Here is a 57,671-nt window from a genome sequence, read left to right as displayed (position 1 = left end):
AGACATGGGCCTAATATCATGAGCTCAGCTTCATTCAAAGTCAGCCTACACAGCCATAGGGCTTGTTTACAAAAGCCGTTTTCTCAGCAATTGATGAGTAAAACTTACATTAGGGAAATTCGTGACCGCCTCTCTTCCCGCCCTTCGCGCCTTCGATGCAGCCGCCCGCCAGGGCAGTTTTCGAATTGCGGCCGAGAAACTGTCAGTCACACCCACGGCGATCAGCCATCACATTCGAGGGCTGGAAGAGCAGCTGGGCGTCAAGCTGTTTGAACGGGCCGGGCGCGAGGTCGCGTTGACCGAAGATGGCAGGCGTCTGGCGGCAGCAACGGCTCAGGCATTTGAAATTCTGGATGACGCGGTGCGTTCGGTTCGCCGCGGCTCCCGCAAGGTGGTCCGACTTGCTGCGGGGCCGATTTTCACCGCCCGCTGGCTGATGCCCCGGATCGGTGATTTTTGGGACGACCACCCCGAGATCGAGCTGGAGGTGGTTCCGAGTTACCAACCCGGCATGCTGGACCGGGCAAACATCGACATCGTGATCCGCTGGGAACGAATGGCCGAGATGCCCGAAAATTCGATCAAGCTGATCGAGCTTGCCCCCGTTGCCATAGCGTCGGAGGCATTTGTCCTGAAGCACGGCCCGGTGAATGAGCCCCAAGACCTGTTGCACTGTCCGCTGTTGCATCAAAGGAACCACTGGGGTTGGCTCGACTGGTTCTGGGCGATGAATGTCTCGGTTGATGGCCCTTTGCGTGGTCCGATCTTTGAAGATGCCAATGTTCTGCTGCGGGGTGCCTCAGAAGGGCAGGGCGCGATTGTCGGCTGGCTGCCCTTGATCGATCAGGATCTGGCCGAAGGCCGCGTCGTGCGTCTGTTTGATGAAAAAATAACACCTACTCATGGTTATTTCGTCGAGAGCACAGGACTTGGCCGATCGCGACGCGAGACCCGGGCCGCGATTGAATGGCTGCAGGTTCAAAGCCTGGGCTCGCAGGCTGATCTGCCCTGATCCCGCCAGTTGAGAAGCATCCTTCATGCCAGTGAAGCGTGAAGGGCGAATTTGGTTGAAATTGTTTCGACATCACCCTAATCACGGCCTCACCTCGGGGTGCGCGGAATGCCGCGCTGAGACGCCCATTGCGAACCCGTTGAACCTGAACCGGCTAGAACCGGCGGAGGGAAAGGTGACGGTTTCATCCATCCTTGCCCTCTCGCCGCAATGGAGGATGACATGAAACATCTGCTGATTGCTGCGGGAATTCTGAGCGCGACTTCGGCTATCGCCGCCGACAAACCTCAGTTGACCGTTTATACTTATGACAGCTTCGTCTCGGATTGGGGTCCGGGTCCGCAGGTCAAAGAAGCATTCGAAGCGGTCTGCGACTGCGAACTGAACCTTGTTGGTGTGGAAGACGGTGCCGCCCTACTGTCGCGCATCCGTCTGGAAGGTGAAAACTCGGATGCAGACGTCGTCTTGGGTCTGGACACCAACCTGATTGCGGCAGCAAAGGAAACCGGCCTGTTTGCGCCCAGTTCGGTCAGCGCCGACTACACTTTGCCCGTAGAATGGAACGATGACGTATTTGCGCCTTACGACTGGGGGTATTTCGCGTTTGTCCATAATGCCGACGCAGCAGCACCGGCCAATTTCCGTGAGCTGGCCGACGGTGATACCAAAATCATCATTCAGGATCCGCGTTCATCCACGCCAGGGCTAGGCCTGTTGCTGTGGGTCAAAGCCGCCTATGGCGACGAAGCGCCCGAAATCTGGGCAGGACTGGCCGATAATATCGTGACCGTCACCAAGGGCTGGTCCGAGGCGTATGGACTGTTTCTTGAGGGTGAGGCTGACATGGTTCTCAGTTACACCACATCACCTGCCTATCACCTGATCGCTGAAGAAGATGCAAGCAAGGCGGCGGCCGCATTTGACGAAGGTCACTATATGCAGGTCGAAGTAGCCGGAAAACTGGCCGGAACCGATCAGCCTGAACTGGCGGACCAGTTTTTGCAGTTCATGGTTTCGGATGCCTTCCAGCAGATCATCCCGACAACAAACTGGATGTATCCGGCGGTAACGCCTGCGGCGGGCCTGCCCGAAGGGTTTGATACACTGACCGTACCGGAAAAATCTTTGCTGCTGGATTCTGATCAGGCGGCAGCCGTGCGGGACGAGGCGTTGGCGGAATGGCTGGGCGCGCTCAGCCAGTAAATCCGACGCCGGGTATTGGCGCGGCGACACTGGTTGCCGTGCTTATTCTTGGCACGCTGGCCGCAGTTGCCCTGCGCGCCGATTCCGCAAGTGGGTTCGGACCGGCCGATTGGTCAGCCCTTCGGTTCACGCTGGTTCAGGCGGTGTTGTCCGCCATTTTCAGTGCAGGGCTTGCCGTTCCTGTCGCCCGCGCGCTGGCCCGGCGGCGTTTTCGCGGGCGGGCGGTTCTGATCGCGCTGCTGGGGGCGCCGTTCATTCTGCCGGTCATCGTCGCCATCATCGGCTTGCTGCAGGTTTTCGGCCGAGCGGGCTGGATTTCAGACGTTCTAGCGGTTTTTGGGCTACCGCCGATCCGCATCTACGGGCTGCATGGCGTGGTTCTGGCGCATGTCTTTTTCAATCTCCCCTTGGCCACGCGTCTGATCTTGCAGGGGTGGCAGGAGATCCCGTCCGAAAGGTTTCGATTGGCCGCCCAGTTGGGTTGCAACGGATGGGCCATGTTCCGGCTGATCGAAATGCCTATGCTGGCGCGTATCCTGCCCGGTGTTCTGGCCGTTGTTTTCGCCATTTGCCTGACCAGTTTTGCCGTTGCCCTGACTTTGGGTGGTGGACCACGCGCGACCACGATAGAACTCGCGATTTACCAGGCCTTTACCTATGATTTCAACTTGGGTCGCGCCGCGCTTCTGTCCGGGGTGCAACTGGTTCTGACCGCGACTGCGGCCCTGGCAGCGCTCAGGTTCTCCAGGGGTGACGGGTTTGGTGCCGGGCTGGATCGTTCCATTCGACGCTGGGATGAAGGGACGCGGGCGTTTGATGCCTTCTGGATCAGCGCAGCGGCGGTCTTTCTCCTGCTGCCGTTGACCTCGGTCGTGATCTCCGGACTTTCGGGAGTGTTCGAGATGCCGGTGCTGGTGTACCGGGCGGCCTTGATATCCGTTTTGGTCGCGGCAGCCAGCACCGTCGTTCTGCTGCTTCTGGCCTTGCCGATGGCGATGACGGTTGCAACCGGGCGATACGGGATCGTCGAACTCTGCGGTGTTCTTGGATTGGCAGCGTCACCTCTGGTCGTCGGCACCGGGCTGTTCATCCTGATCCGCCCACTTGCCAACCCTACTGTTCTGGCTCTGCCTGTAACGGCTCTGGTGAATGCCGTCATGGCGTTGCCCTTTGCCCTGAGGATACTTGTTCCATCGACGCGCGAGGTTGTTGCGCAATACGGTCGCCTGGCACTGTCACTGGATATGAGCAGATGGAGTTTTGTGACACGCATTTTGCTGCCGCGTTTGCGACCGCAAATCGGATTTGCCGCGGGTCTGGCGGCGGCACTGTCCATGGGGGATCTGGGGGTCATCGCGCTATTTGCCGATGCACAAATCGCCACGCTTCCGCTTCAGATTTACCGGCTGATGGGAGCCTATCAGATGGAGGCTGCGGCCGGTGGCGCCCTGTTGCTGCTGGCGCTTTCGATGGGGGCATTCTGGCTTTTGGATCGAGGAGGGCGCTGGCATGCTGAAGCTTGATGGCTGTGCGATTTCAAATGGCGATTTCGTATTGCGCGCGAGCCTGCAAATCGAAACCGGATCACGCGTTGCGGTCATCGGTCCTTCTGGCGCGGGAAAGTCGACCCTTTTAGAGGCGGTTGCTGGGTTTCGCGATCTGGCCGCGGGGCAAATTTACTGGCGCGGCAGCGATATTACCGGATTACCGCCGGGGCAGCGCCCGCTGGCGATGCTGTTTCAGGATGGGAACTTGTTTCCTCATCTGACCGCTGGCCAGAACATCGCCCTGGGTTTGCATCCGAACGGCCGGTTGTCAGCCGATGAGCAGGCACAGGTGCATTCCGCGCTGGATCGTGTTGGCTTGCCCGATATGGCGGACCGGCGACCGGCACAATTGTCGGGCGGTCAACAAAGCCGTGTTGCCCTTGCCCGCGTGCTGGTACAACAGCGGCCTTTGCTTTTGCTGGACGAGCCGTTTGCCGCTCTGGGACCGGCGCTCAAGGCGGAAATGCTGGATCTTGTCTCTGCCCTGACGACCGAGGCCGGAACGACAATGATGATGGTCAGCCATGATCCACAGGATGCAAGACGAATCGCAAGTCATTCGGTTCTGGTGGCGGATGGGCTGGCGCACCCGGTCACAGAGACATCCACACTTTTTGATAACCCGCCGCCTGCGTTGCGAGACTATCTTGGGTGACACGTCCGCCGTCAGTTGGCTCCGGCGACCAGATTCCACAGGAACAGATCTAAGGAGCGTGAAATCTTGTTGCGGTCAAAATTATCCGAAAAACTTCGCACAAGGATTGAATCGTGACCCTTGTGAATCTCGATCGTGAGCTGCTGAAGAAACGCCAAGGCGAGTTGGTCCGAACTGTTCATCTGATCTGACAAGTGGACGAAAATGCCATAGCGCTCTTCGGAATAGACCTGAGCGTCCGCACGGGCCTGACAATCCGGGTTTCTTTCAATGTAGGACTTCAATGCCAGCGTCACGATCTCAAGATCGCCAACCGAGTAATAGATTTGCCCGTCGCACAGCGCTTGCGCCAGTTTTTCATGGTTTGGGTAACTGCGGACAACATAGGCAGCGTCAGGATCTGTATCGGCCGCATCGGCGCTGACATATTTAGCAAGCGAACCCACATCCCACGTCAACCCAGCTACGGCATCCGGGCAATCGGTCAGGCGTTTTTTCTCATCGTCGCTGAGAACAACCTTGTCTACATCCGGATGCATTCTGACGATTTCCGAGAATGTCTCGCCGAAACCGTATTGTTCTGCAATCAGCCTAATAGAACGCGGTGCCGTGGTGCCTTCCACGATCCCTGCGACCGGGCCGATACAGGGCCAGTGACCAGCCCACTGGTCACGCGTCGTCTCCGCCCTTCCGACACCAGACAGATAGACCGGCGGGGAAACAAGCACGCCGGGATAGGACAAACGCTCTTGGGTAATGGTGGCCGGATCGCAGAGAATGTTGATTTTGCCGCTTTGCAGGTCGGTGAACCGGTCCCGCGCCTCGATAGCCTTCCATTCGACGGTGAAATCGCGGGACTTCTGCAGTTCTTCAAGGACCGTGGCGCAGATATTGACCATGTAGCCGGTGAACACCTCACCCGACGCAAGAGGCGGCGTATCGCTGGTCAAACGTCCTTCGCGATCACGCACCGCGAGATACGAAAAAGGCGGGGCGTCCGTTCGCACGCCAACGATCAGGTCCGCTTCGGCCGTGACAGAAGAGGCAGTGCCTTGCCAGGCCAAAACCGCCAAGGCGAACGCCAAAACAGCAGGGCGTGTCATGAGCGACCATCCGATCTCTGGGGCTCGCGGATGCGGGTGCCGACAACTGACAGGATTTTCTTCATCGAACCGGTTTCAGCCAGTTCGGCGGCGATTGCGTAAAAGACCAGGAAAATGGAATAGGGAAGCGTTACCATGATTGCGATGTCCAGCAGGCCAAGGCCCGTCGCCGGGGGGACTATATTGAACAGGCTTGCGGCCAGATTTGCCACCATCAGAAGGAATGCCGATACCACCAGGGCGATACCAACCGTCACGAACCAGCGCATCCGGTCATGCTGATCCGCAACGAACAACAGGGCGCAGGCCGTCACGTAAGACAGCAAAAAGATACGCGGCAACTGTTCGATTTCATCCTTCAGGAAATTCAGGCCTGTTGTGATCATAGCGCTGCCGTCACCGTCCAGCGCGTGTCGAACGACACCATCCGCGCCGATGCAGGTTATCGCACCATAGAGAACCGTGGCCAGGAAGGCGGGCCAGAAAGCAAGCTTGGCATAGTCCCAGAACGGAATCTGTATATCGTCACTGCGGGGCCAGCTGCCCTGATCCATCCTGAGATGCCGCAGCAGTATGGTAAGAAACGCCAGCAGGATAAGTGACGGGATCAGGGGGATCAGCATGGCGGCGCAGATTTCGCGCAATTCGGTCGCATCGCTTACGTTGCTGCTGAACATGGCCACCTGTTCAACCAGGACATAGCTGAAAACCGCCCCGAAAATACTTGCAAGCGTGATGTCGTGCAGGGATTGCGCGGTGTCTTCACCAGTCACTTTTTCGATGATCTGTGCCGTTGGCGTGTTCATCAGCGCTTCGGGCACTTTGCGCGACCTGATCGAATAAAGCGCAAACAGACACTGCATCGAGTCCGCCAGTTTTGCGGTTTCATCCTGCAGGCTCTGCAAGGTGTCTTTTTCCAGCTTGAAGTTAGCAATGCGGCCCAGAATGCTGGCGTACCGTGATCGCAGGTCGTCGATCCGCGCCAGAGGGGTATCTTCGTTGAACAATTGCCGGAAGGCCGAGCTTTGCGGCCCGATGATTGGCGGTTGCAGCAAATCGATACAGCGCAACGAGCTTTCGATGCTTTGCACCATTCCATCCATGATCGGGTCAACTTTGCTTGCCGCGATCTTCTCACGAAAAGCTTTCCACAGCGGCAGGGTCTCGCCATCCCCATAGCTGCCGTAATTCAGATCTTCGAGAGATTGCAGCACCCGAAAAATGTTTCTGGGTACACCGGCAAAGAAATAGGCGATGGCGCGGATTTTGCGCTCGATAACCTGAAAGGTGGGCGAAGCGGCCCCAAAGGTGATGGCGATGGCCAGCCAAAACGGCAGAGTACGCGGATCAACGGCAGGCCCCGTACCAGCCTCGGGGTTAACGATGGATCGGGCCACAACGTTGGACCCGCCTGTCGCAGCCGTCGCTTCCTTGCTGCCCATCACAAAGGTCGCGATCAGTTCCGGCGACATCAGCATCACGAAGTAGATGCCGACAAAGAACACCATATATATCGCCAGACCTCGGCGGTTTTCGGCCTTGGTGGTCAGTGCCGACATTCGGACGTTTTCAAGCTCTTTACGAGATGCCTGGTTGTTGGATTTCAGATTGTCCACGGCGTCAGAGGTTGTGTATTCCTTGTACGCCTCGAACAGCAGTATCAGCCCACCCAGACCGATGGCCCAAACAGCATAGTTGCCCATGTTTTCGGTTCCCCGACTCTGTTGCGTCAATCAAAGAGTTTCGCGTAACCGCACTACCAGCCGCATTTTTCATATTTGGGATTGCAGGAAGTATTGGCGTAGGCCGCAGACTCTTTGATCACCGCGTTCGCGGCAACCAATATCAAAATGATAACAACAAGATACCGCATCAGTTACTCCACAAAAAACTAAAAAACGGCTGCGCCGATCAAATGTTTATACTAAATATCTAAAAACATAACATAAAACTTGCAATTACGCAACCTGAGGGGGAGCGTTCCGCCCGATTACACCGATGCCGTCTCAAGCCGCTATGGTTGTCCGCGTTCAATGGCACAGGTTGTGGAAGTGCCAAAAAAGCTATCCAGGTAGCCGGGTGGCGAATCCGGCGTGATCCCATATGGCCATAAAAATGGTCAGGAAGTACCCGGAAACCAAACAATATCAACTGCCTTGGCCGGGCGCAGGCTTCCACTGAAAACCCACGCGAATAATCCCATGATCCGTGGTTCCGCTTTCTTTATGATCGTCATGGTTCAGGTGGTCATTCTGCACAAGCATCTCGTCAAAGGCCCAAAGGCGTTTCTTCGAATTATCGTAGAACTCCTGACTGAACATGATGTGGTCCAAGCTTTCGCGCTGTCCTTTGAACACATGCGTGTAATATACGTCGCGCGTCGAACGGTATTCCTGCATGGTTTGCGCGGTATAAAGCGCGTTGTCGGCTCCTCCCGAAGACAGAGGCGACAGGTAGGTTGGCTGTTCTGACAGAATATTGAGCGTGTTGCTTTCCTTGCCGTCATTCATGTCGCCGATCAGAACCACAGGGGTATCCGTTTTCTTTGTCAGGTTGGTTATGATCACGCGCAAAGCGGCCGCTTCGGCGGTCCTGCGCACGGTCGAGATAGCATAGCCCAGTGACGTGATATGCGGGCCGTGAACGTCCTTGTCATACCAACCCCGCTCGCGCCAAATCTGGGCCGGGCGGCGGGATTTGAAATGACAGACGAACACATGAATAACCGGTGTCCGAGGATCGGGGCGGACCTGAAAATGCATGACAGGACGGGAAAAGCCATCCAGCGCCACAGAAATATCAGGTTGCTGCGGATCATCCCCTGTCGACTGCAAAACGCATTCCTCGGGAAAATCTTCGATCCATTCTGGTTGATCCACCAGTATGTCCGAACGCACAGCGGCCGCGCATACGATCTTCTTGTTATTGTGATCCTCGGGCACCAACAGTGTATGGGTTCCAGCCAAAGACGAGTTGTCCAGCGCCGCTTGCAGCGCGTCCTCGGCCCAAAGCTCCTGCACGCCGACCACGTCCGCATCAATTCTGCTCAGCGCCTTCGCGGTAAACGCTATCTTCTTTTCATAGGTGGCCTGATCCCATCCATCTGAGTCGCCATAGATGGCCTGACCAGACAGGTGAAGGTTCAACAAATTGAAACTGGCAAATGAAATATCTCGCGCGGTCATTACTCCCTCCAAGGTATTTAGATAGAAATTTCTTTGGAACAGATCCCTCTCGAATACTCATATTTCCGGGCAGTCGGGTCCTGGTGTTAACTCTGCGGCCAGCCGTCCGAAATTCGCGGGCTTCGGGTCAGTAGCGCGGTTACATTGTATCAGAAGTTCTCCAATATTTTGCTAGAAACGCTTTTCTGTGGCAGATTTTATGAATTGGTTAAAAGGAGTTCACAGGATGGCTTTGTTTTTCTCCCGGCGCAATTACAACGCTTCAAAAAAGAAGTTCACGATAAAACCTGCCGCGAAAACCCGGTACGTCTCGATCTCACATACAAGTTCCGACGGACGCATCCGGAAAGGAGGCATCATCAAGCAAAAGAAGTGGCTTGAGATGGTGCAGAAGGCAGGAGGTGACAAAGACGTCCTGATTTACGTTCACGGTTTCAACACGTCGCAGAAGGAAATGCTGGACCGGCTGGCCAAGATCGAAAAGGGTGTGAGATCAAAAGGATATAAGGGCGCGGTCGTTGCGTTCGACTGGCCAAGCGACGGTTCTGTTCTCAGCTATGACAAGGATCGTTCCGACGCCAAGGCAGTGGCCCCTCATCTTGTGGGCGACGGAATACTGCCGTTGCTGGCCATGTCGCCGCGCCCAAAAGTTCATCTTATCGCGCATTCCATGGGGGCATTTGTTGTTTTGCGCGCCTTCTCCGATTTTGGTGACTCGGCGGGTTCTGGAAGCGGCAACTGGGGCGTCGATCAAGTCATGTTTGCATCGGCCGATGTGGATTCCGCCTGGCTCGAGAAAGGCGCGTGGGGGGGGCTGGTTCTTGGCAATCGCAGTAAACGCTTCACGAATTACTACAGCGGTCGGGACAAGGTGTTGGCACTGGCCGGCGGGCTAGTCCACGGCGGACGCGACCGCGCAGGCCATGTTGGGATGCCAACGCTCACTACCAAAGGCCATTGGGACATTTACTGCAATGAACAATACAAGCGCGACGTTCCGAAGCCAAAACGAACCAAAGTCTATTCCCATCGCTGGTGGTTCGACAGTAAAGGGTTCTTCAAGGACCTCACGCTGACCATCGGCGGTAAGGACGCCGAGTCTATGGCCACGCGCAAAAAAACCACCGGCCATGACCTGGCGTTACTGGCTTGAGTGAGCAGGGCATGCCAAATAGGCACATTCGCGATACAGTTTCTACCGTCGCTGGTCGATAGAATGATGAATGGTTCCTTACCAGTCCCCCGCACATAACGTGAGTCAGTGCATCTGAATTTGTCAGTTATCAGTTTTGGGAAGGCGATCGAACCGGAATACTTGATTGAGGCAAGCCACACCCTTGGATTTGCAGGAAGGTTCGCCACGGATAGGAAAAACAGTCTGGGAACTCGGCGATTTCAGGATTTACCCTCAAAATTGTTGCGGGCATCAAGGCGGCATCGCCGAAGGACCGGGGGACCGCCTTCGACGATCCGGCTGATTTGCTCCGCCTCAACACGCATTTGGCTACCGAGGAAAATTCGCTCGCGCAAGTGCTTAGAACTTGGGTTGCAAAAACTGGAAGTTTTCAGGATCCGAGGCCGGCGGCCAAAAAAAGGCCATCGCATAAAACGTGATCAAACCCGCCAAGATGAACTCCGTCGGTTCACAAGCCCGGTTCACCTGGGTTCTGGCCCGAAAGGTCAAACACAAAATCACATGCCTCGGCAAACTCATGACGTGGAGTTGTGGTGTTCAACCCGTGCAGTCAGAGCTCAGGTTTTCTGGGCGACATAGGTATAGTAGTTGCACGCTCCGAAGAATGTCTCCTCGTTACTGGCCCGGTGCTGCGCGGACAACCAGTCGGCGGCCTCACCTTCGCTCATATCTCCATTTCGCACGACCAGCGGAATATAGCTATCGGCCAGGTTCAGAAAGAATGAACCATTCCGGGCTTCAGCGAAAACCTCGGGCAGGAAATGCGTCAGTTTCAAGCCATGCCGCGCAAGGACTGCGGGCATCCTGCGCAGGACCAGAGGATTGGCAACCACGGCATTAAGTATCATGTTGACGACTTCACTATTGCGCGCCGCATTTCCGGCTCCGAAGGTCAAGGAGGCGTAGTCGCCGTCGAAGACAGCGACCGCGCCGCCAGGGCGCACAACCCGGGCAGCTTCTGCGATCACCGCATCCGGATCGCTGACATGGCTGACAAGTGTGTGGGCGAGCACCACGTCATAGCTGTTATCAGGATCGGGCAGAGCGTGGGAATCGCCGGTCCGGAAATTGACCCGCCCTGCAAGGCCTTCTTCGGCGGCAAGGCGAGTCGCAGCCTCGACCAATTCCGGGCTGTAATCTATTCCAGTGATCTCAGTGACGAGCCCTTCACGTGCTGCCAACGCGCGGGCGACTACCCCGGTGCCGCAACCAAGATCAAGCAACGTCTTACAGAACCCGAGGTCGATGTGTTGTAGATATGCTTCGCGCATTCTGACAAAGACCGGGTCGCGGCCGCGAAATTCCAGCCGGTCGACAATTTTTTGGAACCCTTCAGGGCCGAGACTTCCGATCGACTGGAAGATATCGTTGCCGCTCATATTGCTTTTTTCATAGTCGATTTCTCCAAAAATGCACCCCAAGGCTGATTTTGGCAGGCTTGGAAAAGACCGATTTCCCAACGCCAGCCATGTCGGATCAAGGCGTTCGGTTGGCCCGGATTAAGACAGCGCCTTAACAGGTATGCGGCTTTGGGCTTCTGTACTGCTTGCCGCAGTGTTGACGGCCAATCACGTTACAGTCGAGTAGGGCCAAATTGTCCTGCCAAAAAGGTGCCTTTCGTGAAGCCCGGAAGCTGAACGGAAATTGTGGGGTTTGCCTGCGTACAGTTCGGCCGGTGCATAAGATGCGAGCCGGGATGATGGGTGCAAACTAACTTGTTCAGATACGCAATATCCATTACTTGGCCAAACCAACACTCGACGAGCGCCACTCACTAGGCTTTCACATACGCGCGATCAAAAAGGGAACACCCAGCATGACAGAGTCAATCAAACTACTTCTTGAAGGCAACAAAGACTGGGTAAATCGCATCAAAGATGAAGACCCTGGCTTTTTTGAGCGATTGGCCGAAGGTCAGTCACCGGAATATTTGTGGATCGGATGTTCCGACAGCAGAGTGCCCGCTACAGAGATTACTAATTCTCTTCCCGGATCAATTTTTGTTCAGCGCAACATTGCAAATCTTGTGGTTCACACCGACTCCAACCTGCTGAGCGTTGCCTATTTTGCGGTTCACTATCTGAAAGTGAAACACATTATTGTCTGCGGGCACTACGGATGCGGCGGAATCAAAGCAGCAATGAGCAATGAATCGTATGGTTACTTGGACAATTGGCTTTTGCATCTAAAGGATGTCTATTCGCGCAATCGATCTATTCTGGATGGGATTGAATCGGAAGAAGAACGCTTGGACCGTTTCACCGAACTCAACGTCAAAGAACAGGTTTCGAATCTGGCAAAGCTGTCATTCATTCAAAAGGCGCGGGAAGGTGGTGAGTACCCCCGGCTGCATGGATGGGTTTATTCGGTTGGTGATGGACTTATCAAAGACTTGAAGGTTAGCCCTGGAGCAATCGAAAGCCTCGAGCCAATTTACAAGTACAACAGAGACGCCTGAGTTTAGACACCCGCAACGTCAACGTTCACGCTGCAACAGCGGCGACTGATAGCCTGATCCTCGGCAATCAGGGTTTCACCGATCAGTATCATGACTTCGAAATCAAGGCGGGCACCGCAGGTCGCACCGCCATGCACGGATCTCGCGTCGGCAAGCGCGAAGACGGTTGGGGCGAAGCCTGTTTGACGCCCCTGCCGAGCTACCTGGGCGGCAATACAGGTGCGGTCTCAGCCCCCACGCTTCCAGTAGTATCGGTTGCCGCAGCCGTTACTGTGCCTTAAAGCGCCGAAAACCCAACAAACCCATAAGCCCGCCGATCAGCAACAACCCGCTGGCGGGCAGGGGTACGGCAGATACGCTGACATTCAGATTGTCTACCCAGAACTCAGAACACCATTCCTCACACCAGACCGTATCAGGCCCAACTTGGTCATAGTCGGTATATCGAAGGGCGCTCGGAATGTTCAGCGACAGCTTCAGGCTGTCAATGTTCGCAAATGAGCTTGTGAAATTCAACACGCTCCATAGGGTAGGTCCGACCGACTGAGTAGCCACTACCGCGCCGTTTCTGATCCCCTCAAATGTCAGGTATGGAAGTGGGGCAGTGCCAGCATAAGCCCAGGCTGTGTGGGCTCGGTAGTCATCTACAGGGGCAGGTCCAGAGCCGGACTTATTCAGCAGCGACCAGCCGCGAACGTCAATCTGATTGGGCGTAAAGGACGCGCCGTTAAGAGCGCTGATCGATGACGATAGGATCCCGCTGTCATCGTGCAAGGCGAGATGATTTCCGGTCAGGTAAACGGTGCTGTAATCATAGATGAACCCGTTTGAAGTTGCTTTGCTTCCGCCCGCACTTGGATAAGGCGGGTTATGGTCGAATGTGACGGTTAAAGCACTAGCCGCGTTTGCAAGGCACACGGCGACAGCCGCTAATACCAGTTTCATGAAATTTCCCCTAATAATGCAATTAGCCTAGCCGGGGTTGTCTCATTTCGCAACTTCTTGAGTATGCAGTCTGAATCCGGGGGTTTTCGTTAGGTGTAACAGAAACTCTGGATTTTCGAGAGGCGCAAAATCAACGCAAGTGTTTGATTGCATTGGTCGGAGTGAGAGGATTCGAACCTCCGACCCCTGCCTCCCGAAGATCGGTGCAGGTGGCCAAGCTATTGATTTTTGGTCAAAGGAGCGCTGTTTTACAGGCGGTTTCTCCAATCAAACCAAGCAAGTGCAGGTTCAACAGGTTCATTGAACCAAAGAGCACTGTCTACCATGCTGTCATCTTTGCATTGAGTGCGTGATGTGATCCCATTCAGGTTTTCGTCATCCCTGCAATGTCCCGTCTCTTTCAATTGTCAAAATGTGCCCTTCTGTTACTTTGTTTCACGTTCCGCGTTCGCCACATGGTAGCGGTAATGACTGAAGTGGGACAGCAGGCGGAACACGATGGCAGAGCATAAAATCAGGAACAACGCTAAAAGTCAGAACGCAGTGGTTGAATTGGTCTCCGACCGCGACCCTGAAGCACCTCCACCGACACTCTGGTTGCTCGGAAAGACTGGTGCTGGGAAGTCTAGTCTTATTGCTCGTGCCGCTGGTGAGGGTGTTGCCGAGATCGGGGACGGCATTGCCCCTTGCACTCGCGGCATCTCCGTTATTGAGTTGCCACCCAATGAGCCCGTTCTTCGATTTATGGACACCCGTGGTCTGGGAGAGGTCGGTTACGATGCAACCCAAGATGTCGCAGCTTGCTCAGAAACCTGCGATGCCGTCTTGATTGTCGCGCGACTAGATGATCCGGTGCAGGCTGTCGTGGCAGAAGCGTTGAGAGTGGCTCAACGACGACGCCCGTCGCCGCCTGTTATGGTGGCTTTTACGGCAAGTGACCTTGTGGATCAAAGTAGGCAGCCTGCGTCGTGCGCAGCCATATTATCCGCGCTTGGATTATCTGAATCTAAAACACCCATGGTGTCGCTTTCACTCAATCCTGATGCAGGATGGGAGGAGAGTGGCATGTCAAGCCTGCTGAGTAAGCTTGCAGAATTATTACCGGACTTATCTAGCAGTCTTGCTCAACGCAATGCACGTGAAGTTGAACGTGCGGCTTTTGATGTGCTTCATCCCATGGTCCTCAGGAGAGCTGGAATGGCTGCAGCAGCAGATGGAGTGCCGTTGCCTTTGGTAGGTCCAATAGTCGGAAGTATCGCTGTTATTCCGATCCAGGTGCTTCTTCTGCGTGACATTGCTCGGTCTTACGGCGTGCTTTGGACCAAAGCACGCATCATGCGCCTTGGAGCCGCTTTGGGGGCGGGCACAACTGCTCGCATAGGTCTGGGATTGCTGGCGAGACAAGCGGCAAAGTTGATTCCCATTGCCGGCCAGACCGTAGGCGCACTGGGTGCTGCAGCTATGTCTTTTGCGGTTACATATGCGCTTGGGAGAGTCGCTGCTCGGTTCTTACATGGGGAAGCGACCGGACAACCTCCATCATCGGAAGACTTGCGTGCTCTTTTCTTAAACGCGTTGGCTGAGATCGCTGATCGTATCAAACGTGGTGAGGTCAACATCCAAAGTAAAAAGGGACAGTGAGGGTGAGCTTCTTCGAACGTCTCCGTTTGCGTATGGGTTATTGGAGGAAGGTCGCCGCACTAACGACTGTTTTCCTGCCTCTGGTCGCGTTATGTGCACTAGGAGCTGTCTGGCTGACTCAGCATGAACATTGGGTGGCTTATTTGGCCGGTTGCGTCGCACTGGCAGCTGTCGCCGCACTGTTTGCTTGGGCATCGAAATGGCGGCGCTCGGGCGCAGTTTCGCCTGAAATATTCATTGCAAGTCGCGAACATGTTGCGCCAGACATTGAATGGAACGAAGCTGAAGCAATAGCATTCAAAAAATCCTGCGGCCGAATTCAAGATGCTACCACTGTGCCATTGGCTGTTGAGGATCTGCGTGTCCTCATTGAGCAAGAGATGGGTCAGATTTCTTGTGACCTAAATGGGCCAAAGGCAGATGCTTGGGATTTTTCTGTTCCGGAAGGCTTACTTCTGACTTCACGAATAACGGGAAAGTTTCGTGGTCACGTAATTGATCATGTGCCTTTTAGCAATACACTGACAGTGCGCCAGCTACGAATGGGTTGGGCATATTCAGGGTTGGCTGCCGATTATTGGCGGTGGGGAAAACGAGCCTACCGTGGAGGCCGAGTTTTCATAAATCCGGTTGGCGGTATCTTGGCGGAAGTGCGCGACTTTTTTGGAGGTGCTCTGGTTTCCGAGTTGGGGAGTGCTGGGGTCGCTAGCCTGCAAGCCCTTCTACTTGAGGAGGTCTCGCGAAATGCTGTTGACCTGTATTCGGGTCGCCTTAAGCAAACACACGCAGAGTTGGCCGACCGAGCCGCTCGATCTGTGACAAAGCGTGGCGATATTGACTCACCTGTTTTGGGTCCACTGGCCATTGTGGTGATGGGGCAAGTCAGTAGCGGAAAGACAGCACTGATTGATGCGCTTTTGGGCGAAAGTGTGGGATTGAGCGGAGCTGAGCCGATTACAGAAAAATTCCTGTGTCACAACTTGGATTTGCACGGAATGTCCTGTCAGTTGATCGACACTCCGGGCCTTGGTAAGTCAGAAAAAAACGATGCCGAGTTGGCCGATTGGGTTGCCAAAGCTGACATGCTTCTTTGGGTGGTAGCTGCGAACCGGCCAGCTAGAGCGCCTGACCATGCTTTTCTGCAGGGTATTTCTGAAAGTTTCTCAGAAAGTCCTGAACTCGTGCCTCCTCCAATCATTTTCGCGGCCACCCATGTCGACAGATTGGTTGAAAATGAGGTTTGGCCCTTTCCGGAACATGCTTTGACGCTCAAATTTATCGAAACGCTAGAAAGACTGAAGGCACAAATTGCTGCCGACCTTAAACCTACCGGACCGTTCGTTCCAGTTGTCGCATCCGATGCACCAGATGCTGTATGGAACATTGATGAGCTAACTGATCAAATCTATGCTAATATTGATGCCGCAGCGCAGACCCAGCGGAACCGAGCACGGTTTGCAAAAGACAGCATGGGTCGTGTCATCTCTCGAAATGTGGCGCGCTTGATGCGTTTAACTGCACAGGGGGGCAAAATGGCTACTGGGCCTACCCTTAAAAGAGTCTGGCAACGTTTGTGGCAAAGGGCAGGATAGCATATATTAATCAAAATATTTCAGGTTTTTCGGGCACCGAAAAAGTTGTGTGAGTTGGTTTTTAGCTCAGGAAGATCTTGGAAATAAGCATCTTGAGATAGTTGCCCATATGTTTCTCTTTCCCGCCACACATCCCCATGCACGTCGTCGCTATAACAAAGATGTGCAGCGCATGCTGCGTAATTCCAGAGAGGATAGCGATGACCAAAAAACCGTATGGAGACACACGTATGGCGAAGTATGTCGAGCGCCGGGTGCTCGAACTAAAACCGACCAGGAGCCAGGCTGAGATCGCGGCGCAAGCCGGTTATGTGAACCAGAATATGATCACGATGATCAAGCAGGGCAGCTCCAAGTTGGCTTTGGATCGCGTTCCGGCACTGGCTATTGCGTTAGAAGCCGACCCTGCTTTCGTTATGCAGCTAGCTCTGGAACAGGCGATTGGTAGGACAGCGGCCGAGGCGGTTGTGGAAGTATTTGGCGAACCCGTCACCACAAATGAAGTTGGTTGGCTGCAGGCGATCCGTGAGGCTTCAAACAATACCGACCCCAGGATGACCAGCAGGTCACACGCGTCGATCAAAGCGATTTTTGGGAGGTGAATTTCATGACTGACCATGAGGAAGCCCTAACACCTAATGAACGCGCTTGGCTGCGCTTCCTACGAGAGGTGAGTAATAAGCAAGATCCGCGACCGACTTTGCGACGGGTGCAACTCCTTCGGCGTCTATGTGAGCCTCGGAGAGCTATTAGGTAGTCAGTATCTGCCTCTTGGTAAGGAGTTGCTGGTTCATCTTACCGCACCGGTTCCCGCGACAATGTCTAGCGGTTGCATAAGGGTGACAAAGGTTTACATCCACAACTCGCGGGATCAACGGATGTAAACCTTTGAACCAAAAAAATCTTAAGAATAGCGGTTCTCGGAGAGCATACATCCGCAGAAGGGCTAGAAAAGCTCACAGAGTGACGAAGCACAGACCAGCCAACAGCTAACATCGAAGATCACGGACACAGCTTGGGTCAGAGCACAAAGCTCCAGAGACAAAACCTCATAGAAAGCAAACACACTGTTATAGGGCAGCAAAACTATTTGGCGTCAAATTAGACAAAATGCCGACGATTGCAGTGCGTGAAAAAACAGGCACTTCAAGAAAACGGCAAAACTATGCAGCTGCTCTTGGAGCGGTTTAAGAGACATCCTAAAGTGCGATTTTTATGGAGATCTCAGCGAAGGGGAGAGCGTAGGTGGGAGTGTCCGGAGCCGATAATCTGTCTGGAAGAGTTTTATCATTCCTGATTCAAAGCTCCTTGTGTTATCATTTTCGGACCTTGGGCGAACATTTGTTGGGCCGATTTTCTTCGGCTTATGCACAATGGTTTCACCAAATTTTTTTGGCTCGATGCCATAACGTTGTGACTTCGGTAGAATGATATATTTTTCTAGGGCTACTACTCTGACGTGCAAAAACACGCGTAGTCGAAGTGCGGTCAACGCACCAATCCTCCGACGCATTCCGCGAACGTAAACCACTGATGGCAAGCACCCAAATCCTTAATGGCATTAAGCTGATCGTCGCCCTTGGAGGTTTCGCATCCAAGCCAGATCTGCTTAATGCCCTCAAATCTAGCGTATCCATCCACAAAACGCTTGAGGAGATGCTGCGGAATGATTTGCCATCAGTTAATTCTCTGGCTGAGTTGCTGGCCGAGCAAGCTGAAAAAACTATGCGGGGCTTAGAATGCGATCTGCCTATAGACGCGCCAGTTCTTTATGAGCAAATGGTAATCGCATCGTTACCTGACGCCACCGATATTATCCGAAGTGACATGGACGCACACTTGATTACGACCAAGATGATGGATGCTCATGTTGATCCCGAACATCTAACGCCAAGCATGCAGAGCATATTTCGTGCAATAACAGAGCCGGTTCTCTCCAATCTGCTTGCCGATAAGAGTTTCATTGATGATTTGGTGCCGGCATATATGGTTCGGGTTCTTCGCCGACTCAAGGATCAAGCTGATTTAGTATCAAACGTTAGTGCCAAAGTAGATGCGCTTCCGGAGCGAATTTTTGAGGAGCTTAACAAGCAACCGCATTCGGACGACCAAGAAAGAACTTCGACCCAAGATAGGCCGAGCGTATCCGTTGGAAATTTCAATATGGCCGATAAAGTCGGGGCGCAGAATTCCGAACTTTCTACAGCCATTGAGCGTGAGTTTGTCAAGTTTTTGACTGGAAAAGGACTAAGAGTTTCATCAAGACACTCCGTGCATCGAACGCTCGCCGCTCAGTTCGAAATAAATGGCAAGCTCGTCCAACAAGAGGACAAAGCAGAATTTTTCCTCGAATTGGCTCGAGACGGAGTGCTTATCGGGGCTACGTCCGTAACCGGTAGCTTAGCTCACTTTCAAAATATGTCAGAGACATTGCCCGAGGCACTATTATGTTTTACTGGCCTGAGCACGGATACGTTTTCACCCATAAATCGAGTCCATCCTACAGGTTCTATTCTTGCATTTTGGATGTTTATAGAAGCGCAGAGGCTTGCAACTTTGCAAAGAACGGAAAGCGCTATCTCAATGTTAGAGGAAGCCTTGAAGGAAGACCCATCGTTCTTTAGCGCCTTGTGGGCCAAAGGTGATTTAATGCAAAAGTCTATGGCGGATGGTGGCAATGTAATAATGAGTGAAGCACTACGCCAAGACCCTGATCTACAACAAAAGTCAATTTTCCAAGTTCAACCTAATCCCTTACCTGCTCTGGTAAGGAACTACGCACCAAAAAAAAATTGGAAAAAGTTGGCCGCAGGATTGGAAATGGCCGCTACAACATCTGATGAATATGGAATTTCGGTTTATGCGTGGCGAGTTTGTTTGGACACTCTCGCAGTTCACGTGGTATCCGCTGACAGCGTTTTTGGCGAAAGTATTTCGGAAATAAGGGAGCGAGAGAAGGCGCTTTTTGCAATCAATGGCGCCCCTTGGAATCGTGATGCCTTTGATAGGCTTTCGCCCTCTGGATATCTAGTTTCTCGAGGGCAGACAATTCATACGAAGCGCAATAATGCGGGTTCCGGTATCTTTTTGATCGATCAGGATGGACCAAAAATCCAGTATCGTGAGGACGAAACTGGCTGTGAGATTATAGAGGGATTGCAGTCTGGGCCAATTGTTGTCGAACCAGATGGCACAGAAGGTATTAAGGTGGAAAACAACATTCGGGCTGCGAGGAGTGCTGTTGGCATAGTCGATGAGCACACTTTACTCTTCGTGCTTGCTAGGGGTGGGTTAAGTCTTCGCGAGCTTTCCACAATCCTGTCTCCAGAAGGGATTGATCTTGGCCTCAGTTGCACCGCCGCTTTGAACCTCGATGGTGGACCTTCTACGCAAGCGTCGTTTACGGAGGCCGGAGTCCCAAAAACGATAGAAGGTGTTTGGCCTGTTCAGTCTGCAATTATCGCGTGTGAGAAGTGAAAGAGGCCGACACAATGCGGTTTTGCCAAAACCTTGCGAAAGGCACCCGAGAATAGAAACGTCATAGAACAACACAGCAAAAACTGTCAGCCATCAAGAGAGCAGCTTCATTGAACCCTCGAGGCGTCGTTCCGCATTTTCTGCAATCGCCCTAAGTCTTTCGTGCCGAGTAGGCTCACTAGCAGCGGCGTTCACTGTTAACTGCATCGTCAAATTCCAACCCTTTTTTGCGGTGAACCTTTACAGGACTGAGCGGAGCGAAGGAACGACTGAGTGCGAAGCCCGAGTGTTTAGGTGCTTGTCCTGAGAATGAATATGAACAGGCCGATGGAGGGAAAGTCCCACCCACGCACAGGGGAACAAGCTGGAAAGGCACTCCAAAGAGGCGTGGGCAGGACTGTGTGCCCATGGAGGCAGGCACAAAGTAACAAGTAGAGCGGGGGACTGAGTAGACAAAGGGACGGAATGTCCTACCCAGATTGTCACCCGGACACGAAGAAACCCGCCAAGGAACTTAATCCAAGGCGGGCTAGGCTCACAATCAGAGCTTTCTCATTAATCTTCTTTAGGATCGAGCAGGCCAGATCATCAGCCTTGCCCTTGTCGGTGATGGTCTCGGAGGAATGGAGCTCCAGATGGACGCAGCTTTTACGTCACCCCTGCGTCGCTCGGGAAGCTTAGAATGAACCAGGAGTAACACAGCGGCGAGGAATGGCTGGTTCGTCCTACCTCGTCGGATCCCGCGACAACGTCAAAAGGTTGCATAAGGTTGACAAAGGTTTACTTCGCGCCGGCTGGGATCGACGGAATGTAAACCTTATACCTCTCAAAACAGCCGATTTCGGGCCAAAAGGTTTACACTAAATTTACATTAAGTTGACAGATCCGGGCCGAAATCAGGATTTTTCCGAAGATATGTAAACCTTTGAACCAGACAAACCCATAAAAGCAACGGTTCTCGGGAAACACATATCCGAAGACAGGCCAGAAAAGCGCGCACAGCGACGAAACACAGGCCATCTAACACCTGATACACAAACAAACACGGACGCTACTCAGGCCAGCGTAGAGAGCTCCTGAGAGAGAGCTTTATAGAGAGCAAACACACTAAAGCAGGCCAGGCAGTATTTCGAGCGTCACCGGAGAGAAGAAACCGACGATTGCTCATACTACGGAAATAGCTACACCTAGAGAGAACACACCCTAAGAGAACGGACAAACATAAGAGCACTCTAGAGAGAGAATGCCTCTATTGAGAGCGCATGTGCCTAGAGAGAACAGGCGAGAGTGTGTAGAGGGCTAATCGTAGGGAGGAGTGCTCAGGGGCGGCACCCAATTTGCGATTGTGTTTAGGAGACCTTCTGTATGCTCCGTTGCTTCTAAGTGCTCATTGGGAAGCTGGTAACTTGCGGTGAAGCGTATTGAAGGCTGCACCTTGATTGTATGTGCTGTTTTTCCTTTATAAGTTCGTATGACGACTTCAAGAGAGTAGCTTCATTGAACCCTTGAGGCGTCGTTCCGCATCTTCTGCAATCGCCTTAAGTCTTTCCTGCCGAGTTGGCTCATTAACAGCGTCGCTAACCGGTATGGGCCTGCTCTCGACAGGGCGATCGGACTCTTCATTGTTCGACCGGCTTGGAACGTTTTTCGGTGTAAGCGGATTCTTAGATTTTGCCATTGCCCCTAACTCCTAGCCTCATCGAAAATAGAGTGATGATTGTTTTCTGGCAACCGCCCGGAGATCAACACCAGCAACACAGGCGTGTCGCCCCTTCGCACCAGTCTCGCGGTCGTATAACTTGCAGTTCGTTACGCCCAACTGGGCGGGTCAAAAAACTACTCGGGGGCCAGGAGTTGGACAAACTGTCAGTCATGCAAGCTTTTCGCCGCATCGTTGAACGCGGCAGCTTTGCCCGCGCGGCGGAAGACCTTGGTGTTTCTCCCGCGCTTCTCAGCAGAGAAATCAAACTTCTGGAAGAAAGTCTGGGAACCGTCCTACTGACCAGAACGACCCGATCCATGTCACTGACCGACACCGGCAGCCTTTATTACCAGGACGCAATTGGAATCCTCGACGCAGTCGAAAAAACGGAGCAAACCATTAGGGAAGGTTCAAAAGCGATGCGTGGGCACCTTCGGGTGAATGCGTCAAGTTCCTTCGGCCAAACCGTTATCGCACCAATGCTTCCAGAGTTCTTGGAAACCTATCCAGATCTGCGATTTACTCTTTCGATGGACGACAAGGTGATCGATATGGTCGAGGGCGGGTTCGATTTATCGATACGTATCCGCGCTGCCATGCCGGATTCGGCACTTGTTGCTCGACGGATCGGCGTGATGCGGCAAAGAATATTTGCGTCTCCTGACTATTTGGAGCGATGCGGGACGCCGACCCAGCCGGCGGATCTGAAAAGCCACGCTATCATCGGCTTTTTGCTTGCTGATCATTTGACGAGCTGGAAGCTCTCGGCCGCCAACGGTGTCACAGCACTAGAGCTTGATCCGCGCGTGCGGGTCGGCAACAGCCTGGTTTTGCGGGATCTGCTGATAGCGGGGCAAGGTATCGGAACACTGCCCGAGTTCGTCTCTGATGCTCCCGAAGCCAGTGGGGCCTTAGTGCGAGTTCTTCCTGACCACGAACTGCCCGCGCCAGAAGTATTCGCCGTTACAGTATCTCGCTTGGGAGTGGATGCAAAGGTCAAAGCCTTTCTTGATCATCTGCGCTTGGCTCTCAGGTCGTGACATTGTTCAATCCAGGTAAAGAGTGATGTCAAAGAGCGCGACTTAATTGGCGGCGCAACAAATTCCATTCTCTCAGGGAACAAGTCACAGCCCTGAGAGGTTCCTTATGTCACGTATTCTCGTTCTCTACTATTCAAGCTATGGCCACGTCCGCGCATTGGCCGATGCCGAGGCTGAAGGCGCCAGAAGTGTTCCCGGCTCCGAAGTCGACATTCGACGTGTGCCCGAAACTGTCCCTGAGGAAATCCGCCAGCAGGCTGGCTATGTCGTCGATGATACGCTTATCGCCTTGCCGGCAGATCTGGAAAACTATGACGCAATAATTTTAGGAACGCCGACCCGATTTGGCATGATGGCCGGCCAAATGAAGTCGTTCCTGGATCAGGCGGGCGGGCTTTGGGCCAGGAATGCTCTGGTTGGTAAGGTCGGAGCGGTGTTTGCATCAACAGGTTCGCATCACGGTGGGCATGAAGCCACACTTCTGACAACGCAAGTCCCGCTTCAACATTTTGGGATGCTGATTGCCGGAATGCCCTACACATTTGCTGGCCAGACTACATCAGAAGATATCATTGGCGGCGCACCATATGGTGCCGGAACGATCGCCGGTGCTGATGGTTCCCGCACACCTACCGAAACCGACCTGGCAGGAGCGCGGTTCCAGGGCGCTCATGTTGCAAGGATTGCAGCGTGCCTCGCTGGATCAAACCTGCAAGCGGAAGCAGCTTAACCCGCGCGCCTCTGAAGTCTCACTCAAATTCTGAAACGCCTCAGCCGGGAGACATACAATGTCACGCTCGACCGATATTCTTCTCACTTCACTCGCCCCAGCGGTATGGGGAAGCACTTATCTGGTAACTACGGAAGCGCTCCCGGCTGGCTACCCGATTACCCTGGCGGCGTTACGAGCTCTGCCTGCTGGCTTGTTGTTGCTTGCAGTGACGCGCTGCGTTCCACCACGCGAATGGCTCGGTCGAGTTTTAGTCTTAGGCAGCCTCAATTTCGCTCTGTTCTGGGTGCTCCTCTTCGTTGCTGCGTATAGGTTACCCGGTGGTGTGGCCGCCACCCTGGGATCGTTGCAAGCAATGATCGTGATTTTGATGGCGTGGGGATGGTTGGGAACCCCAATCCGACTTGGTGCGCTCGGCGCCGCCGCGACTGGCGTAATGGGTGTGTCTCTGCTGCTGATCGGACCAGAAGCGCAACTTGATTGGATCGGTATTGCAGCGGGTTTGGGAGGAGCCGCGTCAATGGCTGCTGGCACTGTTCTCAGCCGAAAATGGCAACCTCCGGTTTCGGCGCTGAGTTTCACAGCGTGGCAATTAACAGCCGGTGGTTTGATACTGCTGCCAGTCGCACTGTTTCTTGAGCCGCCTCTCCCTGCGCTCAGCGCGACAAATGTCGCCGGCCTGATTTGGCTTGGGTTGATCGGTGCTGCAGCAACCTATGCTCTTTGGTTTCGTGGGATAGCGCGCCTGGAGCCCAGTGCAGTTTCGATGCTTGGCATGATGAGTCCTGCAACAGCTGTCGTGCTCGGCTGGGTATACTTGGGACAAACGCTTAGCCTCACTCAGTCGATAGGAGCAGCCATAGTTATTGGTTCTGTTGTGGTTGGCCAGAGCGTAAGTCGAAGGGACAATTCGGGTGTGAAAAAATGGAGACCAGCAACAGCTGGATCTGCTTGATGGGTTTGAGTCGCAAACAATGGGCCCGCTCACGCAAGTGGGCGAAGAATGGCTCAGCGCCTCGCTCAAGCCCGTTCGACGGATCCCAACAACATCGAAGTCCTAGGTTTTCCTGCGCATGACTAAGGGGATGGGTTCTGGCGCCGCAGCATCCGGGTGTTCCAAACCTCCTATTGGGCCATGCGGTAGCCAGAAGTCGAAGAAGGAGGTCGTAGTTATGAGGATACCTTACTCATTGCTATTTCCTTTGCTTTAGTAATGAACATATGTATAATACAATAAAATAAGGCACTTACGTCTGATCTAAAACACAAACACAAGAAGAAGTTACCTTGCAGGACGTTGTTGGTTACATACGCGTATCTACTCCTAGACAGGCACAAGAAGGTGGCAGTCTGGATGAGCAAGGTTATGTGGTTCGTGGTTATAGTGAAGAGAAGAACCTGAACCTGCTGACGATCGAAGAAGACGATTGCTCAGCTGCTGGTGCACAGGGTCATCTGTATCGTCCTGGCCTTCGAAGAGCTATTCAAATTGCTGCGGAGAAAGAGGCAGCGATCTTGGTGCCCAGTGTCGATCGTCTCGCGCGACATCCGGCCGTGCTTGAGGACCTCTTCGAGAGCAACGTTCAGGTGATCTCAATAACTGAGCGTCGCAGGGTTGGGCGTAATTGTCTGGAACGTCTTCTTCTAAAGGCTCAGCGTGATCGTGACGAAATAGCTGGGCGTGCACGTTATGGAATGGCAAACGCCAAGAAGCGCGGCGTCAAGATGGGGAACCGGACCAACCTCCCTGTCGCACAGCGCAAAGGATCGATCTCCAATGCTGCGCGAGCTGACCGTAAGGTGCAAGAGCTCGCTGACTTTATCGAACGCACGGCTGGCTGGGAGAAGATGACCCTCCGGGAGAAGTTGGAATTGGTGAACCGTTCTGGACTGCACAATCTCATCAGTGAGAAGCGTGACGAACGACGTCCTTGGACGGAAAGCAGCATTCGGAAACCCCTAAAGCGCGCAGAACAAGAGCTGTTGCTGCGCGAAGAGATTGAAGACGAGCCGGTCATCATTGCGCCGAATCGGTCTTGGGATGAGCCACAAGAGATACCGGCCGACGATATGGGTGTCGATGCTGTCCGCGAAGCAGCGCTCGACGAAGACACGACTATCGCGGACGCCTACAAGGATCATCCGGAATTCGGAAAGTTCTGACGCGTAATGGTTGTAATCGTGCTTGTGCTCCGCGCCTCATTATAACATCCTATAGTTGAAAAGAATTTAGGGCAGGCATGACTAACAACGATATTGGGAGTTCGGGCAGTTTTGTCTGGTCGATTGCAGAACTTCTCCGCGGTGATTTCAATCAATCCGAGCATGGTAAGCTCGTGTTGCCCTTCGTGGCGTTGCGCCGTCTCGATTGCATCCTGGCGCCGACCAACGATGATGTGCTCTCACTCGCTGAGACGTTCCCGGACGATATGGACGAGATCGCCCGGTCGCAGATTCTCTACGCGGCCAGCGGCGTGTCTGACTTCAGCGCCAATGGGACAGATTAGGAAAGAGTAACATCTTGGCATCTGACAGCCTCAATTCTCTTGAGAGGGAAATGCAGTCCATCTGGACTGCAAAGGACGCGACTCCATTCGTAGCTGACCTAAATCTACCCGAAGATCTTTACGCCTCCGCTTGCCGAGCCGCACGCCAATACTCCATAAACATGCTCTTGGCGAAGTTCCCGACCCTCGGTGTCTGGTCCGTGCTCTACCCTCTCTCAAAGAGCTACACCGCCCGAGATCGGGAGATCTACTCACACCTTGAGAAGTTCCTCGGCGAAGCGATCAGCGGCGAGAAGCGTGCAATCATGAAGGCGCGCTTTATCGCCGCCGCACAGCGCATCGGTATTCCGGTCAAGAACAGCACCGACCCTACCGTGGTCTTCTTCTCGCCCCTCGGCGCACCTGACCCGCAGCACCAAAATCTGGCCAGAGCCTTTTTGTGGACAGCATTTCAAAAAGGACCACCCGCGACCGAAGACACGGTTGCTTCAAGGCATTGGCAAAGACTTGCGGTAGCCAACTATTGCGCCGGTCAACCGCGCCTTGTCGCCCCAATTCGCTTCGATGAATCCGCTCACTATGCGCGCCGATTTGACGCTTGGCGCCGCGGAGAAGTCGGTGCAGGCCCAGGAGAAAGATCACTCTTCGAGGCGTATGACGCGTTTGCCCGGCGCATTGGAAAGAAACGATCTGATTTTGTCGGACCTCCGTCCGTCATCTGGCATCGAGATGGACTTGGCCTTTTGCCCGAGATTTCATCGAAATCGCAATCCATCAAAACTGGCCTGTTCCCAATACAGATCCCGGGAGGAAAGCGCGCCTCAATTGACGCCCCATGGCCAGAGACACTCAAGTGGAGTGCAGGCTCCGCAACTATCGACGTTGCCTTCGCTCCCACAGAAACAGAAGTCCTGATCTTCGATGCGGACAGTGGGGCGCTCCTGCATCGCATCGAAGAAACGACCCGTAAGATTGAAGTTGCTGCCACACGCCTGGTTATCTTGAGTAAGATGCATTTCAGCGCATCCGAATTTGGAGAAGCGATCCCGACCAAAGATCCGACGGTTTTCTCTGCTTGGGTAGATCTTGGCGAAACTCTTTCGTTTGGGGAGAGGTCGCCCTTGGAAATCGCATCTCCAATCGATACGGCCATCTGGTTTGATGGAACGGTCATCGGCAGGAACGGACAAAACGCGCTCTATGCAAACGACCTTACGATTTACGTCAGGCTTGATCCCGAAATCGGCGGAGCTGAACGAATCCTTAGAGCCAGGATCGGCGAGACCTCAAGATACAGTCGAATATCGATCGATGGCCAAAACGAGGCGCGCGTTTCTTTCTCAAGCCTCAATTTCGATCCTGCGGCCGATCCGGGAAAAGCTACTTTCGAAGTCTTGGTCCCGGGTGCCGCCGGCGACACCAACGCCCGCGCGGACCTAAAGGCGACCTCATGGGTTTGGCCTGCTGCGATGCCACCAATGGGAGATCTCGAGAACGTCAAGGTTCCATCGAATTACCTGCCAGCCAGAAGCTCTGGCTTGCATGTCAATTCCTTCGAACGGCTTTCCGTTGATCCGAGATCCGAAGCCGAAACTCCAATTCTTGGATTGTCGCTCGAAGAGCAGGCTTACGAATTCGACCTTACAGCAAGGTCCGAAAAGCTTTGGCATTTCCGGATCTCGACGAACGATCAAGTCTTCGTTCCGAAAGGGGGGACCGTGGCGCTCGGTTACGACAACCGCCACGATACGCTTCGACTTCGCTGCTTTGACAGAAATGCAGACTTGATCGTCCTCGGACGCCAAATAAATCGTCCGTTCATTCAGCGACAAATCTTCGAAATCGGAGCCGAGAAGCTCGAAGAGGATACAGGAGATGACCGGATCGCGATCCGGCGTGCCGATGGGACGCTGGATCTCCTTGCGCGCCTTCGACGCGTATCGGACGCGGGCTCCTTGAGCCTGCACGAGACGGAAGAGGAGATCGTGCTGACGCTGCGGCCGACTGCGGATGCAGACGCCTTGCGTGTTCATGTCGAGGCAGCCGGAAAAGATACTGATATCGGCGATTACGCCTTTGGGGTGAGGCCAGCCTCCCTTCCGCCTCTTCCTGCGGTCAAGGCTATGCGCGACCAGGGCACGAAAGTCATTACTGTTCGTGTCGACAAAGGTCGGATTACTGGACCCGCAAGAATTACCTTCGAAACCTTAGACCCAAACGGTGTCATTGAGCCTGTGAAAGATGGATCGCGCGCTCCGGTTGCAGTTGGCATCGCTGGATCAATCGCGAAACCTGACCGAAACACTGTCGTAAGACTTGCTCAAATGTTGACGCATCCGGAGCCTGATGCATTGGGTGGCCAGCTGTCGGCGTCGCTCTATTCCGTTTACGCTCATGCCTTCGAGACTTTCGCTCAAAACAAGATCGTGGGTGCCATCAAGCCCGTGTTGAATGTCACTCGACCCGAAGGTAGCATCGCTCGTCATGACATCGTCGGAGTGGCGCCTTGGGTATTCGAGGCTGGAACTCATGCCCTTTCAGGCCTTTCGGTAGGCACCGGCTTTTCAAGTCTCAATCTCATGATGACTATCGAGGCGCCCGATCCTCTCCCCGACCTCATGACTGAACATCCCTTGCTGGCGTGGCTTGAACGGTTGCAAAATGACCCTGACATTCCCGACGCTCTGTCAGCGAATGCGCTACGCACCGCATTTGTCGATCTACGTTTCCGCTTGAGGGAAACAGACATCGGGGATCTCGTAGGCGGCGGCGCCCTTGGAAATGCATGTAGGATCATCTGCGAAGCCCACGCAGAGAACCTGAATCATCTTAGGGCCTTCGACATCAATGGAGGCGGTGATCCGACTCCAGCCAAGATCGCAATCCAGATCGAGCGCTTTGCTCGCGCCTGCGCCGAGAAACGCTCTGAGGCATTCCTTCAGGATATGATTTCGAGAACAGGACTGTCGCGCCAAGACATTGGTTCCACTATGACCATGATGCTTCGCGCCGGTGTTCAATTCTTTGTCTATTTTCGCGCCCTGTGGGGCCATGCGACCACCCAGGGAGCGTCTGCCTAATGACCATTCTTGATCCGAACGCCTACCGCGAAGATCTCAACCGAACTCTTGCGCGCTTCGTGGCAACTTCATCTCCGATCAACGAGATCCGAGCCCCGAAACTCGCGGAACAGCTGCGCGAGAAGGTCAGTCGCCTCACCTTTGTCAAAGGTCCATACGTCGAAACGCTTCCGGACTTTGAAAAAGGTCGCAGCCTTGCGCAGCTTCACGGTGAAGGGCTCTTGGACCCCAGGTGGATCGAATTTGCCCAGAACGAGCCGTCTGTGTGGGATCGTCCACTTCATGCGCACCAAGAAGAAGCGCTATTGAGAGACGAAAACTATCTCGTCGCAACCGGCACAGGCTCGGGTAAAACGGAAAGCTTCCTTTACCCGATGATCAATGACATCCTCAAAGAGGGAGATCTTGAACGACCCGGCGTCCGTGCGATCCTCGTTTACCCACTCAACGCACTGGCTAATGACCAACTCGGTCGGATCGCCCAGCTCCTTTTCCGTGACCTCGGCAATCCGGGTATCACGCTCGGCCGCTATACCGGACAGGTGAAATCACATTCAACGCGGGAGCAAGAAGTCACGAAGCTTCGCGAAACACCCAGCTTCCAGCAGATCTTTGGAGAGGACGCTGATGTTCCACTGAATTGGAAGCTTTCGAGGCTGGAGATGCGCCAGTCACCTCCGCATATCCTCATCACGAACTATGCAATGCTGGAGCATATCCTTCTCCTTCCGACGAACCGACCGCTTCTTCAAAATGCGCGACTTAGCCGGATCGTTCTCGACGAAATCCACACCTATACGGGCGCTCAAGCCATCGAAGTCGCCTTTCTCTTGCGACGACTGAAGGCTCACCTTGAGATCCCGGACGGCCAAGTGAGATGCATCGGCACATCAGCATCTCTCAATCCCAAGAGAAAAGGGGAGCTTTCGGACTTTGCTGAGCGACTCTTTGGAGAGCCTTTTGCCGGCGAGCGGGCTGTGATCACTTCGCAAAGGAAGTTGCACCCGAAACTGTCAAAACCCGCCTCTCCCAGCGGCCTTAGCTTTGAAGACTGGGCACGAGCGTCAGACCTCGCCAGTATGGTTCGAGAAGTCGCACTTACAGACAGCCCTATGGACATAGAAGGCTGGAACGCCGAAGCCGAATTCCTCGGCTTAGACGCCTTGTCACTCGATCAGGCACAGCTATCACTCGGTGATGCGTTGATTGAGCGCCTCTCCGACTTCAATGAAGTGCACGAAATTGCGCGCCGCCTCGAGGGTGGCTCCATCCCCCTCACGCGGCTTGCCGAAGACGTTTTTCCAGATGCGGGCAAAGGCGCAATTTCTGCGCTGGTCGGCTTGATCTCCATCGGCGTTCTTGCTGTCAGTGAAAGCGCCGCCGTCTTTCCGCTTCTCCCTGCTCGATACCACCTGATATCGCGCGCACCAGACCGAACAGGTGTGTCCCTCAAGGCTAATGATAGCGAAAGCCTATCACAGGTCATTATCGGCGCAGAGAAAGATGACGAAGATCGACCCGTCTTTGAGCTCTTCGTTTGTCGAAACTGCGGTGAGCCTTACATTGAAGCTTGGGATGGTCCTACGCATGTCGAAGCAACCCCGGGCAGCGGCCCACGTCGGCTGTTAAGGCTGGTGCCTGGCGGGAAGGCCGTGGAGGAAGATGACGAGGACGACACCTCGACTGACGACGATACGCGGCACATGGTCTACTTTGATCCTGCTTCCGGCCTTCCGCTTGAAGAAGAGGCTGCTGGCGCAGTCGCGCTCGAGAATGTCGAACTGCATGAAGATCCCGACGATGGTCGCCGCTACATGCCGCGCTGCGTCGCTTGCCACCATCGTTCGTCTCGTTTTCCCGAGCCGATCACGACCGTCAGGCCGGGCGACGAAGCCCTCGCTGCTGTTGCTGCCCAGTCAATTCTTGAATCGATGCCGAGCCGAGACTTCGGCACCACCCCCCCGATGGGCGGGCGTAACCTGCTGGTCTTTTCAGACAACAGGCAGGACGCCGCGTTCTTCGCGCCGTTCTTTGAGCGCACATCTCGTGAACAAGCCCTTCGCAGCGCCATTCTGCGCGCCGTAGACGCCAACGGCGAAATTGATATAGATAACCTCGTCTCCGCTGTTCGAAACGAACTTCGAAAAGACGGGCTAAGACTGTATCGACCAGGCGTTCTACCCGAGCTTGAAACCGGAACAAATGAAATGCAGCGCCTTAAGGCCCTGATCGTGGCTGAGCTGACAACCCTCGGGCGCGGTCGACTCGGGCTTGAGGGGTTTGGACTCCTCGGCGTCAACTATGATCACCTCGATCGTGCTGTCTTCGCTGTAGAGAAGCACCTTCCGGAAAAAATGAAACCCTTCGCGGAAGCTTACGTCCGCTATCTCCTGAAAATGATCAGAGAGCATCGTGCCGTCTCCGATCAAGGGTCAGGCATGATTGATCTCGTCGATGAGTCGATCTGGACCCGAATTGCAGCGCAGCAAACACGCTGTTTTACCCGGGATAAGAACAGCAGAGCGACAACCGCGATAAATCTCATCCCTGCGGCAAACCGGCCAAACCGCTTTACTGCACTTCTGAAAAAAATGGCGACCGCAACAGGCGAAGCCATTGATGACAACCAAATACTCGATGTTCTGACGGCTTTCTGGAAAGTGATGGAAGGGCCCCGATCTATCGCTGCACGCCACGGAGTCGGTCGCGGCCTGAAATTTGGGCCCGGTATCAAGGTCGTTCCCGGCAGAGACGTCCACCTTTATCAATGCGTCAAATGTGGCAGTCGAACCCAATTCGACACCGCGGGCGTTTGTCAGTCTATGGGCTGTAAAGGAACTTTGACCGAAATCACCGCTGAAGATCGCGCTGATCTTTTTGAGCAAAACCACTATGTTGCGCGCTACCACGAGCACCCGATCATGGGGATCGCGCGCGAACACACTGCGGCAATTGCTGGCGAAATCCGAACCTCGATCGAAGAAGATTTCAAGATCGGAGAAGTGAATCTTCTTTCCTGCACCACGACGATGGAAATGGGCGTCGATCTTGGTGATCTGGAAAGTGTCCTTTGCAAGAACGTTCCACCGTCTATCGCAAGTTACCAGCAGCGAGCTGGTCGGGCAGGGCGCCGCGCACAGGTTGCCCCGATCGTTCTGACAACCTCACGGTCGGGCCGATACGACCGCGCGGTCTTCGAGCGGTTTGAAGAGTATCTCGCCGAGCAACCTCGTGTGCCATACCTCAGCTTGGACAACGCAAGCTTTTTTCAACGCCACCAGCTTTCAATGCTTTTGGCAAAGTTCCTCGAGCACCGGCTTGCGAACTACCAAAGGAGTGGATCTCCTCAACTTCGCGACGTCTTTGCTGCCTCACTCACCGACGACGCGCGAGTGGCGTTCGACGAAGACTTCAACTCTTGGCTCGAAAACGCAGATGAAGATGTTGAAGCGGCGGCAGCCTTGGGCAAACGACTTCCTTCCGCACATGCGGACATTGCGCTCGATGCCGAAGGCTGCCGAAAAGAGCTGCGCAAAAGAGTGATGCAATTCGCCGACGCTGTCTGGGGTCGCTGGGCCATTATGCAATCCGGCATCGACGATCTCGAGGAGGAGCGGGAACAACTCGACTCCAATGACTCGGCAGGCTTCACGCGCATTGGTCGATATCAGGAGGCGCTACGCACCCAGCAGCGCCTCTACATTGGGCAATTCATGATCGATCAGCTATCGCGACGCGCGGTTATCCCGACTTATTCATTCCCTGTTCACTCGGTCTCCTTGGAGGTCCTGAATGCGGCGGGGCAGACATCCGATACGTCCGTCCTCGAGCTCGATCGCGATGGTTCCATTGGAATCTCTGAATACGCTCCAGGCTCGGAAATTGTTGCGGGCGGTCGCGTTTGGATCTCTGACGGCATCTCCAAACGATCCAAGTTTACAGGCGACGATGCCTTTATCGAGAAAGCCCAATACCGCGTTTGCGACGTGTGCAGGTCGCCTCAGATTACCCCTCAGCGCGTAACCCCCGACGATCACTGCTCTCAATGTGGCGCGCAATTCTCGTCTACCAATAGAAAACGTGATTTCATTAAGCCACACGGATTCCTGACGTCTGTTCGCGATGGTCAGGGCCGAGATCCCGGCGCCAGTCGAATTCGGTCAACTGTGTCGGAAGAAGCTCTCCTCCTCACTGAAGCCCCGATCTCAAGCTACGTGCCAACGGACGTGCCGGGGATTCTGACCTTCCACGCGCCCGGTTCCAACCGGCCCGACGATCAACTGGGGCGCATCATCACGGTCAACAAAGGTCGGCATGGGGGCGGGTTTGCATGGTGCCCCAGCTGTGAACATGCTGTCCCAGCAATGAATGCAGGACCTAACAACGCATGGCAGCAACCCATGGTCCTCGAGGCGCACACCAACCCACGAACCGGCCGGGATTGCCGATATGATCCGTCTTTCCAAGTCTGGCCAATCGATCTTGCGCATGTCTTTGAAACAGATGTGCGCGCCATTCTGTTCCAGGGAACTCCCCATGATCCGAATGGGGATCTGATCAACTCGACGAAAATCGACCGCACACTGCAAGAGGCCCTTCGTCTCGGTGCTGCCGAACTACTCGAGACTGACGCGCGAGATCTGCGGGCTATCGTTCAAAGACTCGATGGCCATCTCGTAATCGTGCTCTACGACACTGTTTCCGGCGGTGCTGGATACTCAACTCGATTGACACAAGAGGATGGCTTCCAGTCTGTCGACCTCCTTCTCGCAGCCCGCGAGATCTTAAATTGCGAGAACCAAGACTGCGTGACAAGTTGCACGCGATGTCTCAACGATTACTCGAACCAAAGACTATGGTCTGAGTTCGAACGGCGCCCAGCCCTTGCATGGATTGAAGCAATCCTACTCGAAGCAGGCGTGCAGCTTACGCAAAGCTGGAACAAATAGGAGATCGAACATGCCAGAAGACACGCCGCAAAACAAACCATCGTTCGCTCTCACAACCGCGTCTGAAACCATTTCGTTTGCTGGTATCCCTGCTGCCGTTCAAACGATGAGCACATGGAGGCCGGAGCACTGGGTGTCGCCTGAGAGTTTCAGTGGTTTCCCAGTCCTTGAAATCTGCCCCGATGCACCGGAGTTTTTGGCAGAAGCGCGCCATTTCACCAACCAGGACCTGAAGACAATCGCGGCACTGATTGAGGCTGATTTCGACCCGAACGAGCCGGCAGATCTTTATGAAGAGTTGCTTTATCGTATCCAAAACCACCCTTGGGTTTTTCCCATCCTTGAAACGATAGTGATGCAAAAACGAGGCTCACAAAAAGGCCCAAGATCCAGGAAGAGTGGACCAAAAAAGGGCGTCATTCCGAAACTTCCGTTGTCAAAACTGCGCCTTGAAGCACATCCGGAGCTTCATAACCGTGTTCATGAGCTCCTTCTTGAGGACGTGCCTCCTGAAGTTGCAGTAGGGTCTTTCTGCGAATACGCGGTCATGAACTACTATCACGCGCTTACCGACCCCGGATCATTTGAGGAGCTATACGAAAAGGCCCTCAATATTATCACCTACCGCGGACCAACGGATTGGGTTGAAGAAAGACTGCCGAATGTCGAGGATGGATTGCATTGGCTCGGCTTTTCGGAGGAGCTTCTTGGTCTCCTTGAAGTCGAACCCGAAGCGCACTCCATCTTGATTCTTGGCCATCTTCACATAGCAATCCAAGGGTTGGCGGAGGAGATCCAAATCGGTTCCGTCATGAACACTGAAAGGCTCGAGGCCATTTCCGAGCTGTCCATCGCCGCTCGCGAAATGCAGGATGTCATCACCGACGAAATGTCGGAGGATGTTGAAGAACGCCTCAGGACGCTTGGAGCTATCAATGAAGGCGACGACGTCGCGAGGATCGCCCGCCCAATTGCCGGCATTCTCCTGTCCGACAGGTTCTATGACCTCATCCTCAGCCGCAAAGAAAAAATCTCGGCGACCAACGACCAACTCGAAGCTTTGGGTAAAGAAATATCCGAGGCAACGGCCGCTAAGAAATTTGCTCTGATCGGCGAGCTCGCCATTCAGGCTGAAGAGCTTGAAAAAAAGATCAACCGGATGAAAGATGCATATCAGGCCATCCTCGAAATCTTCCGGTCTCTCGGTGACGAAAAACCTGATCGGTTCATGTCCCTGTTGGAGGAATACGATCCGGCTATAGATGCTGACACATTCGATGAAGATTTCGATCCTTCAGATTATCCGGAAATCTTCGACAAGATCCGCGAACAAAGTCTGCTTCGGGCTAAGACTGAAGCCCAAGAGGATGGAAGCGAAGAAGACGGTGCAGGGCAAGAAAACCCAGAACCCATCGCCGACGACGACAGTGATCCTGAGGACAACGTAGACCAAACTGAAACCGAGTTGTCTGATGCGAAGGAAGACGACCTACTCAGCGACACGATCGATGAAGATACACACTCGACTGAAGATCAGTTGACGACAGATGTCCCCTCGTTGGACGTTGACACAAAATCATCTCACCCCAATGCCGACGAGGAAGACGCAAGTTCCAGCTCCGTGTTGGTCGATATCACCGACGAAGTCAGCGCGCCTGACGAGCTTCCCGAAAAGCAATTCAAAGAACACCTCGACCAAGAGGAAGAGACGAACCCTCCGCTCCTTCAGCCTGCGCCCATTTCTAACGACGTGTTCGCATCTCTCATCGACCGCGATTTCATCGCAATCGCAGCACATGCCGCAGAAGCTTATGAGCAAGAGGGGATGGCTCTTCCGATCCCTGCTGTCGCCCTGCGTGTCGCCGCTGCAAGTCGCGCTCCCTACCGCGGGTTTGGCCCTGATCTCCAGAAGTTCAATGAGCACGTCGGGATGGCCACCTCGGCCTCACTCTCTGATCTTGCCTCCGTTCTTGTCCTCGGCTCTATTCTGCGGCCCGCAATTCTCTCGAAGGATACGACGCTTCGCACGCAAGTCTCCGATCTCTGCAAAGGGACCCTTGGGCAACACTTGGTCGAAGTAAACGAAACCGTCTCGAGGCTCAGCTTCGATTACCCTCCCAGCCCTGATGTTCTCGCCGAACTCTCCGGGCAGCCGGGGGCTCCCGAGAAACAGCGCCTCACCGATCGGCTGAAGAAAATTTGTGACGCTCTTCGTCAGAAAACATCGAGATGGCCTTTCGCCACCGAATTCATGCACTACGTCGTCTCCCAAAATGGTGAACTCGGAGCAGCCGTTCGGGCAATCGCAGAAAAAGACCCGGCGGCTCCAAACTTGGTCCGTATTGCCATCAAGGACCTTCGCGACGCCCAATCCATCGAAGCTCTCTCAGAGACATATGCATCTGAAAAGGGATACAACGACCTCGTTCTCTATTCGAAAGGGGTCGAATACCTCGCTCGTCAGTTCGACGAACCGGTGACACTATTAGAGCGCTGGAATGAAGCAACCCATTCCAGCGGAGAGCGCGGCCAGCAGTCGGAGGAACGCGCAAAGCTGACGACGGCCACACTCCGCACGCAGCTCAAAAAGGCCAAGGATGGTCTTGAGGCTGAAATTAGCAGCACCGATGATCCGCTGATTGCCGCCATAGCGACCTGGATCGGTGATCAGATAAACGAGACCCGCGAGGCGCTTCTTGGGCGAGATACTGGTCGGTTCTCAACGCTTGACGGTGCACTCAACGCCGAAATGGACCTGCTCCCTCCGGTTGACCGGGAAGCGCTATCCGAATTGGAAGCGCGCGCCGAAATCTACACACGGGTTCTGTCTGAGGATAAAATCCTTGGACAAGAGGATGCTATCAAGCGCGCCTGCTCAGAGGGTGCGTTCGATTCCGCATATCGCATGGTCGATCAATTCGATGTCTCGTCCGAAGGGGAAATCCTACAGACGGTAACCGAATTCGTCGAATTCTGGCGGCCTGAAGTTGAACTCCGGAACCGGATGCTCACTGCACTCGAGAAGGTCGATTTCAAAAACCAAGAACAAATCAGTCGACAGCTGACATGGTGTAAGCTCACCCTCGATAAAATCGACGGCCTGGCCGGTGGTAGTGAAGTCCATGACATCACTGGGCTCGGCGACCGCCTTGGGCTTCTCGATCAATCGATCGAAGACATCGAGAATAGCATCCGCGACGGTCAAATCGCTCGCATCAATGAATACCGAAAGCCTGACAACGAGGACGATGTCGAAACTCTTCTCGGGAAGCTCGACGAACTCACCATCGAGGCGGTAGAGGACCGGATCGCACAGCTTAGGGATGGCCGGTCAGCGGCAGTGTTTGAGACTGACCTGCAAGGCCTTATCGGTGAATTCTCGTCCAACCTTCTTCCCTACGCCAGTTCTGACCAATGGCCGACCGGAGGCAAGGCTTTTAAAGAAGCCACCGCAACGGAGGGAAACCTCCTGTTTGCGGAGGAAGATCGTCGCGCTGCCACGATCAGCTTCATCAAAATGTATCGCGACCTGATGTTGGGCATGCGCACGAAAAAGCCGACTCCGGGGCAGATCAAGGAGCTTTTCGAAGAGATTGGATTCGAACAGGTCAACATATCGAAGATTGAGGAACTTGGCCGCAAGGGTTCCTGGAAGGGGATTTTTCATGGCCGTATCGTCTCGGATGGATGGTTCTTGCCGCCTGTGTTTGGCTCCAATGCAACGAGCGGTTACAGCTTCATTGTCGCGTCTCAAGAGACTCTGCCGGAGACGATCATTAAGGCGATCACAGCCTCCAGTAAGCCGGCAGTCATTCTCCTTTCCGGTGTCGCCGACACCTCGCGGCGGCGCGATATTGCGGAGCGTTTGCGTAGCAAAGTGATTCCGGCGCTCCTGATCGACGAGGCTCTGATCGCCTTCGCAGCGACCCGTCGTGATACCCGGGCCCGCACTGTTTTCGAATGCGGACTTCCTTATGGTCGCATTGAACCCTACACGACCGACGCCGGTCAGCTTCCGCCTGAGATGTTCTTCGGCCGTGAAGACGAAGTGCGCAAAATCATCGACAAGACTGCTGATGGGTGCCTTGTCTATGGTGGCCGCCAACTCGGGAAATCTGCGCTTCTCGCGCATGTGGCCCAGACTCAGCACGATGAAGCCGAAAAACGGTTCATCGTGAATCGTGAAATCAAAGCGTTGGGTATCTCTGAAAAAACCAACGAAATCTGGCGCCACATCTCCACGATGCTGCCGGACGATGTCGTAAAGCCGGACCACACTTCTGCGGATCTCGTCTCACGCGATATCCAAGCATGGGTAAACCGGCACCCCAATGGGCGCATCATCTGCATGTTCGATGAAGCTGACAACTTCATGACTCAGGATACACGCGATGATTACCCGCAGCTGAGCAAGCTGAAGGAGCTCATGGAGAAAACGCAGCGCGCCTTCAAGGTCGTCTTCGCCGGGCTTCATAATGTCCAACGGATGAACAAGCAGCCAAATTCTCCGCTCTGGCACCTCGGGGAGCCGATTTGTATCGGCCCGCTCAATCGAAACATCGATGACAAGCGCGCAGCTTTCGATCTGGTTGTATCTCCCATGCGCGCCGCTGGCTTCGCGTTTGAGAACATGCAGGCCGTCGAGGAGATCCTGACCTGGGCCAACTACTATCCTTCCTTGGTCCAGGAATACATGAAGGGTCTTCTCTCGACCATGCACGGCCACGGTAGCGGAAAAACCTTCAAGCTCCCCGAGGGCGAGCCCCTCTGGACGATACCGTCAGAAGACCTTTTCGCTCACCGAAACTTCGAGCATATCGAAACCCGGATCCGAGAGAAGTTCCATCTTACCCTCAATCTCGACCCTCGCTACGCACTGGTCGCCTATACGCTGGCGCGCTTGATCTACGAGGGTGATGAGCGCCGTGCGCTCATCACAGGTCTTCCGACGCGTGTGTTGATGGACGAAGCTTCATTTTACTGGCCTAAGAACAGCGAAGCTCCGACACTTCCGTCTTTCGAGGCTCTCCTTGAAGAGCTCTTCGATCTTGGTGTTCTTGGTCGCGTCCCGGTTCCCGGCAGTGAAAACCGCTTCAATTATTTGCTTCGCACTCGGGAAGTTGCCGCGATGCTCGGCACAGGTAACGATATCTATCACGCTCTCGATGAAATCGAGAACAAGGACCCAACGATCAACTACGACAGCGCGACCCACCGGAGGCGCTACTCCGCCGCACCGAAACAGCCGGAAGATCAATGGCCATACTCGCCCCTCAGCGATTTTTTTATGGAGCGGCTCATCGACCCGAAAACTGCGGATCCGGTGCAGATCATTTGTGGCCTTGAAATTCTTGGAATCGGGAAGGTATCACAGGCACTGCGTCGTCTCGCCGAGGTTGGAACATTTCCTGGTGCCCGTGAGGACAAGATCATTGTCCATGAAGCGACTTCGATCAGTGATCTGCGCCGCATCGTCGAAAAAACGCGGGCGGAAAACGGCAAGCGCAAGATCCTCGTTTACAAAACCAACGATGCAACGGAAGCCAAAACGCTTCTCGACTTCCTCGAACGTCAGCCATCTGTCCTGAACCGCACCATCCGTCCAGTCATCATCATGAGTGCATCAGACGCTGAGCTGCGGTCTCTGGCCATTCGTCGACAAGAACAATCGCAATTCCTCACTCCGTGGGGCGCGGAAATGATCCGAGTTCACCTCGATAAACTTGAGCGGACCGATCTTGATATCGTCGATCTTCGCAACACCATCTTGAACAAGACTGGCGGAATTTCGACGGAGGTCACTCGCTTGGTTTCTGCCATGATCGTATCCGACCGGCCCGCAGAAGAAGCAAAAAACTGGGAGACAAAACCAAATTTACCCGACGGCTTCATGAGTAATTCGGTCGGGGTTGCTCTCTGGGTCCTGAGTGAGGATGGCGACTTTGCTACGAAGAACGAACTTCTAAAGGAATCGACAGGAACCGACTTTGAAACGCTCGGTCCCGACCTCCTGGCAACAGGATTGGTTGCTCGAAGTTACGACAAGAAGACACAATATCGTCTGACAGCGTTGGGACAGCTAATCGTCGCGTCGAACGACGACTAACCACTACCAAAACGTGAGCAGTGCGACGCTCTGTTTGCTGTAAGTCGGTGATCTGCTCCCCAGAGAGCCCGCGATTATTGGTTATCGCGCCTACCGCAATCGTCCGCTCAGCCAAAGCCAGCGGAAGGACATGGTGGTGCTTGCGCACATTCGCGAGCAGTTCGCCCTGTCTTAGGGCAGCTATGCCTGTTCACATTTTGATAGGGAGGGGCGAGCAAGCTACCTTTTTCAGCTTCGAAGAGCCCTCTGTTAAGGTCAATTTCATAAGCACCTTCCAGCGGATATCAAAGATCACGCTCTTGTGAAGTATGTTTCAGCCGTCCGAAGTGCTCGTCGCTATAACGCACTCACACGATCAGAAAGGAGTGCACGAATTGTCACCGCCCTACACCCCCAAGACCCTCGCAGAGCGCTGGAGTTGCAGTTCTGAAACTGTCCGCCAGCTCTGCAAATCCGGCCAGCTCGAACATTTCAGAGTTCAGCGTCAGTTCCGCATCCCGGCACACAAAGTGGAGGAGTTTGAGAAGTGCAGGAATACAGTATCGGTCGGCTCAACGATCGCTTCGTCGTCGTCTGGTATGAGAAAGATGGACGCCGGCGCCGGTATCGTCTTGACGCGGACACCGTCGAACGCGCCGAAGCCGAAGCCCGTGACGTCCTGCTCGCACAGACAGCCGGAAAGGATGAACTGACCGTGGAAAGGATCTGGAAAGCCTACAGCGCGACTGTTGAGGGGCGTCCGGTGCATGAAAGCATGAATTACACCGGTCGCTCCGTCCTGCCCTGGTTTGGGGCCTTCCGCCCCGATCAGATCAGCGTGCAGGACTGCAAGGCCTATATCGCGGATCGCAGGCAGGCACGTATTCAGGACGGCACGATCTGGACCCAGCTCGGCAAGTTGCGGACCTGCCTGAACTGGGCCGAGAAGACCGGACTGATCGATAGAGCGCCCTATATCGAGCGCCCCAGTAAGCCGGCACCCAAGGAGAGGTATCTGACGCGCCAGGAGATCGCACAGCTTCTGTCTGTCGATTGTGCACCGCACATCAAGCTCGCTACTCGGCTGATGTTGTCGACGGCGGCCAGGGTGACGGCGGTGCTGGAGCTCACCTGGGATCGGGTGGACTTCGAGCGCAGTCAGGTCAACCTCCGCACTGGTGAGGGGCAGAGGAAGGGCCGGGCCATCGTCCCCATGACCGGGAGCCTGCGTAGGGCGCTCCTGGAGGCGCGGAAGGCGGCTTTGTCCGACTACGTCGTGGAATGGGCCGGTAGGCCCGTGAAGTCCATCAAGAAGGGCTTCAAGGCCGCCGCGATCGAGGCAGGTCTGCCTGATGTGTCACCGCACGTTCTGCGCCACACAGCGGCAGTCCACATGGCGGAGGCCGGCGTCTCGATGGAGGAGATAGCCCAGTTTCTCGGCCATTCGAACTCACGGATCACCGAGTCTGTCTATGCGCGCTACAGCCCGGACCACCTGCGCAAAGCGGCCGACGCACTGGAGTTCGAGTAGTGTTCAGGTTCAATGAACCTCGGATCACTGTCTTACAAACAACAAAGGCGCCCTCAGGCGCCTTGTTTTATTGGTCGGAGTGAGAGGATTCGAACCTCCGACCCCTGCCTCCCGAAGACAGTGCTCTACCAGGCTGAGCTACACTCCGACCGTGGCGGGTGATCTATACCCGGTGAACTGGATGCGCAAGGGGGATTCTAAGGTGGTCGTTCGGAAAAATACTCGAAAAAACCGGTAAAAAACTTCGTCTGAACAATTCACCTGTCGGACAGATAGCATCAGGTCAGTGGATCCGTGCGATACAGGCGAACCTTTGTTCCGCCATGGTCCACTATGGGACCCGGCGGCAACAGTGGCAGCCGGGTTGCGCGAGCCAGCGACTGGCTGCTGGTTACAATGCCGACTCTCCAGCCGGCAAATCGTGACATCAGCACTTTTCCCATGCTGCCATAAAGGGACCGCAACCGCTTTTCATCGCCGATCCTGCCGCCATATGGCGGATTGACTATGACCAATCCCGACGGTCCTTCATGTGCTTTGATGTCGCTGATTGCGCGGTGCTGAAACCGCGTAATCTGCGCGACGCCAGCGCGTGATGCGTTGGTGGATGCAGCCTCGACCGCCCCAGCGTTTCGATCAGATCCGTGGAACGTCGGAACGGAATCGTGAGGAGGAGCGGGCTGGCGCAGTTTTTCCCATTCGTCGGTGCGGAAAGTTGCAAGCTTTTCAAAGGCAAAGTGCCGCGACCGCCCCGGTGCCAATCCCAAGGCCATTTCTGCTGCTTCGATGACAAAAGTGCCTGAGCCGCACATCGGGTCCAAAACGGGCTCCGTCCCGTCAAATCCGCATTCCCGCAGGAACATGGCCGCCATGGTTTCCCGCATGGGGGCCTTTGCAATCGCTGGCTTGTGGCCGCGCTTGTGCAGCGGATCGCCTGAACTGTCGATCGAGATTGTGCAAATGTCCCTTTCGATCCGCAGCAACACACGTATGTCCGCGTCCGAGGAGATCGGAGCCCCAAGAGTTTCCGAGATCGCTCTTTCGATGCGCTGTCGGGCCGCTCCGGCATGATAAATGCGTGACTTTCGGCTGGTAGCTTCAACCCGGACGGGGAGATCGGGCAGTAGGACGTCAGCCCAGGGAAATTTGCGGGCCCGTTTGTCGAGCTGCGCCAGGTGGATGGCCGGGAAGCTGCCGATCCGCACCAGAACTTTATTGGCGCCTCGAAGGACAAGATTGGCGCGCCATACCTCGGCCCAGTTGCCCCGGCAGCTGACGCCGCCCGGCACTTTGTGCGCGTCTGCGAATCCCTGTTCCAGCGCCTCGGCGCAAAGCGGCGCTTCAAGGCCCGGAGTGGCAACCAGAAAGATGTCCAGATCGTCGGAAGTGTTCATATCGGCTGCTTACACCGGAAGAACGGGCAGGGCGATATCCTATTTTTTTGACTTGTTCCCAAAAAACACAGGTTTGTTTCGGTATTGTGACCTGAGAACTTTAATTTAGGCGGTAACAGGTTTGCGTTTGTGGTATTCCCCGCGTAAAGGGACCGGGACCGAAGTTATGCTTACGGAATTCAACCGGTTTCTGGCGCTTTTGCGACAATAATCGTATGAATATCCGCGCTATCCTGTGCCAACCTGATTAAGGTCGGTGATAGCGGGCGCAAATAAGAGGCTTGGAAGAACGTAGCAACATGCAAACTTTCAAACTTAAAAAAGGGTTGGATCTGCCGATAGAGGGAGCGCCCGAACAGAAGATTCAGCCGGGGCCCGAGTTTTCGACGGTTGCCGTTCTGGGCAGGGACTTTGTGGGGCTGAAGCCCAAGATGCTGGTTCAGGAAGGTGAAGTAGTACAGCGCGGCGCGCCGCTGTTTTGCCATAAGGATGCGCCTGATGCGATGATGGTCGCACCGCTCAGCGGTAAGGTCATTGCCATCAATCGCGGCGCCCGGCGCGTGCTCCAAAGCGTCGTGATTGAGGTTTCGGATGTCAACGACACCGGCATTGATTTCTCGGGCACGGGTAACACGGACAGCGCCGAAGGTGTTGCGGCAAAGCTTTGCGCCGCAGGTCTTTGGACCGCATTCCGAACCCGCCCGTATTCGAAGATGCCTGAACCGGGCACCAGACCCGCAGCGATTTTCGTAACCGCAATGGACAGTGATCCGCTGGCAGCGGATGCAGCACTGATCATCGCCGATGCCGGTGATGCCTTTGCCGCCGGGCTCGGCGCGATTTCACACCTGACGGACGGCAAAACCTATCTGTGCCACAAGGATGGTGACACCTTGCCCGGCGCCGAATTGCCCGGGGTTGAAGCGGCGGGTTTTTCCGGACCGCACCCCGCAGGCCTGGCCGGAACGCATATCCATTTCCTTGAGCCGCTGGCAGGGGACAAGCGTGTCTGGACGATCGGCTATCAGGATGTGATCGCCATTGGCCGTCTGATGCAGGCCGGCCATTTGGACCCGAATATTGTAATTGCGCTGTCAGGTCCCGGGGCACGTCAACCGCGCCTGATCCGCACGGTCATGGGCGCATCGACCGATGATCTGACCCGTGACGAGGTCAATGTTGACGGCAGCGCCCGGATCATTTCCGGGTCGATCCTGTCCGGTCAGCACGCCGAGGGTCCGACCGCCTATCTGGGCCGCTTTGCGCGTCAGATTACAATCATTCGCGAAGACGCGGACCAGATCCCGATGGGCTGGATCCGACCGATGCCCTCGAAATTCGCGGTTCAGCCTGTGTTGGGCTCGGCCTTTGCCAAAAAGCTGTACGCGCTGACGTCGAACCTGAACGGCGGTCGCCGGGCCATGGTTCCTACCGGCACGTTCGAAGAGTTGATGCCGCAGGATTACCTGCCGACCCAATTGTTGCGTGCTTTGCTGGTGATGGATACTGACACCGCACAGGCGCTGGGTGCGCTGGAGCTGGACGAAGAGGACCTTGGCCTTGTCGGCTTTGCCTGTCCGGCGAAATATGAATATGGGCTGGCGCTGCGCGACTGCCTGACCAAGATTGAAAAGGAGGGCTGATCCGAATGGGTTTGCGCAACTTCTTTGACCGGATCGAGCCGAACTTTACCAAGGGCGGCAAGTACGAGAAGCTTTTCCCCATCTACGAGATGGTCGAAAGCTTCATCTACACTCCGAAAACAGTCACCTCCGTCGCCCCCCACGCGCGGTCTTATGTGGATATGAAGCGGATCATGACTTATGTCGTGATCGCGACGATCCCCTGTATCCTGTGGGGCATGTGGAATACGGGCTATCAGGCCAATTCCGCGATTGCGGCCCTTGGGCCGGACTCAGCCACGGGCTGGCGGATCGCCCTATTGCAGATGTTTGGCATTTCACTGGACCCGTCCAGCCTGTTTGCCAACGTGATGCACGGATTGCTTTACTTCCTGCCGATCTACATCGTCACACTTGTCGCAGGCGGTATCTTCGAGGTCATCTTTGCCACAGTGCGCGGCCACGAGGTGAACGAAGGTTTTCTTGTCACTTCAATGCTTTACACGTTGATCATGCCGGCAACTACGCCCCTGTGGCAGGTGGCTTTGGGCATCATCTTCGGTGTCGTTATCGGCAAAGAGGTGTTTGGCGGCACTGGCAAGAACTTCCTCAACCCTGCGCTTGTGGGCCGTGCTTTCCTGTACTTCGCCTATCCGGCGCAGATGTCGGGCGATGCGGTGTGGACTCCGGTCGACGGCTTTTCGGGCGCAACAGCGTTGGGGGTAACAGCGGCTGAGGGCGTTCAGGCCCTTGCGGCTGAGGGCATCACCTGGTCCAGCGCGTTCTTCGGAACCATCCAGGGCAGCTTCGGCGAGACATCGACGTTGGCCTGTATCATCGGCCTTGCCTTCCTGCTGATGACCAAAATAGCCAATTATCGCCTGATCGTGGGCTGTTTGGCCGGGACGATCGCGTTTACATGGCTGTTGAACCTGATCGGTTCTGACACCAACCCGATGTTCGCGATGCCATGGTACTGGCACGTTGTGCTGGGCGGATACGCCTTTGGCCTGGCGTTCATGGTGACCGAACCCGTTTCGGCAAGCCACACCAATCTGGGCCGCTATATCTACGGTGCGCTGATCGGTGTCATGGTTGTATTGATCCGCGTAGTGAACCCCGCTTTCCCCGAAGGCATGATGCTGGCCATCCTGTTCGGTAACGTCTTTGCACCGCTGATCGATCACTTCGTCGTTCAGGCCAACATCAAACGGAGGGCGCGTCGCCATGTCTGATACGCAACCCCAAGAACCCAAGGGGGCAATTGCCCGGTTCCTGGCGGCCTCGCCGGACTCGGTTGGCAAGACGATCTTTGTTGCGGTCGCCGTTTGTCTGGTAGCTTCGATGGTCGTTTCCGCTGCAGCCGTCAGTCTGCGTCCGGCACAGGAAGCGAACAAATTGAAGGACAAGCAGGTCAACGTTCTTCAGGTGGCAGGTGTTTACGAACCCGGCATCAACGTGACCGAGGCCTTCGCTGCGTTTGAGCCGCACGTTCTGGAACTGGCCACCGGCGAATTCGTCGATGACCAGTTTGACCCAACCACATTTGATGACATTGCCGCCGCCAGCGATCCCGAATTGAGTATTGCTTTGGATGACGATCCTGCTGGAATTGGGCGGAAGTCCAAGTTCAGAGTGATCTACCTGCTGCGGGATGATGCTGGTGAACTGGATAAGGTCATCCTGCCGCTGCACGGCTATGGCCTGTGGTCCACGCTCTATGGCTTTATCGCGCTGGAAAACAACGGCAACGATATTTTCGGCCTGCAGTTCTATCAGCACGGTGAAACTCCGGGCCTTGGCGCCGAAGTGGACAACCCGCGTTGGAAAGCGCTGTGGAATGGCAAGAAACTTCGTGATGACGCGGGCGATCTGCAAATCACAGTCGCCAAATCTCAGCCTGCCGCCGGGCCGGACTTTTATGTCGACGCGCTGGCCGGTGCCACGCTGACCTCTGTTGGCGTCGATAACCTGGTGAAATTCTGGATGGGCGATGCGGGCTACGCTCCGTTCCTGGCCAAACTGCAAGCAGGAGAGTTCTGATGTCTCAGACCAAGAAAGAGATGCTGGTCGACCCGCTTGTCGACAACAACCCGATTACCCTGCAGGTGCTTGGCATCTGTTCGGCGCTGGCGGTGACCTCTTCGCTGCAGGTATCCTTCGTGATGGCGCTGGCGGTGACGTTCGTGACCTCGTTCTCGTCCTTCTTTATCTCGTGCCTGCGTAACCAGATCCCGGGTTCGATCCGGATCATTGTTCAGATGGTGATCATCGCCTCGCTGGTGATCCTGGTGGATCAGGTTCTCAAGGCCTATGCCTTCGAGATTTCGAAAACGCTTTCGGTCTTCGTCGGTCTGATCATCACCAACTGTATCGTGATGGGCCGCGCCGAGGCGTTCGCTATGAAAAACCCGCCTGTCGCGTCCTTCATCGACGGCATGGGCAACGGAATGGGCTATGGTCTGATCCTGCTGCTGGTTGGTTTCATCCGCGAACTGTTCGGGAATGGGTCGCTGTTTGGCGTCACCATTCTGGAGACAGTTAACAATGGCGGCTGGTATGTGCCCAACGGCATGCTGCTGCTGCCGCCGTCCGCGTTCTTTATCATCGGTCTGATCATCTGGGCCTTCCGCACGTGGAAGCCGAACCAGGTCGAAGAACGTGAATACAAAATCCAGCAGGTAGAGGCGCACTGATGGAAGGGCTTATCTCTCTGGCCGTAAAGGCCATCTTTGTTGAAAACCTCGCGCTCAGTTTCTTTCTCGGCATGTGTACTTTCATCGCCGTTTCCAAGAAGATTTCGACCGCGCTGGGTCTGGGTATTTCGGTGATGGTCGTTCAGGCGATCACCGTGCCGACAAACAATCTGTTGCTCAGCTATCTGTTGAAGCCGGGCGCCTTGGCCTGGGCCGGGTTCCCGGATGTGGACCTGACCTTCCTTGGGCTGATCTCGTACATCGGCGTGATTGCGGCGATGGTTCAGATCCTCGAGATGATCCTGGATAAGTACTTCCCACCGCTTTACAACGCGCTGGGGATCTTCCTGCCGTTGATTACAGTGAACTGCGCCATCCTCGGTGGCTCGTTGTTCATGGTCGAGCGTGACTATAACTTCGCTGAGGCCGCCACCTATGGTCTGTCTTCCGGCTTTGGTTGGGCGCTAGCGATCACAGCGATGGCAGGCGTTCGTGAAAAGCTGAAATATTCGGATATTCCGGACGGTCTGCAGGGGTTGGGCATTACCTTCATCACCGCGGGACTGATGGCGATGGCCTTCATGTCCTTCTCTGGCGTGAAACTGTAAGGAGGGCGCAATGGAAACTTTTAGCCTAGGCGTAATCCTTTTCACGATGATCGTTCTGGCGCTTGTCGCCATCATTATGGCGGCACGCTCGCGGTTGGTGTCTACCGGCAACGTCAACATCACCATCAATGGCGAGAAAACCATCTCGGTTCCGGCGGGCGGCAAACTGCTGCAGACGCTTGCGGCCGAGAAATTGTTCGTTCCTTCCGCCTGCGGTGGTGGGGGAACCTGCGCGCAATGTCGTGTGCGGGTGCATTCGGGTGGTGGTTCGATCCTGCCCACCGAAGAAAGCCATATCACCAAGCGAGAGGCATCCTGCGGTGACCGCCTGTCCTGTCAGGTCGCGGTCAAGCAGGACATGGACATCGAAGTTCCCGAAGAGGTCTTTGGCGTCAAGAAGTGGGAATGCACCGTTCGTTCGAACGACAACGTCGCCACCTTTATCAAAGCGCTAACTCTGGATCTGCCGGAAGGCGAGGACGTCAATTTCCGCGCTGGCGGCTACATCCAGATCGAGGCCCCCGCGCACCAACTGGCCTATACCGATTTCGACGTGCAGGACGAGTACCGCGAAGATTGGGACAAGTTCAATCTGTGGCAGTACAAATCCGTCGTGAACGAACCGATCGAGCGCGCCTATTCGATGGCCAACTATCCGGACGAAAAAGGCATGATCATGCTGAACGTCCGGGTCGCCTCGCCGCCTCCGGGGTCCGACGGTATCCCACCGGGTCAGATGTCGTCTTACATCTTCAACCTGAAGCCGGGTGACAAGGTTACAATCTCGGGTCCGTTTGGTGAATTCTTCGCCCGCGAGACCGAGAAAGAGATGGTCTTCATCGGCGGTGGCGCCGGTATGGCGCCGATGCGCAGCCATATCTTCGATCAGCTCAAGCGCCTTGAGAATCGCAACCGCAAGATCACCTTCTGGTACGGTGCCCGTTCCAAGAAAGAGATGTTCTTTGTCGAGGATTTCGACCAATTGGCCGAGGAGTTCGACAATTTCGAATGGCATGTGGCCCTTTCGGATGCGCAGCCCGAGGACGATTGGAAAGGCTACACCGGCTTCATCCACAACGTCCTGTTCGAGGAATACCTCAAGAACCACCCGGCACCGGAAGACTGCGAGTTCTACATGTGCGGTCCGCCAATCATGAACCAGTCCGTCATCAACATGCTGCTGGATCTCGGAGTTGACCGCGAAGACATCATGCTGGACGACTTCGGCGGTTAAGAAGAAACCGGCGCAATTAGCGCCGGTTTTTTTGTCCCGCATTTTCAGTCGGCGGGAATTTTATAGTACTGCCGATACCATTCAACGAATTTGGCCAGACCGGTACGAATATCGGTCTGGGGTTTGTAACCGGTCAGGTTTTGCAACAAACTGGTGTCGGCCCAGGTCGCCGGAACATCTCCCATTTGCATCGGCATGTAGTTCCGGATCGCTTTCTTACCCAACGCGTCCTCGATAGCTTCGATGAAATCCATCAGACGGACTTTGTCCGAGTTGCCGATGTTGACGACACGGAAGGGCGCAACCGGTGACAGGCTGTCTCCCTCGGCGATCTCATCTTTGCTGTCAGGCCGCACAGGGGCGGCATCTATCAGCAGGCGAATGCCCCGTACCAGATCCTCGACATAGGTGAAGTCGCGATACATGTCGCCGTTGTTGTAAATGTCGATGGGACGGTCGTTCAGAATGGCATCGGTGAACTTGAAGTAAGCCAGATCAGGGCGGCCCCACGTGCCGTAAACTGTAAAGAACCGGAACATCGTGGTCGGCAGGCCCCACAGATGGGCATAGGAATGACCCATCGATTCATTGGCCTTCTTGGTCGCGGAATAGATGGTCAGTTGCCCGTCGGCCTTGTCGGTTTCCCGGAACGGCATGTCTTCATTCGCTCCGTAGACTGAAGACGTCGAAGCCATTAGAAGGTGCTCTACCTGATGGATCCGGGCAACCTCCATCACATTGAATGTCCCGACGATGTTGGATTCAACATAGCTGCGTGGCGCTTCAAGGCTGTAGCGCACGCCGGCCTGGCCAGCCAGGTGGATGATGACCTCGGGTTTGAAGTCGTCTGCGACCTGCATCAGGCGCTCGTGGTTTTCCAGCATGTCTTCGGTGACCGAAAAGCCCGGCGTTTGCAGCAACATCTGATGGCGACGCTGTTTAAGCGCCACGTCGTAGTAGTCGGTCATGCCGTCATAGCCATGCACCCGGAACCCTTCGGCCAAGAGGAGTTTTGACAGATGAAATCCGATAAACCCGGCAGTTCCCGTTACCAAAACTCGTTTCATGAAATCCCCAAATACCTTTCAAACCACATGGCCGCCTGCGATAAGATCGTCTTTGAACCTGCCAGGCCCAGATCTAACTTTAGCTTGTCATATCAAATGCCCGGCACCGACGGTCAAGTACTGAGTGGGCGGCCCGGGATTGTCGTTGCCAACGGGTCGGGTTAGGGAACGTAGAACATGGTTACGAGCTGGATCAAAGGGTTTATTGGCCGGGCACGGCCCGATCGGGAAACATCCGTTCCCGGAATCGCTCCTGATGATCGGTTTGTCGTAATTGGCGACATTCATGGTCGGCTGGACCTGCTTCAGGCCCTGCTGATGAGGGTTGAGGACGACTGCCCTTTGATCTTTGTCGGGGACTACATCGACCGGGGTGACTACAGCGCACAGGTCCTGCGACATCTGCAGCACTTCGACACGGCAGCAAACAGGCCGGTCGTATGCCTTATGGGCAATCATGAAGACATGCTGCTGCGATTTCTGGACGAGCCCGGACGCTATGCACATCATTGGTTCCGGAATGGCGGATTTCAGACACTGGCTTCATTCGGGATTACCGAATTTGACCTTCACCCAACAAATGAAATTGCCGAAGCGGTTGCTGGCAAGTTGAAGCAGGTCATGGGCGCGGGCCTGCTGTCATGGCTACGGGACAGACCACTAATCTGGTCAAGCGGAAACGTAACTGTCGTCCATGCCGCGCTGGATCCCGATCAGCCGGTTGATAGCCAGCAGCGACAGGTCTGTTTGTGGGGGCACCCGATGTTTCCAAGACGACGCAGGGCAGACGGCCAATGGGTTGTGCACGGACACACAATCATAGACCGCCCAAGGGTCAACAATGGCGTTGTCTCGGTCGATACCGGGGCATTTGCAACGAACCGCCTGACAGCAGCTGAAATTTACAGAGGCGGCGTTCGCTTTGTTTCGACCTGATCTGCGCAACTCGGGACGCGGGCCAGTGAAAATGCGGCCCGCAACCCGGAAAGTCACTTGGTCAACCGACGATCATCTGCTTCATGCGCAGCGCTTCGTATTCCAGTTCCTTGAGACGGAAGTGAACAACGTCGCCAATCGTGATGACACCGCGCAGGTGGCCATCACTCAGAACCGGCATGTGGCGGAAACGTCCATCGGTCATTGTCTTCAGAACATCGTTCAGCAGGTCTTCGGGCGAACAGGTCTTGACGTTCTTGGTCATTAGATCTTCGACCGACTGCGGCAGAGTCTGACCGGGGGTATCCGCCATGCGCCGTACGATATCGCGTTCTGACAGAATGCCTTGCAGGGTTCCGTTCTGATCGGTCACGACCACCGCGCCGATTCTTTTTTCCTTCAGCAGTTCCACTACCGAATGAATCGTATCGGCGGGACGCACCGCAAACACCGCATCACCTTTACCCTCAAGCAGCTTGGCCACGGTCGTTTGCGTATGCGACAGGTTCGAATCCGCTGACTGGCTATAGGTCGCAGAACCAGATTTGTCGCCGCGTGTGGGGGGCTGATAAGAGCTTGGGGCCATGGGCAATCTCCTCTTTTATCCGAGATGGCTGTCTTTTCACCTTACCGCAGCGAACCGACCTGTATAGGGTGCAAATGCCCTGATCTCGGAAAATTGCTGACAAACAAGGAATCCCGACCCGTTGACAGACCTTTATCTGACACCGCCGCTGGCTGCGCTGATCTTTTTCGCCGTCGTGGTGTGTGGTCACAATTTCCGAATGGCGTGGAAACAGCAGCAGGCGGGATGGCAAAAACGGGCCTGGCTGTTTGGTGTACCTGCCGGGGTCGGATTGCTGGTGCTGGGTTTTCTGCCGCTGAAACTGTGATGTCGATTTGACTCTGTAATGGGGCGCTGGCATATGCCCGGCTAGGTTTTCCAGGGAGTTCCCCGATGCGCCATCTGCCTGTTCTGGCTTTAGTTCTGTTTGTTTCCGGCTGTTTGTTTGACAAGGAACCCGAAGTGGTCCGTCTGTCGGGCGAAACCATGGGAACAACATTCAACGTCACCGCCATTGGCGAAGATGTGGATGAGGAAGCCCTGGCCGCAGCCGTGCAGGAAACACTGGCCGCAGTGAACTCCAAGATGTCAAACTGGGATCCCAACTCAGAGGTTTCGACATTTTCAGCTTCGACCGACACTTCGCCCATTCCGGTCTCGGACGAGTTCGCTTTGGTTCTGTCCGCCGCTAACGAGCTGCATGAAAAATCCGGCGGAATCTTTGACGTGACTCTGGGCCCGCTGATCGAATTGTGGGGGTTTGGCCCGCGCAAGCCCGAGGATCCGGTGCCGTCGGATGCCGAAATTCAAACCGCTCTGAAAGGTGTCGGGCAATCCCGGCTGCTGACCTTAGACCGTGACGCCGGAACGCTTGCCAAATCCGATCCGGCAGTGGGCATCAACCTGTCGGCTATCGCCAAAGGCTATGGGATCGACGCGGTGGCCGAAACCCTAAGCGAAGCGGGGATCGAGAACTACATGGTCGAGATCGGTGGCGATCTTGTAACCAAAGGCGAAAATGACAAGGGTGAGGTCTGGCGCATCGGGGTCGAAAAACCCGAAGCAGGCGGGCAAAACCTGCAACTGATCGTGTCACTGAACGATCTGGGCATGGCGACCTCGGGCGATTACAAGAACTTCTTCGAACAGGACGGTGTGCGATATTCCCATATCATCGATCCCACGACCGGGCGACCAATCACACATCGCACCACCTCGGTCACTGTATTGGCCGAAAATGCGATGATGGCGGATGCGTGGGCGACGGCAATGCTGGCGCTGGGGCAGGAGAAGGGGCTGGAACTGGCCGAAAAGCATAAACTTGCCGTGTTCTTCATCTCTCGGGATGTGACAGGCGGCGAAGATGCCTTTATTACTGTTCACAGTACCGCGTTCAAAGACGCTTTGGGCACCAACTGACAGGCAGGACCTGAGATGAGCACATTTATTCTGGCCTTCGTATTACTGCTGATCATCATGGTCGGGATGTCGCTGGGCGTCATGCTGATGGGCAAGACGATCAAAGGCAGCTGCGGCGGCCTGAATGCAATCTCGGGCGCGGACAAATGCGTTGTGTGCAAAAAAGACGTCGACCCCAACAGCCCGCTGCGGGACCAGTTGCAGTGCAAACGCGCCAAAAAAATGCTCGAACAGATGGAACGGCAAGCCTGATTGAAGTTTGGACTTCGCTCTTGGGCAGGATATAGCTAAGCAGGTCCCGGATCAAAGGGGGGCATTGCATTGGCCGAAGCCAAAAATATCCTGTTCATCATGTTCGACCAGCTGCGCTGGGACTACCTCAGCTGTTACGGACATCCACACCTGCATACCCCAAATATCGACAAACTGGCCGCACGCGGTGTCCGGTTTAATCGCGCCTATATTCAGTCCCCGATCTGTGGAAGTTCGCGCATGTCGACCTATACCGGGCGCTATGTGCATTCCCACGGCGCCTCATGGAACAACATTCCCCTGAAAGTTGGTGAAATCACATTGGGCGATCACCTGCGCAAAGCGGGGATGGGGTGCTGGCTGGTCGGCAAGACACATATGGCTGCCGATGCCGAAGGGATGGCGCGCCTGGGACTGGAACCCGACAGCGTCATTGGCGCTCGCGTCGCGGAATGCGGATTTGACGTCTTCGAACGCGATGACGGGTTGCGCGCTGAAGGACCGGACGGGTTCTATGATCCGGACGGGGCAAAGAAATACAATCAATATCTCCGGGACAAAGGATACGACAGCGACAACCCCTGGCATGACTTTGCCAATTCCGGCCTGGATGCTGACGGCAACGTATTGTCAGGCTGGTTCCTCAAAAACTCATCCGAGCCGGCAAATATCGCGGAAGAAGACAGTGAAACGCCCTATCTGACAACGCGCGGCATTGAGTTCATGGAAAGTCATGACGGGCCGTGGTGCTGTCACCTCAGCTACATCAAGCCGCACTGGCCTTACGTAGTGCCGGAGCCTTATGCCTCGATGTATGGACCCGAACATGTGCTGCCTGTGGTCCGGTCCGAGGCCGAGCGCGAAAATGCGCATCCAGTGCTCCGGGCCTTTATGGACACGAAAGTTGGGCAGGCCTTCTCGCGTCAGGAGGTCCGCGATGCCGTGATCCCGGCCTATATGGGGCTGATCAAACAGGCGGATGACCAGATGGGGCGGTTGTTCGACTGGATGGATGAAACCGGGCGGATGGACGACACGATGATCGTGCTGACCTCGGACCATGGGGATTTTCTGGGCGATCACTGGATGGGGGAAAAGACCTTCTTCCATGACGCCTCGACAAAGATGCCCCTGATCATCTACGACCCTTCCTCTCAGGCGGACGCCACGCGAGGCACCACATGCGACGCGCTGGTCGAGGCGATTGATCTGGCACCAACCTTTCTTGAGGTGGCGGGCGGCGAAAAGGCCGGGCATATCCTGGAAGGGCATTCCCTGCTGCCCATCCTTCGCGGGCAAGCCGACAAAACGCCCCGCAGTGTCGCAGTCTGTGAATACGACTACTCCGCTTCTCCCATAGCGCAAAAGCTGAATGCGTCTGTACGCGATGCCGTGATGTTCATGGTCGCCAACGAAAAATGGAAACTTGTCCATTGCGAAGGCGGGCACAGACCGATCCTGTTCGATCTTGAAAACGATCCCGACGAACTGGTCGATCTGGGTGACAGTGCGGATCATACGGACGTCATCGCCCAGATGTATGATCACCTGTTTGCCTGGGCGCGTCGCCCGTCACAGCGCACAACCCGGTCTGAAGAGCAGTTGATCGGAATGCGCAGCCGAAGCGGGGGCACAGGGATCATGATCGGTATTTACGACGAAAACGACACTCCGCTGGAACTGACGGTCAAATACCGCAACCGCAAGGCACATCCTTACAAGGATTATCTGATGGACTGAATACGCGGGTTTCGCGCCAAAGTGACGAAGGGACCGATTAATTCTGCTTCACACACCGCAAAGACGGTTCACGCCCGGATGGGCAGCGGGTAGAAGACTGTCAAAGCAGTTTTCCGGAGAAACTTCATGGCCGCCCCCAAACCCGTTGTCCTGTGCATCCTAGATGGCTGGGGATTGTCTGAAGACACGCAGGCCAACGCACCTTATCTGGCGAAAACGCCGACTTTTGACGCGATCATGGAACGCGGTCCCCATGCGACGTTGATTACACATGGGCCGGATGTGGGTCTGCCCAGCGGGCAGATGGGAAATTCTGAGGTCGGGCACACGAACATTGGGGCCGGGCGAGTGGTTGCCATGGATCTGGGACAGATTGATCTGTCGATCGAGGATGGCAGTTTCTTTGAAAACAATGCCCTTCAGGCCTTCATCAGTAAGGTAAAGGCCTCGGGCGGGACGGCGCACTTGATGGGTATCGCTTCGGATGGCGGGGTACATGGCCATCTTGATCACATCGTTGCTGCGGCCAAGGCCGTGACAGACGCAGGTGTACCTGTCGCCCTGCACGTCATCACAGATGGACGGGACGTTGCACCAAAATCCGCATTTGGGTACTTGGCCGAACTGCAGGAGCGCCTGCCAGATGGCGCGCGGATCGTGACTGTCAGCGGGCGGTATTATGCCATGGACCGCGACAATCGCTGGGAACGCGTTGCAGAAGCCTATGAGGCGATCATCAAGGGGCAGGGGCGTACCGCCGCCACCGCACATGGTGCTGTGGACCATGCGTATAACCAATCCGAAACGGATGAATTCATCACACCCACGGTTCTGAGCGGCTACACAGGTGTCCACGATGGCGATGGTATTTTCTGTCTGAATTTCCGCGCCGACCGTGCGCGGGAAATACTGCGCGCCATTGGCGAGCCGGGATTCGACGATTTCGACACCGGACCGCGCCCGGCCCTGTCAGCTTTGCTGGGAATGGTTGAATACTCCGACGGGCACAACGCCTACATGACCACCGTTTTCCCGAAACGCGCCATCGTCAACACGCTTGGGGAATGGGTTGCCAAACAGGGGTTGCGGCAGTTCCGCTTGGCGGAAACCGAAAAATATCCTCATGTGACGTTCTTTCTGAACGGCGGCAAGGAAACGCCCGAGGTTGGCGAAGACCGTTTCATGCCGAAATCGCCCAAGGTGGCAACCTATGATCTTCAGCCCGAGATGTCGTCAGCCGAGGTCACGGCCAAATTCGTCGAGGCCATCGAAGCCGGGTACGATCTGATCGTCACCAATTACGCCAACCCGGATATGGTCGGGCACACAGGCGATCTGAACGCCGCGATCAAGGCCTGCGAAGCCGTTGATCAAGGTCTGGCGCAGGTGGTTGCCGCGCTGGACAAAGCAGGCGGAGCCATGATCGTGACAGCCGATCACGGGAATTGCGAAGTCATGGTCGACCCTGAAACCGGTGGACCGCATACCGCTCATACATTGAACCGGGTGCCTGTAGCGCTGGTCGGTGGACCCGCAGGTGCCAAAATGCGCGATGGCCGGTTGTCGGACCTGGCGCCAACGCTTTTAGCGCTGATGGGGCTGGATCAACCTGCGGAAATGACCGGCCAGAGCCTTCTGTCATGACAGTGCGGGCCGCGCTTCTTTCGGTCTTGCTGGCCTCGCCTGTTTGCGCCCAGACGGACCCGTCGGCAGCTGCGCTGGAGGCAGCGCAAATGCTGGAAGAGGCCTCGATTGCGCTGGCCGAAGCCGACAGCGCCCGGGATCGGGTGCGCGCCCTGACCGAAACGGTGCAGGCTTATGAAGCCGGGCTAAGCGCCATGCGCGACGGCTTGCGAAAGGCCGCCACCCGAGAGGTGCAGCTGACAGAAGAACTGCGCGCGCGGGAAAAAGAAATCGCGCAGTTGCTAGGCGTGTTGCAAACCATCGAAACGACGACGCCGCCCGTTCTGATCCTGCATCCGTCCGGTCCTTTGGGGGCCGCCCGTACCGGCATGATGCTGGCCGAAGTCACACCCGGCCTGAATGCACGTGCACAGGCGCTTGCTCAGGACTTGCACGAGGTCCGGACACTACGCCAGCTGCAGCAAAACGCCGCCGAAACCCTGACCAAGGGTCTGACCGGAGTACAGAATGCGCGCACCAAGCTTAGCGAGGCCATTGCCGATCGAACGGACCTGCCGCGCCGGTTTGTGGAAGACCCTATCAGCACGGCGATCCTGATCTCCTCGACGGAAACACTGGATGGGTTTGCCAGCGGTCTGGCCGAAATATCAGAAGGCGGTATTGCCGAAACCGACGCCGATATTTCGAACAGAAAAGGAAACCTTGCTTTGCCCGTTCAGGGTGTTCTGCTGCACAGTTCAGGGGAAACGGACGCCGCCGGGGTGAAACGACCCGGTATCGTGCTGGGCACCCGCCCGCGCGCGCTGGTCACGACACCCACCGCAGCGACGATCCGGTATCGCGGGCCGCTGCTGGAC

At 55.2% G+C, this 57,671-nt stretch carries 42 protein-coding genes, 1 tRNA gene, 1 pseudogene and 1 riboswitch (2 of these 45 only partly in view); of the genes and pseudogenes, 33 read left to right on the top strand and 11 right to left on the bottom strand.

All coding sequences use genetic code 11. The features are described from left to right. Window positions 1–6, bottom strand: the beginning of a protein-coding gene (locus ACR0J2_RS16500; protein WP_480813267.1) for a trimethylamine methyltransferase family protein. 1,533 nt of this gene lie to the left of the window's left edge; only the first 6 of its 1,539 coding nucleotides appear in the window; it begins with the start codon at window positions 4–6; its stop codon lies beyond the left edge, outside the window. 115 nt (window positions 7–121) lie between these two features. On the opposite strand from ACR0J2_RS16500, the gene ACR0J2_RS16495 reads away from it, so the two are divergent. From ACR0J2_RS16495 to ACR0J2_RS16480, 4 genes are all read left to right on the top strand, one after another. Further along, the gene (locus ACR0J2_RS16495) at window positions 122–1,012 is read left to right on the top strand and encodes a LysR family transcriptional regulator (protein ID WP_480813266.1); all 891 of its coding nucleotides are present in this window, start codon (window positions 122–124) and stop codon (window positions 1,010–1,012) included. A gap of 85 nt (window positions 1,013–1,097) precedes the next feature. Beyond that, a riboswitch (TPP riboswitch) is annotated at window positions 1,098–1,202 on the top strand. Between the two features lie 32 nt (window positions 1,203–1,234). After that, window positions 1,235–2,215 (top strand): thiamine ABC transporter substrate binding subunit, encoded by a 981-nt coding sequence (gene thiB / locus ACR0J2_RS16490; RefSeq protein ID WP_480813265.1) that lies wholly within the window; start codon window positions 1,235–1,237, stop codon window positions 2,213–2,215. Next, the gene (locus ACR0J2_RS16485; RefSeq protein ID WP_480813264.1) at window positions 2,191–3,738 is read left to right on the top strand and encodes a thiamine/thiamine pyrophosphate ABC transporter permease ThiP; all 1,548 of its coding nucleotides are present in this window, start codon (window positions 2,191–2,193) and stop codon (window positions 3,736–3,738) included. The genes thiB and ACR0J2_RS16485 overlap by 25 nt, the downstream gene beginning before the upstream one ends. Next, window positions 3,725–4,417, top strand: a complete 693-nt coding sequence (locus ACR0J2_RS16480) for a thiamine ABC transporter ATP-binding protein (protein ID WP_480813263.1) — start codon at window positions 3,725–3,727, stop codon at window positions 4,415–4,417. Before ACR0J2_RS16485 ends, ACR0J2_RS16480 begins: the two co-directional genes overlap by 14 nt. Before the next feature lie 11 nt (window positions 4,418–4,428). Here ACR0J2_RS16480 and ACR0J2_RS16475 read toward each other — a convergent pair whose 3' ends face one another. The 3 genes from ACR0J2_RS16475 to ACR0J2_RS16465 form a co-directional block, all read right to left on the bottom strand. Beyond that, window positions 4,429–5,520 carry a transporter substrate-binding domain-containing protein gene (locus ACR0J2_RS16475; RefSeq protein ID WP_480813262.1) on the bottom strand — a complete coding sequence of 364 codons (1,092 nt, stop codon included), beginning with the start codon at window positions 5,518–5,520 and terminating at the stop codon, window positions 4,429–4,431. After that, a complete protein-coding gene (locus ACR0J2_RS16470; RefSeq protein WP_170617123.1) occupies window positions 5,517–7,223 on the bottom strand; it encodes a hypothetical protein in 1,707 nt (568 codons plus the stop codon). Before ACR0J2_RS16470 ends, ACR0J2_RS16475 begins: the two co-directional genes overlap by 4 nt. A 444-nt stretch (window positions 7,224–7,667) precedes the next feature. Beyond that, entirely contained in the window at window positions 7,668–8,705 is a 1,038-nt protein-coding gene (locus ACR0J2_RS16465; RefSeq protein ID WP_480813261.1) for an endonuclease/exonuclease/phosphatase family protein, read from the bottom strand. Between the two features lie 226 nt (window positions 8,706–8,931). Here ACR0J2_RS16465 and ACR0J2_RS16460 point away from each other — a divergent pair, with 226 nt between their 5' ends. Beyond that, complete coding sequence (locus ACR0J2_RS16460; protein ID WP_480813260.1) at window positions 8,932–9,858, top strand: alpha/beta hydrolase; 927 nt, start codon at window positions 8,932–8,934, stop codon at window positions 9,856–9,858. Window positions 9,859–10,457: 599 nt separating this feature from the next. Here ACR0J2_RS16460 and ACR0J2_RS16455 read toward each other — a convergent pair. Then, complete coding sequence (locus ACR0J2_RS16455) at window positions 10,458–11,279, bottom strand: methyltransferase domain-containing protein (protein ID WP_480813259.1); 822 nt, start codon at window positions 11,277–11,279, stop codon at window positions 10,458–10,460. Between the two features lie 437 nt (window positions 11,280–11,716). On the opposite strand from ACR0J2_RS16455, the gene ACR0J2_RS16450 reads away from it, so the two are divergent. Next, window positions 11,717–12,358: a carbonic anhydrase gene (locus ACR0J2_RS16450; protein WP_170808283.1), complete on the top strand. Its 642-nt coding sequence runs from the start codon at window positions 11,717–11,719 to the stop codon at window positions 12,356–12,358. 2 nt (window positions 12,359–12,360) lie between these two features. Here the strand turns inward: ACR0J2_RS16450 and ACR0J2_RS16445 are convergent, their stop codons facing one another. Then, on the bottom strand, window positions 12,361–12,495 hold the full coding sequence (locus ACR0J2_RS16445; protein ID WP_480813258.1) for a hypothetical protein: 135 nt from the start codon (window positions 12,493–12,495) through the stop codon (window positions 12,361–12,363). 130 nt (window positions 12,496–12,625) lie between these two features. Further along, a complete protein-coding gene (locus ACR0J2_RS16440) occupies window positions 12,626–13,303 on the bottom strand; it encodes a hypothetical protein (RefSeq protein WP_480813257.1) in 678 nt (225 codons plus the stop codon). Between the two features lie 498 nt (window positions 13,304–13,801). On the opposite strand from ACR0J2_RS16440, the gene ACR0J2_RS16435 reads away from it, so the two are divergent. The 14 genes and pseudogenes from ACR0J2_RS16435 (at window position 13,802) to ACR0J2_RS16370 (ending at window position 41,637) form a co-directional block, all read left to right on the top strand. Next, entirely contained in the window at window positions 13,802–14,944 is a 1,143-nt protein-coding gene (locus ACR0J2_RS16435; protein WP_480813256.1) for a YcjF family protein, read from the top strand. A 2-nt stretch (window positions 14,945–14,946) separates the two neighbouring features. After that, complete coding sequence (locus ACR0J2_RS16430; protein WP_480813255.1) at window positions 14,947–16,536, top strand: GTPase family protein; 1,590 nt, start codon at window positions 14,947–14,949, stop codon at window positions 16,534–16,536. 230 nt (window positions 16,537–16,766) lie between these two features. Further along, window positions 16,767–17,138: an XRE family transcriptional regulator gene (locus ACR0J2_RS16425; protein WP_480813254.1), complete on the top strand. Its 372-nt coding sequence runs from the start codon at window positions 16,767–16,769 to the stop codon at window positions 17,136–17,138. A 931-nt stretch (window positions 17,139–18,069) separates the two neighbouring features. Further along, a complete protein-coding gene (locus ACR0J2_RS16420; RefSeq protein ID WP_480813253.1) occupies window positions 18,070–20,013 on the top strand; it encodes a phosphodiester glycosidase family protein in 1,944 nt (647 codons plus the stop codon). A gap of 1,872 nt (window positions 20,014–21,885) precedes the next feature. Beyond that, window positions 21,886–22,755: a LysR family transcriptional regulator gene (locus ACR0J2_RS16415; RefSeq protein WP_480813252.1), complete on the top strand. Its 870-nt coding sequence runs from the start codon at window positions 21,886–21,888 to the stop codon at window positions 22,753–22,755. 106 nt (window positions 22,756–22,861) lie between these two features. Continuing rightward, complete coding sequence (wrbA, locus tag ACR0J2_RS16410; protein ID WP_480813251.1) at window positions 22,862–23,485, top strand: NAD(P)H:quinone oxidoreductase; 624 nt, start codon at window positions 22,862–22,864, stop codon at window positions 23,483–23,485. Between the two features lie 58 nt (window positions 23,486–23,543). Continuing rightward, window positions 23,544–24,440, top strand: coding sequence for an EamA family transporter (locus ACR0J2_RS16405; protein ID WP_480813250.1), 897 nt, complete (start codon window positions 23,544–23,546; stop codon window positions 24,438–24,440). Window positions 24,441–24,772: 332 nt separating this feature from the next. After that, on the top strand, window positions 24,773–25,648 hold the full coding sequence (locus ACR0J2_RS16400) for a recombinase family protein (protein ID WP_480813249.1): 876 nt from the start codon (window positions 24,773–24,775) through the stop codon (window positions 25,646–25,648). Window positions 25,649–25,725: 77 nt separating this feature from the next. After that, complete coding sequence (locus tag ACR0J2_RS16395) at window positions 25,726–25,992, top strand: type I restriction-modification system subunit M N-terminal domain-containing protein (RefSeq protein ID WP_480813248.1); 267 nt, start codon at window positions 25,726–25,728, stop codon at window positions 25,990–25,992. 167 nt (window positions 25,993–26,159) lie between these two features. Then, on the top strand, window positions 26,160–29,072 hold the full coding sequence (locus ACR0J2_RS16390) for a hypothetical protein (RefSeq protein ID WP_480813247.1): 2,913 nt from the start codon (window positions 26,160–26,162) through the stop codon (window positions 29,070–29,072). Then, window positions 29,072–34,021 carry a DEAD/DEAH box helicase gene (locus tag ACR0J2_RS16385; protein ID WP_480813246.1) on the top strand — a complete coding sequence of 1,650 codons (4,950 nt, stop codon included), beginning with the start codon at window positions 29,072–29,074 and terminating at the stop codon, window positions 34,019–34,021. Before ACR0J2_RS16390 ends, ACR0J2_RS16385 begins: the two co-directional genes overlap by 1 nt. A 10-nt stretch (window positions 34,022–34,031) precedes the next feature. Beyond that, window positions 34,032–40,127, top strand: a complete 6,096-nt coding sequence (locus ACR0J2_RS16380; protein WP_480813245.1) for a hypothetical protein — start codon at window positions 34,032–34,034, stop codon at window positions 40,125–40,127. Window positions 40,128–40,435: 308 nt separating this feature from the next. Continuing rightward, window positions 40,436–40,636: pseudogene (locus ACR0J2_RS16375) on the top strand (helix-turn-helix domain-containing protein); the annotation flags it as partial. Between the two features lie 17 nt (window positions 40,637–40,653). Then, a complete protein-coding gene (locus ACR0J2_RS16370; protein WP_480813244.1) occupies window positions 40,654–41,637 on the top strand; it encodes a tyrosine-type recombinase/integrase in 984 nt (327 codons plus the stop codon). Between the two features lie 71 nt (window positions 41,638–41,708). On the opposite strand, the gene ACR0J2_RS16365 is transcribed toward ACR0J2_RS16370, so the two are convergent. Further along, window positions 41,709–41,785, bottom strand: a tRNA-Pro gene (locus ACR0J2_RS16365). A gap of 130 nt (window positions 41,786–41,915) precedes the next feature. Beyond that, entirely contained in the window at window positions 41,916–43,031 is a 1,116-nt protein-coding gene (locus tag ACR0J2_RS16360) for a THUMP domain-containing class I SAM-dependent RNA methyltransferase (RefSeq protein ID WP_480813243.1), read from the bottom strand. Window positions 43,032–43,330: 299 nt separating this feature from the next. Here ACR0J2_RS16360 and ACR0J2_RS16355 point away from each other — a divergent pair, with 299 nt between their 5' ends. Genes ACR0J2_RS16355 through nqrF form a run of 6 tightly spaced genes read left to right on the top strand, consistent with a single transcriptional unit; the run spans window position 43,331 to window position 49,191 of the window. After that, the gene (locus ACR0J2_RS16355) at window positions 43,331–44,674 is read left to right on the top strand and encodes a Na(+)-translocating NADH-quinone reductase subunit A (protein WP_480813242.1); all 1,344 of its coding nucleotides are present in this window, start codon (window positions 43,331–43,333) and stop codon (window positions 44,672–44,674) included. A 5-nt stretch (window positions 44,675–44,679) separates the two neighbouring features. After that, complete coding sequence (locus ACR0J2_RS16350) at window positions 44,680–45,888, top strand: NADH:ubiquinone reductase (Na(+)-transporting) subunit B (protein WP_170678860.1); 1,209 nt, start codon at window positions 44,680–44,682, stop codon at window positions 45,886–45,888. Further along, window positions 45,881–46,696, top strand: a complete 816-nt coding sequence (locus tag ACR0J2_RS16345; protein WP_480813241.1) for a Na(+)-translocating NADH-quinone reductase subunit C — start codon at window positions 45,881–45,883, stop codon at window positions 46,694–46,696. The genes ACR0J2_RS16350 and ACR0J2_RS16345 overlap by 8 nt, the downstream gene beginning before the upstream one ends. Next, on the top strand, window positions 46,696–47,349 hold the full coding sequence (locus ACR0J2_RS16340) for an NADH:ubiquinone reductase (Na(+)-transporting) subunit D (protein WP_170614094.1): 654 nt from the start codon (window positions 46,696–46,698) through the stop codon (window positions 47,347–47,349). Before ACR0J2_RS16345 ends, ACR0J2_RS16340 begins: the two co-directional genes overlap by 1 nt. Continuing rightward, the gene (gene nqrE / locus ACR0J2_RS16335) at window positions 47,349–47,957 is read left to right on the top strand and encodes an NADH:ubiquinone reductase (Na(+)-transporting) subunit E (RefSeq protein WP_170614093.1); all 609 of its coding nucleotides are present in this window, start codon (window positions 47,349–47,351) and stop codon (window positions 47,955–47,957) included. The genes ACR0J2_RS16340 and nqrE overlap by 1 nt, the downstream gene beginning before the upstream one ends. 10 nt (window positions 47,958–47,967) lie before the next feature. Continuing rightward, window positions 47,968–49,191 carry an NADH:ubiquinone reductase (Na(+)-transporting) subunit F gene (nqrF, locus tag ACR0J2_RS16330; protein WP_170678858.1) on the top strand — a complete coding sequence of 408 codons (1,224 nt, stop codon included), beginning with the start codon at window positions 47,968–47,970 and terminating at the stop codon, window positions 49,189–49,191. Between the two features lie 44 nt (window positions 49,192–49,235). Here the strand turns inward: nqrF and ACR0J2_RS16325 are convergent, their stop codons facing one another. Then, window positions 49,236–50,258: a GDP-mannose 4,6-dehydratase gene (locus ACR0J2_RS16325; protein WP_170614091.1), complete on the bottom strand. Its 1,023-nt coding sequence runs from the start codon at window positions 50,256–50,258 to the stop codon at window positions 49,236–49,238. A gap of 177 nt (window positions 50,259–50,435) precedes the next feature. On the opposite strand from ACR0J2_RS16325, the gene ACR0J2_RS16320 reads away from it, so the two are divergent. Continuing rightward, the gene (locus tag ACR0J2_RS16320; protein WP_480813240.1) at window positions 50,436–51,194 is read left to right on the top strand and encodes a metallophosphoesterase; all 759 of its coding nucleotides are present in this window, start codon (window positions 50,436–50,438) and stop codon (window positions 51,192–51,194) included. Between the two features lie 61 nt (window positions 51,195–51,255). On the opposite strand, the gene ACR0J2_RS16315 is transcribed toward ACR0J2_RS16320, so the two are convergent. After that, window positions 51,256–51,780, bottom strand: a complete 525-nt coding sequence (locus tag ACR0J2_RS16315; RefSeq protein ID WP_480813239.1) for a CBS domain-containing protein — start codon at window positions 51,778–51,780, stop codon at window positions 51,256–51,258. Window positions 51,781–51,901: 121 nt separating this feature from the next. Here ACR0J2_RS16315 and ACR0J2_RS16310 point away from each other — a divergent pair, with 121 nt between their 5' ends. From ACR0J2_RS16310 to ACR0J2_RS16285, 6 genes are all read left to right on the top strand, one after another. Further along, window positions 51,902–52,087, top strand: a complete 186-nt coding sequence (locus ACR0J2_RS16310; RefSeq protein WP_170678855.1) for a hypothetical protein — start codon at window positions 51,902–51,904, stop codon at window positions 52,085–52,087. 65 nt (window positions 52,088–52,152) lie between these two features. After that, window positions 52,153–53,178, top strand: a complete 1,026-nt coding sequence (locus ACR0J2_RS16305) for an FAD:protein FMN transferase (protein WP_480813238.1) — start codon at window positions 52,153–52,155, stop codon at window positions 53,176–53,178. A gap of 15 nt (window positions 53,179–53,193) precedes the next feature. Next, window positions 53,194–53,430: a (Na+)-NQR maturation NqrM gene (nqrM, locus tag ACR0J2_RS16300; protein WP_170614086.1), complete on the top strand. Its 237-nt coding sequence runs from the start codon at window positions 53,194–53,196 to the stop codon at window positions 53,428–53,430. 69 nt (window positions 53,431–53,499) lie between these two features. Then, the gene (locus ACR0J2_RS16295; protein ID WP_480813237.1) at window positions 53,500–55,170 is read left to right on the top strand and encodes a sulfatase-like hydrolase/transferase; all 1,671 of its coding nucleotides are present in this window, start codon (window positions 53,500–53,502) and stop codon (window positions 55,168–55,170) included. Between the two features lie 126 nt (window positions 55,171–55,296). Next, window positions 55,297–56,814, top strand: coding sequence for a 2,3-bisphosphoglycerate-independent phosphoglycerate mutase (gene gpmI / locus ACR0J2_RS16290; RefSeq protein ID WP_480441125.1), 1,518 nt, complete (start codon window positions 55,297–55,299; stop codon window positions 56,812–56,814). Then, a protein-coding gene (locus tag ACR0J2_RS16285; protein ID WP_480813236.1) for a murein hydrolase activator EnvC family protein crosses the window boundary here: on the top strand, window positions 56,811–57,671 show its 5' portion. 270 nt of this gene lie beyond the right edge of the window; 861 of the gene's 1,131 nt are visible here — the first part of the coding sequence; the start codon lies at window positions 56,811–56,813; the stop codon falls past the right edge of the window. Before gpmI ends, ACR0J2_RS16285 begins: the two co-directional genes overlap by 4 nt.

The sequence above is a fragment of the Ruegeria sp. CG4 genome, from assembly GCF_056537185.1.
Note: the sequence above shows the minus strand (reverse complement) of the source record. Positions and strands in the feature narration are given on the sequence as shown.

What these genes read in the sequence shown, in the direction of transcription:
- thiB (WP_480813265.1), top strand. Translation starts at nt 1,235, where the DNA reads ATGAAACATCTGCTGATTGCTGCGGGAATTCTGAGCGCGACTTCGGCT.
- ACR0J2_RS16485 (WP_480813264.1), top strand. Translation starts at nt 2,191, where the DNA reads ATGGCTGGGCGCGCTCAGCCAGTAAATCCGACGCCGGGTATTGGCGCG.
- ACR0J2_RS16480 (WP_480813263.1), top strand. Translation starts at nt 3,725, where the DNA reads ATGCTGAAGCTTGATGGCTGTGCGATTTCAAATGGCGATTTCGTATTG.
- ACR0J2_RS16475 (WP_480813262.1), bottom strand. Translation starts at nt 5,520, where the DNA reads ATGACACGCCCTGCTGTTTTGGCGTTCGCCTTGGCGGTTTTGGCCTGG.
- ACR0J2_RS16470 (WP_170617123.1), bottom strand. Translation starts at nt 7,223, where the DNA reads ATGGGCAACTATGCTGTTTGGGCCATCGGTCTGGGTGGGCTGATACTG.
- ACR0J2_RS16465 (WP_480813261.1), bottom strand. Translation starts at nt 8,705, where the DNA reads ATGACCGCGCGAGATATTTCATTTGCCAGTTTCAATTTGTTGAACCTT.
- ACR0J2_RS16460 (WP_480813260.1), top strand. Translation starts at nt 8,932, where the DNA reads ATGGCTTTGTTTTTCTCCCGGCGCAATTACAACGCTTCAAAAAAGAAG.
- ACR0J2_RS16455 (WP_480813259.1), bottom strand. Translation starts at nt 11,279, where the DNA reads ATGAGCGGCAACGATATCTTCCAGTCGATCGGAAGTCTCGGCCCTGAA.
- ACR0J2_RS16450 (WP_170808283.1), top strand. Translation starts at nt 11,717, where the DNA reads ATGACAGAGTCAATCAAACTACTTCTTGAAGGCAACAAAGACTGGGTA.
- ACR0J2_RS16440 (WP_480813257.1), bottom strand. Translation starts at nt 13,303, where the DNA reads ATGAAACTGGTATTAGCGGCTGTCGCCGTGTGCCTTGCAAACGCGGCT.
- ACR0J2_RS16435 (WP_480813256.1), top strand. Translation starts at nt 13,802, where the DNA reads ATGGCAGAGCATAAAATCAGGAACAACGCTAAAAGTCAGAACGCAGTG.
- ACR0J2_RS16425 (WP_480813254.1), top strand. Translation starts at nt 16,767, where the DNA reads ATGGCGAAGTATGTCGAGCGCCGGGTGCTCGAACTAAAACCGACCAGG.
- ACR0J2_RS16420 (WP_480813253.1), top strand. Translation starts at nt 18,070, where the DNA reads ATGGCAAGCACCCAAATCCTTAATGGCATTAAGCTGATCGTCGCCCTT.
- ACR0J2_RS16415 (WP_480813252.1), top strand. Translation starts at nt 21,886, where the DNA reads ATGCAAGCTTTTCGCCGCATCGTTGAACGCGGCAGCTTTGCCCGCGCG.
- wrbA (WP_480813251.1), top strand. Translation starts at nt 22,862, where the DNA reads ATGTCACGTATTCTCGTTCTCTACTATTCAAGCTATGGCCACGTCCGC.
- ACR0J2_RS16405 (WP_480813250.1), top strand. Translation starts at nt 23,544, where the DNA reads ATGTCACGCTCGACCGATATTCTTCTCACTTCACTCGCCCCAGCGGTA.
- ACR0J2_RS16395 (WP_480813248.1), top strand. Translation starts at nt 25,726, where the DNA reads ATGACTAACAACGATATTGGGAGTTCGGGCAGTTTTGTCTGGTCGATT.
- ACR0J2_RS16385 (WP_480813246.1), top strand. Translation starts at nt 29,072, where the DNA reads ATGACCATTCTTGATCCGAACGCCTACCGCGAAGATCTCAACCGAACT.
- ACR0J2_RS16380 (WP_480813245.1), top strand. Translation starts at nt 34,032, where the DNA reads ATGCCAGAAGACACGCCGCAAAACAAACCATCGTTCGCTCTCACAACC.
- ACR0J2_RS16360 (WP_480813243.1), bottom strand. Translation starts at nt 43,031, where the DNA reads ATGAACACTTCCGACGATCTGGACATCTTTCTGGTTGCCACTCCGGGC.
- ACR0J2_RS16355 (WP_480813242.1), top strand. Translation starts at nt 43,331, where the DNA reads ATGCAAACTTTCAAACTTAAAAAAGGGTTGGATCTGCCGATAGAGGGA.
- ACR0J2_RS16350 (WP_170678860.1), top strand. Translation starts at nt 44,680, where the DNA reads ATGGGTTTGCGCAACTTCTTTGACCGGATCGAGCCGAACTTTACCAAG.
- ACR0J2_RS16345 (WP_480813241.1), top strand. Translation starts at nt 45,881, where the DNA reads ATGTCTGATACGCAACCCCAAGAACCCAAGGGGGCAATTGCCCGGTTC.
- ACR0J2_RS16340 (WP_170614094.1), top strand. Translation starts at nt 46,696, where the DNA reads ATGTCTCAGACCAAGAAAGAGATGCTGGTCGACCCGCTTGTCGACAAC.
- nqrE (WP_170614093.1), top strand. Translation starts at nt 47,349, where the DNA reads ATGGAAGGGCTTATCTCTCTGGCCGTAAAGGCCATCTTTGTTGAAAAC.
- nqrF (WP_170678858.1), top strand. Translation starts at nt 47,968, where the DNA reads ATGGAAACTTTTAGCCTAGGCGTAATCCTTTTCACGATGATCGTTCTG.
- ACR0J2_RS16325 (WP_170614091.1), bottom strand. Translation starts at nt 50,258, where the DNA reads ATGAAACGAGTTTTGGTAACGGGAACTGCCGGGTTTATCGGATTTCAT.
- ACR0J2_RS16320 (WP_480813240.1), top strand. Translation starts at nt 50,436, where the DNA reads ATGGTTACGAGCTGGATCAAAGGGTTTATTGGCCGGGCACGGCCCGAT.
- ACR0J2_RS16315 (WP_480813239.1), bottom strand. Translation starts at nt 51,780, where the DNA reads ATGGCCCCAAGCTCTTATCAGCCCCCCACACGCGGCGACAAATCTGGT.
- ACR0J2_RS16305 (WP_480813238.1), top strand. Translation starts at nt 52,153, where the DNA reads ATGCGCCATCTGCCTGTTCTGGCTTTAGTTCTGTTTGTTTCCGGCTGT.
- nqrM (WP_170614086.1), top strand. Translation starts at nt 53,194, where the DNA reads ATGAGCACATTTATTCTGGCCTTCGTATTACTGCTGATCATCATGGTC.
- gpmI (WP_480441125.1), top strand. Translation starts at nt 55,297, where the DNA reads ATGGCCGCCCCCAAACCCGTTGTCCTGTGCATCCTAGATGGCTGGGGA.